This window comes from Paraburkholderia sp. BR13444, from assembly GCF_040948755.1.
Taxonomy (GTDB): domain Bacteria; phylum Pseudomonadota; class Gammaproteobacteria; order Burkholderiales; family Burkholderiaceae; genus Paraburkholderia; species Paraburkholderia youngii.
The window spans coordinates 1-56,362 of the sequence record NZ_JBFPKM010000019.1 but is presented as its reverse complement, the minus strand read 5'-3'; the positions used below and the strand labels follow the sequence as shown (position 1 = coordinate 56,362).

Annotated in this window: 54 protein-coding genes, 1 tRNA gene and 1 riboswitch (1 of these 56 cut by a window edge); of the genes, 23 read left to right on the top strand and 32 right to left on the bottom strand. The window is 64.1% G+C overall.

Annotated features, from left to right (window positions below; genetic code table 11):
- The 6 genes from AB3X95_RS33830 to AB3X95_RS33805 form a co-directional block, all read right to left on the bottom strand.
- A protein-coding gene (locus AB3X95_RS33830; protein WP_176122547.1) for an oligosaccharide flippase family protein crosses the window boundary here: on the bottom strand, positions 1 to 328 show its 5' end (the start). The gene continues 962 nt to the left of window position 1, outside the view; the window shows 328 of its 1,290 coding nt (coding positions 1–328); the start codon lies at positions 326 to 328; the stop codon falls past the left edge of the window.
- 24 nt (positions 329 to 352) lie between these two features.
- Positions 353 to 2,089: a hypothetical protein gene (locus AB3X95_RS33825; protein WP_368623552.1), complete on the bottom strand. Its 1,737-nt coding sequence runs from the start codon at positions 2,087 to 2,089 to the stop codon at positions 353 to 355.
- A gap of 57 nt (positions 2,090 to 2,146) precedes the next feature.
- Complete coding sequence (locus AB3X95_RS33820; protein ID WP_184225965.1) at positions 2,147 to 3,064, bottom strand: glycosyltransferase family 2 protein; 918 nt, start codon at positions 3,062 to 3,064, stop codon at positions 2,147 to 2,149.
- A gap of 157 nt (positions 3,065 to 3,221) precedes the next feature.
- Positions 3,222 to 4,427, bottom strand: coding sequence for a hypothetical protein (locus tag AB3X95_RS33815; RefSeq protein ID WP_368623551.1), 1,206 nt, complete (start codon positions 4,425 to 4,427; stop codon positions 3,222 to 3,224).
- A gap of 4 nt (positions 4,428 to 4,431) precedes the next feature.
- Positions 4,432 to 5,532: a glycosyltransferase gene (locus AB3X95_RS33810; RefSeq protein WP_368623550.1), complete on the bottom strand. Its 1,101-nt coding sequence runs from the start codon at positions 5,530 to 5,532 to the stop codon at positions 4,432 to 4,434.
- Between the two features lie 142 nt (positions 5,533 to 5,674).
- Positions 5,675 to 7,894, bottom strand: a complete 2,220-nt coding sequence (locus tag AB3X95_RS33805; protein ID WP_176122542.1) for a GNVR domain-containing protein — start codon at positions 7,892 to 7,894, stop codon at positions 5,675 to 5,677.
- 221 nt (positions 7,895 to 8,115) lie between these two features.
- On the opposite strand from AB3X95_RS33805, the gene AB3X95_RS33800 reads away from it, so the two are divergent.
- Positions 8,116 to 8,499 carry a hypothetical protein gene (locus AB3X95_RS33800; protein WP_176122541.1) on the top strand — a complete coding sequence of 128 codons (384 nt, stop codon included), beginning with the start codon at positions 8,116 to 8,118 and terminating at the stop codon, positions 8,497 to 8,499.
- Positions 8,500 to 8,896: 397 nt separating this feature from the next.
- Here the strand turns inward: AB3X95_RS33800 and AB3X95_RS33795 are convergent, their stop codons facing one another.
- From AB3X95_RS33795 to aspT (AB3X95_RS33760), 8 genes are all read right to left on the bottom strand, one after another.
- Positions 8,897 to 10,141 carry a glycosyltransferase gene (locus tag AB3X95_RS33795; protein WP_368623549.1) on the bottom strand — a complete coding sequence of 415 codons (1,245 nt, stop codon included), beginning with the start codon at positions 10,139 to 10,141 and terminating at the stop codon, positions 8,897 to 8,899.
- Positions 10,142 to 10,233: 92 nt separating this feature from the next.
- Positions 10,234 to 11,118 carry a polysaccharide deacetylase family protein gene (locus AB3X95_RS33790; protein WP_176367705.1) on the bottom strand — a complete coding sequence of 295 codons (885 nt, stop codon included), beginning with the start codon at positions 11,116 to 11,118 and terminating at the stop codon, positions 10,234 to 10,236.
- Positions 11,119 to 11,179: 61 nt separating this feature from the next.
- Positions 11,180 to 12,433, bottom strand: a complete 1,254-nt coding sequence (locus AB3X95_RS33785; protein WP_368623548.1) for an FAD-dependent oxidoreductase — start codon at positions 12,431 to 12,433, stop codon at positions 11,180 to 11,182.
- A 36-nt stretch (positions 12,434 to 12,469) separates the two neighbouring features.
- Positions 12,470 to 13,459, bottom strand: a complete 990-nt coding sequence (locus AB3X95_RS33780) for a carboxylate--amine ligase (protein ID WP_368623547.1) — start codon at positions 13,457 to 13,459, stop codon at positions 12,470 to 12,472.
- 717 nt (positions 13,460 to 14,176) lie between these two features.
- Positions 14,177 to 15,400 carry an alanine--glyoxylate aminotransferase family protein gene (locus AB3X95_RS33775; RefSeq protein WP_176122538.1) on the bottom strand — a complete coding sequence of 408 codons (1,224 nt, stop codon included), beginning with the start codon at positions 15,398 to 15,400 and terminating at the stop codon, positions 14,177 to 14,179.
- A 157-nt stretch (positions 15,401 to 15,557) separates the two neighbouring features.
- Positions 15,558 to 17,222: a bifunctional aspartate transaminase/aspartate 4-decarboxylase gene (locus AB3X95_RS33770; protein ID WP_368623546.1), complete on the bottom strand. Its 1,665-nt coding sequence runs from the start codon at positions 17,220 to 17,222 to the stop codon at positions 15,558 to 15,560.
- 123 nt (positions 17,223 to 17,345) lie between these two features.
- Entirely contained in the window at positions 17,346 to 19,028 is a 1,683-nt protein-coding gene (gene aspT, locus AB3X95_RS33765; RefSeq protein WP_176122536.1) for an aspartate-alanine antiporter, read from the bottom strand.
- A gap of 136 nt (positions 19,029 to 19,164) precedes the next feature.
- Complete coding sequence (gene aspT / locus AB3X95_RS33760; RefSeq protein ID WP_368623545.1) at positions 19,165 to 20,847, bottom strand: aspartate-alanine antiporter; 1,683 nt, start codon at positions 20,845 to 20,847, stop codon at positions 19,165 to 19,167.
- Between the two features lie 458 nt (positions 20,848 to 21,305).
- On the opposite strand from aspT (AB3X95_RS33760), the gene AB3X95_RS33755 reads away from it, so the two are divergent.
- Positions 21,306 to 22,301 carry a 2-hydroxyacid dehydrogenase gene (locus AB3X95_RS33755; RefSeq protein WP_176122534.1) on the top strand — a complete coding sequence of 332 codons (996 nt, stop codon included), beginning with the start codon at positions 21,306 to 21,308 and terminating at the stop codon, positions 22,299 to 22,301.
- A gap of 44 nt (positions 22,302 to 22,345) precedes the next feature.
- Here the strand turns inward: AB3X95_RS33755 and AB3X95_RS33750 are convergent, their stop codons facing one another.
- Positions 22,346 to 22,924: a hypothetical protein gene (locus AB3X95_RS33750; protein ID WP_176122607.1), complete on the bottom strand. Its 579-nt coding sequence runs from the start codon at positions 22,922 to 22,924 to the stop codon at positions 22,346 to 22,348.
- Between the two features lie 142 nt (positions 22,925 to 23,066).
- Here AB3X95_RS33750 and AB3X95_RS33745 point away from each other — a divergent pair, with 142 nt between their 5' ends.
- From AB3X95_RS33745 to AB3X95_RS33720, 6 genes are all read left to right on the top strand, one after another.
- On the top strand, positions 23,067 to 23,900 hold the full coding sequence (locus AB3X95_RS33745; protein WP_368623544.1) for a crotonase/enoyl-CoA hydratase family protein: 834 nt from the start codon (positions 23,067 to 23,069) through the stop codon (positions 23,898 to 23,900).
- A 34-nt stretch (positions 23,901 to 23,934) separates the two neighbouring features.
- The gene (locus tag AB3X95_RS33740; protein WP_176379066.1) at positions 23,935 to 24,327 is read left to right on the top strand and encodes an SRPBCC family protein; all 393 of its coding nucleotides are present in this window, start codon (positions 23,935 to 23,937) and stop codon (positions 24,325 to 24,327) included.
- Between the two features lie 172 nt (positions 24,328 to 24,499).
- Positions 24,500 to 25,657: an MFS transporter gene (locus AB3X95_RS33735; RefSeq protein WP_368623543.1), complete on the top strand. Its 1,158-nt coding sequence runs from the start codon at positions 24,500 to 24,502 to the stop codon at positions 25,655 to 25,657.
- A 70-nt stretch (positions 25,658 to 25,727) separates the two neighbouring features.
- Complete coding sequence (locus tag AB3X95_RS33730; protein ID WP_176367647.1) at positions 25,728 to 26,279, top strand: hypothetical protein; 552 nt, start codon at positions 25,728 to 25,730, stop codon at positions 26,277 to 26,279.
- Positions 26,280 to 26,320: 41 nt separating this feature from the next.
- On the top strand, positions 26,321 to 27,481 hold the full coding sequence (locus AB3X95_RS33725) for an MFS transporter (protein WP_368623542.1): 1,161 nt from the start codon (positions 26,321 to 26,323) through the stop codon (positions 27,479 to 27,481).
- A 125-nt stretch (positions 27,482 to 27,606) separates the two neighbouring features.
- The gene (locus AB3X95_RS33720; RefSeq protein WP_368623541.1) at positions 27,607 to 29,391 is read left to right on the top strand and encodes a PQQ-binding-like beta-propeller repeat protein; all 1,785 of its coding nucleotides are present in this window, start codon (positions 27,607 to 27,609) and stop codon (positions 29,389 to 29,391) included.
- A 107-nt stretch (positions 29,392 to 29,498) separates the two neighbouring features.
- Here AB3X95_RS33720 and fahA read toward each other — a convergent pair whose 3' ends face one another.
- Genes fahA through AB3X95_RS33705 form a run of 3 tightly spaced genes read right to left on the bottom strand, consistent with a single transcriptional unit; the run spans position 29,499 to position 33,555 of the window.
- A complete protein-coding gene (fahA, locus tag AB3X95_RS33715; RefSeq protein ID WP_368623540.1) occupies positions 29,499 to 30,797 on the bottom strand; it encodes a fumarylacetoacetase in 1,299 nt (432 codons plus the stop codon).
- A complete protein-coding gene (gene hmgA / locus AB3X95_RS33710; protein WP_368623539.1) occupies positions 30,794 to 32,140 on the bottom strand; it encodes a homogentisate 1,2-dioxygenase in 1,347 nt (448 codons plus the stop codon). The genes fahA and hmgA overlap by 4 nt, the downstream gene beginning before the upstream one ends.
- Before the next feature lie 59 nt (positions 32,141 to 32,199).
- Complete coding sequence (locus AB3X95_RS33705) at positions 32,200 to 33,555, bottom strand: MFS transporter (RefSeq protein WP_368623538.1); 1,356 nt, start codon at positions 33,553 to 33,555, stop codon at positions 32,200 to 32,202.
- 266 nt (positions 33,556 to 33,821) lie between these two features.
- Here AB3X95_RS33705 and AB3X95_RS33700 point away from each other — a divergent pair, with 266 nt between their 5' ends.
- Complete coding sequence (locus tag AB3X95_RS33700; RefSeq protein ID WP_176109457.1) at positions 33,822 to 34,655, top strand: EAL domain-containing protein; 834 nt, start codon at positions 33,822 to 33,824, stop codon at positions 34,653 to 34,655.
- A gap of 39 nt (positions 34,656 to 34,694) precedes the next feature.
- Here AB3X95_RS33700 and AB3X95_RS33695 read toward each other — a convergent pair whose 3' ends face one another.
- Positions 34,695 to 35,480 (bottom strand): IclR family transcriptional regulator, encoded by a 786-nt coding sequence (locus tag AB3X95_RS33695; RefSeq protein ID WP_368623537.1) that lies wholly within the window; start codon positions 35,478 to 35,480, stop codon positions 34,695 to 34,697.
- Between the two features lie 94 nt (positions 35,481 to 35,574).
- On the opposite strand from AB3X95_RS33695, the gene AB3X95_RS33690 reads away from it, so the two are divergent.
- Positions 35,575 to 36,765, top strand: coding sequence for an acyl-CoA dehydrogenase (locus tag AB3X95_RS33690; RefSeq protein ID WP_176109459.1), 1,191 nt, complete (start codon positions 35,575 to 35,577; stop codon positions 36,763 to 36,765).
- A gap of 76 nt (positions 36,766 to 36,841) precedes the next feature.
- On the opposite strand, the gene AB3X95_RS33685 is transcribed toward AB3X95_RS33690, so the two are convergent.
- Positions 36,842 to 37,480, bottom strand: coding sequence for a peroxiredoxin (locus tag AB3X95_RS33685; RefSeq protein WP_176122524.1), 639 nt, complete (start codon positions 37,478 to 37,480; stop codon positions 36,842 to 36,844).
- A 343-nt stretch (positions 37,481 to 37,823) separates the two neighbouring features.
- Here AB3X95_RS33685 and AB3X95_RS33680 point away from each other — a divergent pair, with 343 nt between their 5' ends.
- The 3 genes from AB3X95_RS33680 (at position 37,824) to AB3X95_RS33670 (ending at position 39,222) form a co-directional block, all read left to right on the top strand.
- Positions 37,824 to 38,126, top strand: coding sequence for a YqjD family protein (locus tag AB3X95_RS33680; RefSeq protein ID WP_026227987.1), 303 nt, complete (start codon positions 37,824 to 37,826; stop codon positions 38,124 to 38,126).
- Positions 38,127 to 38,259: 133 nt separating this feature from the next.
- On the top strand, positions 38,260 to 38,649 hold the full coding sequence (locus tag AB3X95_RS33675; protein WP_176122523.1) for a phage holin family protein: 390 nt from the start codon (positions 38,260 to 38,262) through the stop codon (positions 38,647 to 38,649).
- A gap of 57 nt (positions 38,650 to 38,706) precedes the next feature.
- Positions 38,707 to 39,222, top strand: coding sequence for a DUF3318 domain-containing protein (locus tag AB3X95_RS33670; protein WP_176122522.1), 516 nt, complete (start codon positions 38,707 to 38,709; stop codon positions 39,220 to 39,222).
- A gap of 87 nt (positions 39,223 to 39,309) precedes the next feature.
- Here AB3X95_RS33670 and AB3X95_RS33665 read toward each other — a convergent pair whose 3' ends face one another.
- The 7 genes from AB3X95_RS33665 to glyA form a co-directional block, all read right to left on the bottom strand.
- Entirely contained in the window at positions 39,310 to 39,741 is a 432-nt protein-coding gene (locus tag AB3X95_RS33665; protein ID WP_368623536.1) for a type IV pilin protein, read from the bottom strand.
- A 22-nt stretch (positions 39,742 to 39,763) separates the two neighbouring features.
- Complete coding sequence (locus AB3X95_RS33660) at positions 39,764 to 40,204, bottom strand: hypothetical protein (RefSeq protein ID WP_368623589.1); 441 nt, start codon at positions 40,202 to 40,204, stop codon at positions 39,764 to 39,766.
- Positions 40,205 to 40,362: 158 nt separating this feature from the next.
- A complete protein-coding gene (locus AB3X95_RS33655) occupies positions 40,363 to 41,169 on the bottom strand; it encodes a PilW family protein (RefSeq protein WP_368623535.1) in 807 nt (268 codons plus the stop codon).
- A complete protein-coding gene (locus AB3X95_RS33650; RefSeq protein WP_368623534.1) occupies positions 41,166 to 41,615 on the bottom strand; it encodes a hypothetical protein in 450 nt (149 codons plus the stop codon). Before AB3X95_RS33650 ends, AB3X95_RS33655 begins: the two co-directional genes overlap by 4 nt.
- A complete protein-coding gene (locus AB3X95_RS33645; protein WP_368623533.1) occupies positions 41,612 to 42,178 on the bottom strand; it encodes a GspH/FimT family pseudopilin in 567 nt (188 codons plus the stop codon). The genes AB3X95_RS33650 and AB3X95_RS33645 overlap by 4 nt, the downstream gene beginning before the upstream one ends.
- Before the next feature lie 213 nt (positions 42,179 to 42,391).
- Positions 42,392 to 42,874 carry a transcriptional regulator NrdR gene (nrdR, locus tag AB3X95_RS33640; RefSeq protein WP_008919734.1) on the bottom strand — a complete coding sequence of 161 codons (483 nt, stop codon included), beginning with the start codon at positions 42,872 to 42,874 and terminating at the stop codon, positions 42,392 to 42,394.
- A gap of 6 nt (positions 42,875 to 42,880) precedes the next feature.
- Positions 42,881 to 44,128, bottom strand: coding sequence for a serine hydroxymethyltransferase (gene glyA, locus AB3X95_RS33635; protein ID WP_176122516.1), 1,248 nt, complete (start codon positions 44,126 to 44,128; stop codon positions 42,881 to 42,883).
- Positions 44,129 to 44,306: 178 nt separating this feature from the next.
- Positions 44,307 to 44,433: riboswitch (ZMP/ZTP riboswitch) on the bottom strand.
- A gap of 247 nt (positions 44,434 to 44,680) precedes the next feature.
- Here glyA and ydfG point away from each other — a divergent pair.
- From ydfG to AB3X95_RS33590, 9 genes are all read left to right on the top strand, one after another.
- Positions 44,681 to 45,427: a bifunctional NADP-dependent 3-hydroxy acid dehydrogenase/3-hydroxypropionate dehydrogenase YdfG gene (ydfG, locus tag AB3X95_RS33630; protein WP_176122515.1), complete on the top strand. Its 747-nt coding sequence runs from the start codon at positions 44,681 to 44,683 to the stop codon at positions 45,425 to 45,427.
- 200 nt (positions 45,428 to 45,627) lie between these two features.
- On the top strand, positions 45,628 to 46,092 hold the full coding sequence (gene ybgC, locus AB3X95_RS33625; RefSeq protein ID WP_176122514.1) for a tol-pal system-associated acyl-CoA thioesterase: 465 nt from the start codon (positions 45,628 to 45,630) through the stop codon (positions 46,090 to 46,092).
- Between the two features lie 186 nt (positions 46,093 to 46,278).
- Positions 46,279 to 46,956 (top strand): protein TolQ, encoded by a 678-nt coding sequence (gene tolQ / locus AB3X95_RS33620; protein ID WP_176109470.1) that lies wholly within the window; start codon positions 46,279 to 46,281, stop codon positions 46,954 to 46,956.
- A 10-nt stretch (positions 46,957 to 46,966) separates the two neighbouring features.
- Positions 46,967 to 47,413, top strand: a complete 447-nt coding sequence (tolR, locus tag AB3X95_RS33615) for a protein TolR (protein WP_013088523.1) — start codon at positions 46,967 to 46,969, stop codon at positions 47,411 to 47,413.
- Complete coding sequence (gene tolA, locus AB3X95_RS33610; protein WP_176367635.1) at positions 47,410 to 48,453, top strand: cell envelope integrity protein TolA; 1,044 nt, start codon at positions 47,410 to 47,412, stop codon at positions 48,451 to 48,453. The genes tolR and tolA overlap by 4 nt, the downstream gene beginning before the upstream one ends.
- 137 nt (positions 48,454 to 48,590) lie before the next feature.
- Positions 48,591 to 49,883, top strand: coding sequence for a Tol-Pal system beta propeller repeat protein TolB (tolB, locus tag AB3X95_RS33605; protein WP_368623532.1), 1,293 nt, complete (start codon positions 48,591 to 48,593; stop codon positions 49,881 to 49,883).
- Between the two features lie 32 nt (positions 49,884 to 49,915).
- Positions 49,916 to 50,422 carry a peptidoglycan-associated lipoprotein Pal gene (pal, locus tag AB3X95_RS33600; RefSeq protein WP_176109473.1) on the top strand — a complete coding sequence of 169 codons (507 nt, stop codon included), beginning with the start codon at positions 49,916 to 49,918 and terminating at the stop codon, positions 50,420 to 50,422.
- Positions 50,423 to 50,442: 20 nt separating this feature from the next.
- Complete coding sequence (ybgF, locus tag AB3X95_RS33595; protein ID WP_176122511.1) at positions 50,443 to 51,192, top strand: tol-pal system protein YbgF; 750 nt, start codon at positions 50,443 to 50,445, stop codon at positions 51,190 to 51,192.
- Between the two features lie 187 nt (positions 51,193 to 51,379).
- Positions 51,380 to 51,455 (top strand) — tRNA-Lys (locus AB3X95_RS33590).
- Between the two features lie 184 nt (positions 51,456 to 51,639).
- Here AB3X95_RS33590 and AB3X95_RS33585 read toward each other — a convergent pair.
- From AB3X95_RS33585 to AB3X95_RS33575, 3 genes are read right to left on the bottom strand one after another with little or no spacing between them, the layout of a single operon-like run.
- The gene (locus AB3X95_RS33585) at positions 51,640 to 52,161 is read right to left on the bottom strand and encodes a hypothetical protein (RefSeq protein WP_368623531.1); all 522 of its coding nucleotides are present in this window, start codon (positions 52,159 to 52,161) and stop codon (positions 51,640 to 51,642) included.
- Between the two features lie 40 nt (positions 52,162 to 52,201).
- Positions 52,202 to 52,396 (bottom strand): hypothetical protein, encoded by a 195-nt coding sequence (locus AB3X95_RS33580; protein ID WP_368623530.1) that lies wholly within the window; start codon positions 52,394 to 52,396, stop codon positions 52,202 to 52,204.
- Between the two features lie 8 nt (positions 52,397 to 52,404).
- A complete protein-coding gene (locus AB3X95_RS33575) occupies positions 52,405 to 54,639 on the bottom strand; it encodes a LamG-like jellyroll fold domain-containing protein (protein ID WP_368623529.1) in 2,235 nt (744 codons plus the stop codon).
- A 164-nt stretch (positions 54,640 to 54,803) separates the two neighbouring features.
- On the opposite strand from AB3X95_RS33575, the gene AB3X95_RS33570 reads away from it, so the two are divergent.
- Entirely contained in the window at positions 54,804 to 55,364 is a 561-nt protein-coding gene (locus AB3X95_RS33570; RefSeq protein ID WP_368623528.1) for a YncE family protein, read from the top strand.
- 150 nt (positions 55,365 to 55,514) lie between these two features.
- On the opposite strand, the gene AB3X95_RS33565 is transcribed toward AB3X95_RS33570, so the two are convergent.
- Both AB3X95_RS33565 and AB3X95_RS33560 read right to left on the bottom strand, forming a co-directional pair.
- Positions 55,515 to 55,838, bottom strand: coding sequence for a hypothetical protein (locus AB3X95_RS33565; RefSeq protein WP_368623527.1), 324 nt, complete (start codon positions 55,836 to 55,838; stop codon positions 55,515 to 55,517).
- Between the two features lie 307 nt (positions 55,839 to 56,145).
- On the bottom strand, positions 56,146 to 56,362 hold a 217-nt coding region (locus tag AB3X95_RS33560; RefSeq protein ID WP_368623526.1), incomplete at its 5' end, for a hypothetical protein.

Sequence of the window (56,362 nt, the reverse complement as noted above, 5' to 3'; positions counted from 1 at the left end):
GCGGCGACATGTGAGCGGCGAACGCCCAGACGACCAGCACCAGCGAGCACAGCAACGCGAGAATCGCGCGGCCGATCGTAGTCGACCAGTAGATGCGGTTCACGACGTGCGGATTGCCAATGTGCACCGCCACCTTGCGTGCGCTCGACAGGCCGAAGCCGAAGTCGACGATGACGAGAAGAATCTGCGAAATCGATTGCGCGTAACCGATCACACCCAACCCGGCCGGCCCAAGTACGTGCGACAGATACGGCAACGTAACGAGCGGCAGCACGTAGTTGAGCGCATACACCGAATACAGCGCGATGATGACGTTTCTCGTCGACACAATCGTCCTGTTTGCAGTTAAATCTCAAGTCGAAAAAACAGAATACGACACGAAAGCAGGTTCACTTAGTGCGACATCGATCTTGTTGTAGCGATCGTCTTCACTATTTGCGTTCAATACCGCGCTCTTCACCGCATTGCCGATCAGATTGCTCACGACGGTCTTGTAGTTGGCGTCGCTTGCGTCGGTTGCGAACAGGATTTCGGCGAGTAGAGCATGGCCGCGTGTTGCCGCGCGCAGCACCACGCGGCCCGAGGTCGAGCGCAGCACGTTGATCGAGATGCGCGTCGTCTCCTGCGACACCGTCTGGTCGCCGCAATGCAGTGCCGCCGCGACGCCGCCGCGTTCGTAGCCGACGCCGAGATTCAGCGCATGCACGAGGCTCGCGTCCTTGCCGCCCGCGATCGCGCCGCCGCCCGGATACGCCTTCGCGTAACCGACGATCGAATCGCCGGCGCGATCGCCGAAATTGCCCTGAATCGTGATGCCGTCGAGCGGCGTGCTGCCCGGCGCGGTCGAACTGCCGTACACGAACTGCGGGCCGTCGCAGCCGGCGTTCTCGTCGTCCTGGCCGGCCCGGTAGCGATTGCCGACGATCGTCGCGCCCTGCTGGTAGTCGATCTGGATGTGGCAGCTCTGACCGGGCGGCACATCGAGGTACGACGGATGGCCGCGCGTCGAGAACTTCCAGCGGCCGATCTTGCCGTCGCCGCCGCAACCGTTGCGCGAGAAGTAGTTGCCGTTCACCACCTTGCCCCAGTTGCCGCTCTTCATATAGACGCCGGCAAAGCCATTGCGATCGAACACCGCGCCGACGATCAGCGACTCCGCGCCGAGAATCACGCCATGACGCGCATTCCATTCCCAGCGTCCGCCAATCACCTGCCAGAAGTTGTCGACGATATCCGCGCCGGCCGTATGGCAGAACATGCCGATGCAGTTGATCAGCGAGCCGTCGGTGTGCTCGGTCGCGTAGAAGCCGCGCTCGCACATGTACGCATAGCAGCGCTCGAGCGTCGACGTGACGCCAAGCTCGTAGCCCGCGCGCGAAAAACCGATCGCGGTGCAACGACTCGCTCCGGCCGACGTGCCGAAGTGAATGCCGATCGCCGTGTTGCCGGTGTGCGCCGGATAGTTGGCGAGGTAGTAGATGACCTTGTCGTAATGCGCGGGCCGCACCTGCACATGCTCGACGAACGCCGAGTCGCCGAGCTTCAGCGCCGCCGACGTCGGGCCGCCCGCGTCCTGTCTCTCCAGCACGGTCGCCCCCATCGCGATGTCGGTGATCACCACGTATTCGCCGCCGCCGTCGCCGCGCAGTCTCGAACCGTTCGCGGTGGTCAAGTCGCCGGTGTAACGCCAGATGCCGCGCGGCAGATACAGCCCGCGCGCGCCGCTTGCGAACGCCTCCCGGAGTTCGGCGCCGACATCGTAGCCGGACGCACCGCGCTGGATCGCCGCCAGCCTGCGCGGATCGACGAAGCGCGCGACGCTGACCTCGAGTCCCGCGACGATGTCGCTGAGCGTCTTCAAGTAGCTCGGCGCGACCGGTTCCGATGCGGCACGCTCGGGCACGGACGCGGCGACGCGCAGGATGCCGCCTGCGCCGTCGGCCGCGCCGTTACCCACGGTCGCGAACGCGTCAGGCGCGCGCGGCGCGTGCCCGGTCGCGCGCGCGATGCCCAGATCGGCTGCGCTTGCACTGGCCCCGGCCAGGCCGCCGAGCAGGAACGTCTTGAGCGCCTGTCGCCGGGTTTTCATCTACCCCTCCCCCATTGCGTTACTCCTGCTTTTTTCACGTCGATACGGCGCGAGGCGTCACTCGACCGTGATGCTTTGCGCCTGCTCGGCGGCCGCCGCACGCGCGCTCACGGCGGCCATCGGGATCGGCAGCGCACGCGCCTTCGCGCCGCGCATCAGGCCCTGCACGCCTGGCGGCCTGAACAGCGGCACACGATACTTGCGGCTGAAGCGCCACAAGCTGTTCATATGCCGGCGTCCCGCCTTGCTGAGCAAGCCCGCTGCCGACGCGCGCTGATGCTCGTGCGTAAGCCGCGCGCCCGGCACGCACAGCACGCGGTAGCCCGCCTGCCAGATGCGCGCACAAAAATCGACATCCTCCATATAGAGGAAGAAGTGCTCGTCCATGCCGCCGAGTTCGCCGAACAATGCGCGCCGCACGATAAAGCCCGTGCCCAGCACCCACTCGGCTTCGAACGGCGTGCCCGCGGCCCACGCTTCGCGCATCATGTGGAGGTCGATGCGGCGCTTGAACACGCCGAGCCGCCCGAGCGGCGAGCGCCGGCCGAGTATGTCGAGCACCGAATAGAAGCGCCGCGCGGAAAACTGCCGTTCGCCATCTGGATAGACCAGATCGAGACCGACGAGGCCGACATCCTTCTCCGTCTCGAACAACTGCACCGCGTTCTCCAGCGATGTATCGACGAAATAGGTGTCCGGGTTCAGCACGAGCACGAGTTCGCGCAGACAACCGACCATGCCGAAATTGACGCCGGCTCCGAAGCCGCGATTGATCGACGTTTTGACGAGTCTTACTCCTGTCGGAAGCGTCTCCCTCAGATAGGAAAACGAATTGTCAGGTGAAGCGTTGTCCACTACGACGATGTCCTCCTTATCCGCAATCGAAAGTTCCAGCACGGAGCGCACGCACTTTCCGACCAGTTTCGGCGTGTTGTAATTGACGATCACCACACTGATCATTCCCTTCAGGTTCATCCCCACCTCCTGCTTTGCATCTGGTGTTCGTGGAATTACCCCCAAACACGGCTTTCCAGTTCGTTCACCATGCTTCGCGCTCGTCGCGCGCACTATCGACTACCCACTGCTCGTCCGCGCGATGCGGACGATCTGGCATGCACTGCCTTGCGGTTCGCTACGCGCTGTTTCGACGCGGTCCGTCCACGTAATCGAACACCGGCAATGTCATCAGGATGAAGACAAACGGAATCACTTCGATCGATTGATAGAAGAGCGTTTGAAATAAAGCGGCCCATACACACAACGCAATCCGGCTTGCGCTGCTCACGAGTTTCGTCACCGATATCAGCACGCCGTAATAGAAGATCGCGCCCATCAGGCCGATATTCAGAATCTGCTGCAGCACGCTCGATTCGACGACGCCGAACTCCTGTTTCACCGGTTCTGGCGCCGAGTTCGTGACCAGCCCGAAGTACGTGCCCGCGATCGCGTTGACCGGCAATACGAGCGACTTGGCCTTTTCCCATGCTTCGGTGCGGCCGTCGTTGCCGTCCGATTGCAGGTCGGTCGCGCCGATGATTCGTTCGGTGCCGACGTTGACGACACTATCGTTCTGACTGCTCACCGCGACGCCGAAGATCATGATCGCCATCGTCGCGAAGATAGTGGCAACGATCAGCTTCGCGTTTCTCGTGATGAACTGGATCGGTCCCTGCACGAACGCGAGCCCGAATGTGCCGAGAACGATCAGCATGCCGCTGCGCGACAGTGCCGAGAAAATCGCGAAACTTAGCACCACGCATGCGAGGCCCGACAGCACGTTCTTGCGCACCAGATAGTCGACGCCGCACAGCGACGCGGCAATCGCGACGAACAGCGGGTAATGCAGATAGCTGCCGGTCAGTGACGGCGCGCGCAGATTGTCGAAGCCATAAGTCGCGCCGGGCAGATCGATCGGGAACACGTTCTGCTGCTGCGCGAGCGCGACGCCCGCCTCGATCAGCGCGATCAGCACGAGCCCGACATAGGCGAAGCGGGGCCGCACGAAACGCCTTTGATAGTTCGAGATCGCGTAGAAATAGATGAACAGCGTGAACACGAAGACGAGCAGATAGGCCGGCCCGAGCTGATCGGTGAGCGCGAGCGTCGCGACGATCGACAGCCCGATTGCGAACAGCATGCCCAAGAGCAAGCCGAACGACAGGCGTCCTTCGTCTCGGAAGTAAGCGGCGATCGCCGTCGGCGAGAGGTACCACACGAGCAGCCCGACGATGCCGCCGACCTGGATCAGATAGGCGGCGTCCTTGCCGATCAGATACTCGAGCACGCCGCGCGATGCGCACAGCACGACGGCCAGCAGATAGGCGATGGTGGCGATCATGGCGTCACGCCTGATACGCCACGGAGGCGTTGACGTTGACCGGTTCCCCGCGGTAGATGCGCTCGATCACGTGCTGGAACTCATCGATCTCGCAGACGTTGAGCAAGGTGCCGTCGTGCTCGACGCCTTCCGCGCCGAGCGGCGTGGACACGACCGGCAGCTTCGCGGCGAGCATCTCGAGCGTCTTCAGCTTGACGCCGGCGCCCGACAGCAGCGGCACCACGCCGATAGCGGCGGCCTCGAAGTACTTGCCCGGATTTTCGACGAAGCCGGTCACGCAGATATCGTCGCTATTGAGGCGCTTCACGCGCTCGCTCGGATCGGAACCGACCACGAACAGCTTCAGTTGCAGACCGCGCCGGCGCAGCGGCAGAAAAATCGTGTCGATGAAATTGAGCAGCGCCTCTTCGTTTTCGCGGCGTTGCATCGCCCCCCAGAACAGGATGTTGCCTTTCTCGACCGTGTCTTTCGAGCGCCGCACTTCCTTCAGAAACGCCGGCAGCGAGATCGGCACGACCTGCACCGTGCCGACCCCGGGGTACAGGCCGTTGATCAGCTGCGCGTCTTTGCTCGACAGCACGAGCACCTTGTCGGCCAGCTTCAGCAGATGTTGTTCGAGCATGAAGGTCTGCCGTGTAAACAGCCATCCTTCGATGGACTTGATGCGCAGCATGACCTGGATCTGCACGTCATGCGCGCACATCACGATCTTCACGCCGTCGTGGAAACGCTCGCGCAGATTCTGCGCATACGTGAAGCATTGCGAGAACTCGAGCCGCACCGTGTCGTAACGGTGCCTGTCGACGAGTTCGCAAAGGAACTTGCCAATCGCGGGCTTATATCGCGAGAACAGGCGCGGTGAAAACGTCAGCGGATTCGCGAGGAACGACGGAATCAGGTCGAACCGGCTCACGTACTGGATGTAGACGTTGCGCACGTTCGCGCGGAACTCGATGTCTTTTTCGTCGACCGGCACGCGCGACACGATCAGCACGTCGAGCTCCGATTCCTCGCTCAGTTTGATCAGGTAGTCGTAGGCCAACCGGTGGCCAGCTTGCGGCGCGTTTTTCTGAGGCAGAAAAGGCGTGACAAATAGCTGTTTCATCCGAGTAGTCCCTTGCCTGTACGGTGTGCGCTCGGCAAGCGCGGCCGTAAAATCCCTTCGCATTGCTATGTTGGTTTTCTGATCGGTCCATTCGGGCGCTACGCCCCGCGCCGCGGGAGCGTCACGACCCACGCGCCCGGGTTTAGCGGTCGTACGGTTTGTAGATGTAGGCCGCGTAGCGATAGCGTCCGTAGCCGTAGCTGTAGCGTCCCGGTCGCATCTTCAGTCCGTTCATGATCACGCCGCGCACCGGCAGGCCGACCTTCTGCATCTGGCGGACCGACTCACGCAGCTCGCCGATGCCCGTCACACCCTGACGCGCGACGAAGAACGTCGTGCCAGCCACGCACGCGAGCCGCACCGCATCCGCGGCGAGCAGCACCGGCGGCCCGTCGAGCAGCACGACGTCATAGCCGGTCGCGACCTGGCGCAGCACCGACTCGAGCCGGGTGTTCGACAGCACGTCGCTCGGGCTCGCCACCTGGCGGCCGCTCGCGATGAAATCGACACCCTGGAAACGGGTCGCGCGAATCAGCTCTTCGGGGCGGTACGCGCCCTGGATCAGATCGGACAGGCCGGGACCGCGATCGCCGCCGAGATGCCGATGCAGGAAGCCGCGGCGCAGGTCACCGTCGACCAGCAGCACGCGCTTGCCGGTCGCACCGATGACCGCGGCGAGATTCAGCGACACGAACGACTTGCCGATGCCCGGCGTCGGGCCCGTGATCAGCACGATATGGTTGCGCGCCTTGGTCATCGTGAATTCGAGCGCGGTGCGAAAGCCACGCAGACTTTCGATCGCCGGATCGACCACCGCTTCGCCCGCGAGCACGAGCGCCTTCGACTCCGGCCGGCGACGGCTGTGCGCGAAGCGCTCTTCCTGACGGCTGAACGGCACGCTCGCGTAGACCGGCAGACCGGTGCGCAGCTCGACTTCGTACGGATCGTCGATCGCGTCGAACAGACGCTGACGCACGAGCGCGATCACCGAACCGACGAACACGCCGAGCATCAGCGCGCCGATGATGATCAGCAGCGGCTTGGGCCGCACCGGCGTATCGGGCGCGACGGCGCCGTCGACGATGCGCACGTTGCCGGCCTTGCCCGCCTTGATCAGCTTCAGCTGTTCGAGCGTATTGCGCAGCGACGTGTCGAGTTCGGTGCCGACCTGCACGTCGCGCTGCAGGCGCAGCACGTTCTGTTCGAGCGGCGGCAGCGACTGCGTCCGGCTCGCGAGATCTTTCGCTTCCTGTTGCGCCGCGCGCAACTGTGCGTTGACCGACTGCACGGCCGGATGCTGGTCGGTGAAGCGCGACAGCAGTTCATTGCGCTTCTGCTGGAGTTCCGCGAGCCGCGTCTGCGCCTGAACCGACAACTGCAACAGGTTGGTCGCTTCCTCGCCGAGATCGACGGTGCCATGCTTCGCGCGGAAGTCGTTGAAGCGCGTTTCCGAATCCGAAAGCTGCTGGCGCATTTCCGGAAGCTGCATTTCGAGGAAACGGATCGAACGCTCCGCTTCCTCGGATTTGCGCTTCAGGTTCTGGCTCACGTATTCGCCCGCGATGGTCCCGAGAATCGCGCTGATCTTGTTCGGATCGCTGCCTTCGAGCGACACGCCGAGGATGTCGGACTCCTTGCCTTTTTCGGAGATCGTCAATTCCTTGCGCAGCTTTTCGGTCGTCGTCAGCGCGGACTGGCGCCGCACCTCGAACGTCGCACCGGGCTTCGCGTCGATCCGGTCGACGACGAGCGTGAGCGGCCCGTAGTTGGTCGTCGCGTTCAGCGCCTGGCCGACCGTGCCTTCGAGCTTCAGCTTGCCGTATTGCAGCTCGTAGCTCGATCCCTCGCCCATCCTCAGCACGAACGGACGATCGAACAGCTCTTCCGGCACATCGAATTTCGACACTTTGATGCGCTCGTTGCCGTACACGTAGCCGTGCGGTCCCGGCGTTGACAGATGATCGGAATGACGGGCGAGCCAGCGGCCGAACAGCGGGAAGTAACGCGGTGCCGCTTCGATGTCGAGATTGAGCTTGTCGACCGCGCGGCCCACCACCATGCGCGAGCCGATCACCTGCGCCTCCCCGGACGTCGCGGTCTTCACGTCGAACATCGCGGACACGTCGCCGATCACGCTCTTGGACGAGGTGCCTGCGTTCTCTTCGACCTGCACCAGGATGTCCGCGCGATAGACGGGTTCGGAGAACACCGAATAACCGATGCCGAGCGCGACCGCGATGGCCGTCGTGAGGGCAATCAGCTTGCGGTTGTCATACAGCGCATCCAGATAGTTCGCGAAGCCTGCCGGCGGATGTTCGCTGTTGTTGTTCCGGCTATCGAATGGTGCACTGCTTTGGTTCATGCGAGTTCTCCCAAAGTCCCGACGGTTTCCCACTTCTTCCCGGCGCCCGAACCGGCACGTCGCCGCATCCAGTCACGCCCGTGTCCGATCGAGCCGACCGCCTCGATCGGACGGGGGTAGCCGATTTACGCCACATCGGCTACCTTTGTGTGTAACAGCACCTATGCGAGCTCGGCTCTTTTCCCTAACATCGCACCACTCGCGTTCTTACGGAGACCGAAATGAAAAAACTTCTTGCCGCCGTATTACCGGTATTACTGACTGCCCAGGTGGGATACGCCCAGAGCATCGTGTCCGCCTCCTCTTCTGCTTATGCCCCGCGTTATGTCGCCAAGCACTCGCAACTCGACGCGATGACGCCTCATGCGGCCAGTTCACCGACGCTCTACGGCTCTCCGTCGGATCTCGCGTACGCAAAAAAGAACCGCTATGTCGCGCCCAACGTGTACACCCAAACTAAAAACAGCCTTCCGAAGCAGAAACGTACAAGCGTTGCACAGCCTGTCCGCGGCAAGAACTCAGCGGACCCCTACGGCAGCGATTTGTGGAATTCAGACCAGACCTACGCGTCTCCCGAGACCTCCGATCCATACAGCGTGCGCTGAGCTGTAGCGCATCACCGTCTGGATCCCCCGTATGGCTGATGTGGCCGCTTGCGGCCACATTCCTGTTTGGGTTGAGCTGACTGCCGGGCCCGGTAGAGATATTTCCCCGATTAGCCGCGTCTCGTCCGCCGTTTTTCCACGCAAACGCTCACGACATGCACATGCTCTTGTTTTGATGAGTCTGCCGTTTCGTCGGCGCGCTACAACGCTCGATAAAAAGCCTTTCGTGGCAATCATAATATTCAGAGAGCCCGTCCTTACAACGTTCGGCAGCGCACACAAAAGCCGATTGCTACAGGATTGCTTCAGACAAATCACGCAATAAAAAACGCATGTTTAAAGCGACGATAACCGCGCGGATATACACGCCGTTCGCCACAATCAGCGCCGACTATTTTCAGGGCGCCGGACGCGGATTATCTGCATAACGCGCGCGCCGGCGCGACGGCGCGATGGGCGCCGAGCTTTCGCCGATGTGCATGATTTCGGCCAGACGCCGCGCGTAATGCTCGGGCAGATATTCTTCGACGTCGTACTTTCTGTGCTCATCGGCCAGATGAACGGCCAACTCGCCGAGCGCCTGTTTCAGACTGCCCGGATCGAACTTGAACTTGATCTTGTTGCCGACCGATTCCGCGGTCACCGCCATGCTGCCGCCATCGCGAATCAGCACCGGCAGGCCGAGCATCGCCGCCTCGACGACGACGAGGGGCGCGTTCTCCGCGCCCACCGACGGCACGACCACCGCATCGGCGAACTCGCGTATCGCGGGAAACAACTGCTGCTGCGGCATCGTGCCGAACAGGATCAGCTTGCGCTCGGCGATCAGCGACGCGTAGCGCTGTTCGATCGCCGCGCGATCCGGCCCGTCGCCATACACGCCGATGCTATTGATGCGTTCGAAGCCCGCCGCCTCGCAGAGCGTCAGAAATTGCATCAGGCCTTTCTCGGGCGAGATCCGTCCGACGAACGCGATGTTGAAGCGTTCCTTGCCACGCACCGTGACGATCGGCATCGCGCTCGGTACCGCCGACGGATTGTGCACGATCACCGTGTTCTCGATGCCCACGCGATGCAGCGCCTGCTGCATGAACAGGCTCGGGCACAAGATCCTGTCGAACACGCGCGCGGGCTGATAGGCCGCGCGTACCGCATGCCACCACGCCTTCGTCATCAGATCGTGCACGAGGCCCTTCGGCGTCGGCCGCAACGTGAGGACCGCGCGGGTGCGCAGCACGTCGAGCGGCAGAATGATCGGCTGCTTGTCCTTGTCGAAGTACTGCAGCGACGGGTTGTAGTAGACGAGGTGATAGTCGTGGCAGGTGTGGTACGCGCGGTAACCGAACTGACGCTGGTTGTGCGCGATCACGCTGAGAATCGAAGGCGATAGCACGTTGTGGTAGTTGTGCACCATCAGCCGATGCGGCCGGAAACGGTGCAGCGTCTTTTCGAGCGCGCGCGCGGCGGTCGTGTTCCAGGAGCGCGTCAGCATCGTCGAGCGGCCGGAAAACTGGCTATCGTCGAAACGCTCGACCTCGACGCCGCGCAGCGTGCCCAATAGCTCGGCCGATTGTTGATAGACCACTTCCGCGCCGCCCATGTGCGCGTAATCGTTGATCACAAGTACCCTGCAGCGCTGCATGTTCCCCTCCTGTTGTCTGCCTCTCGTGCCGTCTCGCGAAGAACCCGGACGGCTTGCCCGGACCAATCGCCTGGTCCGGGCGCTCCCCCTGTTCAAAACTGCGGAAACTTGCCGCGCCAGCCGCCCCCCTCGCGCAGATAGCGCAGAAACAGCGCAATGCCACTCAATTGCGCCGCGAAGCGCAGCGTCGACGCCGCATCGTCGATGATGATCGTGCGCAACCGGTACGGATCGGTGTGCTGATCGTTCCAGCCGATGTCGCAGGTCCGCGCGGTTTTGAAGCCCGCCGCGCGCACGAACTCCACTTCGCGCTCGCCGTAATTGCCGTTCGGATACGCGAAGTGCTCGCACGGCTGTTGCAGCAGCGCCGCGATTTCACGGCGGCTGTCGCTGATTTCGGCCTCGCTTTCAGCGTCGCTGCAATGCGTGAGGATCGGATGGAAGCGCGTATGCGCCTGGAAGTCGACGTGCTCGCGCATCGCCTGCATCTGTTCGATCGACAGGCCGGTCGGCCGGTCGTCGCCGTCCTGCTGGTAGCCTTGAGCCGCCAGCGCGGCGAGGCGCTCTTCGTTCGTCATGCGCTTCAGACGTTCATGGCCGACGCGCAGCGAACCCGGATGCAGCCACCAGTGACTGCGCGGCCGTCCGACGATGCGGCTGCACAGAAAGATCGTCGGGCGCACCTTGTGCTTGATGAACACCGGCAATAGCTTCGCGTTGCCCGCGTGGCCATCGTCGAGCGTGATCGCCACGCGCGGCCGGCCGCGGCCGGGCGCGCTGACGTCGGTCAATGGCACGAACTCGCACAGCTTGCTCAGATAGGTCAGATGACGGTCGAGCGTGTCCGGATCGGGATCGTGATAAAGCAGCACGGCTACGCGATCGCGCCACAGCAGCTTGCGCGTGCACCACGCGAGCCCTGACATCAACACGAAGCCCGCGAGCATCTCCTTCACGAGCGCCTTGTAGCGCTTCATGCGGGGCCCGCGGTAGCGATCGGACAGGCGCGAGCGCACAGACGCGCCCGTTGTTTGGGTCTTATTCACCTGAGCGCTCCGGCATGGGTGCATGGGCGACGGGCCACGCGCGTTGCCGCGAGCCCCCTTTCAACGAGCCGATAAGGTGCCGCGCCACGGTCGGCGACGCGTGCTTGGTTCCATAGACGAAGCGCATCACGGGCCCGAAGCTATGCGCGGACGCGGGTCCGATCACATAGAGGCCGCGCACGCGCGTTTCGTAGTGCGAGCTCAGGTCGGGCATGCCGCCTTGATTCGAAATCGCGTCGGCCAGATCTTTCGACAGGAACGCGTGCTGGCGCATGTCGGTTTTGAAGCCGGTCGCGGCGATCACGTGATCGGCGCTCACGCGTGCATCCTTGCCGTCGGTCAGCACGTTCAGCACGACGCGGTCGTTTTCGATCGCCGCGGAGCGCACCACGGTGCGATGCGAGATCTGTACCTTGCCGACCACGCGATCGTGCAGCCACCACGCGCCAGACGCGCCATACGTGTGCTCCATGATCTGCTTGCGGCGTCGCGGGTCGAGCATGTGGAACACGCCGGGAAACTCGGACAGGAACAGCGACCGCCAGCCACGCCCGAGCCCCGCGTCGGGCCCCTTGATGCGCGACAGGATGTTGCGCCCGCCGTGCGGCCGCTCGTGCCACACCACGCTGCTCTCGCGCATCAGCACGTGCGCGCGTGCGCCGAGCTCGTTGAGCAGCGCGGACAGCCCGAGCGCCGACTGCCCGCCGCCGACGATCGCAATGTCCTTGCCGCGCGCCCACTCGAGGTTGCCGTACAGCTCCGAATGCGACGCATACTGCGGCGGCAAGTCCTGCAGCGCCGGCGGAGTTTGCGCGAAGCCCTTCAGGCCGAGCGCGATCACGACCCGGCGCGCGGCGAGCGAGCGGCCGTCGCTCAGCGACAGCTGGAACTGATCGCCGACGCGGCGCAATGCGAGCACGTCGACCGGCTGGATTTCGCCGACCAGATTCGACTGGAACCACAGCCCGTACTCGACGAAGGTTTCGAGCGGCAGCGCCATGCCGAGCGGCCGGTAAGGCAGCCCTTTCAGGCGGCAGAAATCTTCGACGGTAAAGCCGCTGCGCGGCGCATGCATGCTCGACGCGAAAGCTTCGGAGCGCAGCAGCATGCCGGGCGGCATGTAGTTTCGCCACGCTCCCATCGGTTCCCCGAGGATCTGGTGATCCACGCCGGCGGCCTTCAGATGCGCGGCAAGAGATGACCCGTAGGGCCCCGCGCCAATGATGATGGTATCGGTCAAAGACATTCCTGGTCTCCAGGGGACGGGCTTTCGTCGCCAGCGTCAGGCTTTCGCCTGACGCGACTCGGGCGCCCTGATCGCTTTTTTCCAGCTGCGCTTCATGCGTCGGAGCGGATTCATCACGACATAGTGCTGCAGCGCTGGCAACGGATCGTTCCAGCGGAAATAGCCATCGAAAATTTTGGTGCGTTCGCTCAGCAGTTCGGGCGGCGGCCGGTCGGAAAACGTCGCGCGCCACGCAACCGGTAGCCGGCTCAGGCGCTCGGCTGGCAACGGCAGGCCGAGTTCATGGCGGTACGCGGCAAGCGGAATGTTGACGCCGCACAGCGTCGCGATCTCCTCCTGCCAGTCCGTGCGGCCGACCGTCGGCTCGACCATCACGAACTCGTTGTAGTTGTCGTCCCACTTGTACTCGATGCTGCCCATGCCGTCGAAACCGGCCGCCTCGGCGAAGCGCCGCGTCAGCGGTTCGAGCGTCCCGCGCGCTTCGGGCGCGGCCACGCAGATCGCGGTGTTGCCGATGCCCGGCGGCGAGCTCAACACCTTGCGGCCGGTGAACATGCTGACCATGTTGCCGTCCGCGCCGCGATAGAACAGCGTGAAGTGGATGTTGCTGTCGGGACCTTCGATCCACTCCTGCGCGATGATTCCGCCTGGCGTCGCCAGCATCGCGATCGCGCGATCGCGTGCATGCTGCAGCGTGTCGACGCGCACCGCGCGTTCTTTCTCGCCACGCAGCACATTGCGCTTGTCGTCTGGTTTCAGCACGCACGGGTAGCGCAATTCGGCCAGCCGTTCGATGTCGGCAAGCTTTTCGAGCACGACCGAGCGCGGTACCGGAAAGCCGTGGCTCTGTGCGAATTCGTGAAAGCGCGCCTTGCTCGACAACATCTTGACGGTGTCGTCGGCGGGCAAACGGAATCGATACCAGTGCGACAAAGCCAGCCGATTTTCCGACACCGCATGCACCGCGTCTTCGTCGGTCAGAATCAGAACCGGCAGACGATCGAACCGCTTGCCGAGTTCGATCATTTCGTCGACGAATCTTTTCCCAACAAAGCTTTTTATCTGATGCGCATGAACGTGTCGGCACCACGTCGCCGCGCGGCTCCTCGTATCGACTGTGACAACCGGAACGCGGGCCTGCGCGAGCGATCGCGCCACCCCCAGTCCGTTCAACTCTGCTCCAACAATAACCCCTGCCGATTGACCTGAGTCGTATGCGCTCGCCATAGTGTCGATTTCCTTGCTTCGTACGTGCATGGGCCCTCGAAGACATGCTTCGAGACTCCACGCGATCGAACTATCGAATCGGATAGAAATCCCTGTTATCGCCTCGCGGGGGCGCTTGGGCGTTAAAGCTGTATTTCGGCGGAAAGCATGCATGAGCGCGGCAGGCGCGTCCTGGCACGCGCCGTGTGTCGAATCATGGTCTTGCGATTTACCGCAGCGAGCGCATTGCGCTGCGCTCGCCGTGACCTACTTTACGTTTCCGCCTGATCTCGATACGTGCGCCGGCGCACAAAGAGCAAAAGAAAGTAAGAACAGAAAAAAACCTTTCGAAAGGCGCTCAGCCTTATTGCGTAAGGGTTTCGCCAATTATGCATTTGTTATGTAAAAACCTTGCGAAGCATTAATTTATTGCAACGCGATAATGGCGGAAAAAAACTTTCTAATGGGACTATAAAGTGCTAGATCGCACAAAAAATACGCGCTGCGAATGCTATTCGTAGCGCGTCGCAAAATGCCTTATTTACCTTCGCTCAATCCGCGCTCGAGCGCCGCGACACCCGCCGGCAGATCGACCTTGACGCCGAGATCGACCATCGTGCGGCCGAGCGCGTGCACGGTGCGAAACAGGTTGTGCTCGCGGCACTGCTCGCCCATCTGGCCGATCCGCACAATCGGCAAACCGAACGAGCCAGCGATTTCCACCTGATGCTGTCGCGAGATATGCGCGCAGACGTCGGCGGGACTCAGGCCGTCAGGCACCTCGATGCCGATCACCGAGTTGAGCCGGCAATTCTCCGGCGCATACAGTTGCAGGCCCATCGCGGTGACGCCCTGCTGCAACGCGAGCGAGCATTTCAGATGGCGCGCGAAACGCTTCTCCAGCGTTTCCGCGCAGACGAGCCGCAGCGCCTCGTGCAAAGCGAGTACGCCGGACACCGGTGCAGTGTAGTGATAGCCGGCGTTGTGCCAGAAGTTTTCCGCCAGCGACGCATCGAGGCACCAGTGCGTGTTGGGCACCGTGCGGCCTTTGACGCGCGCCCACGCCGCGTCTGAGAACGCGATCAGCGACACACCCGGAATCGACGACAAGCCCTTCTGGCCGCCAGTAATCACCGCGTCGATGCCCCAGTTGTCCATTTCGAGCGGCATCGTGCTCAGCGTGCAGACGGCGTCGACGATCACGAGCGCGCCGGTTTCCTTCGCGAGCGCGACGATGTCTCTCAGATGATGATTCCACACGGTGTTCGAAGTCTCGCCCTGCACGACCGTGACGACCTCGGGACGCTCGCGGCGCAGCGCGTCGGCGACCTGATCGAGACTCGCGACCGTGCGGTCCGCGACTTCGAGCGTGGTCACCTTCGCGCCGACGCGCCGGCCCATTTCGCCCATGCGGTCGCTGAAGAAGCCGTTCTTGATGCACAGCATGCGCGTGCCTTCCCACGCGAGATTGCAGATCGCCATCTCCATCGCGCCCGATCCCGGTCCCGCTACGCCGAGCACCCACTTCGACTGCGTCTGGAACACGTAGCGCGCCATCGTCTTCACCTGGTTCACCACCTTCGCCATCGTGCCGCCCAGATGGTTGATCACGATCGCATTGGCCTTCGCGACCGCGGCGGGAATCGGCACGGGGCCGGCGCCCATCATCAGCAGCGGTTCTTCGGGAAGGATGGCGTCGAGCGATTCGACAACCGGACAGGGGACGGACGAAGCAACGGTAGTAGAGGTTGAAGTCGGCATGATCGGTGTGTGAATGTGAAGCGCAAAGGAGCGAACGGCCTCGCCGCAGATATGCCGCTCGAGGCCGTTCGTCCGATCATTCACCGAACCGCGCGATTGCGCAAGTTTTTTGGCTGGGGTAGCGGGCCGCCAGGCGCGACCGATACACCCTCGCCAGTCACTTCATCACCTTGCTCTTGTCTAGCTTGCTGCCGGTCGCCGCGTTGTAGCGCTCGACATACTCCTCGATCAGCCTGCGCATCGCCCGACCGATCTTGCGATAGTCGGACTCGTTCAGATTGGCGAGCGACACGCGCCCCGACGGGTGCTGGGTGCCGAAGCCGCGGCCCGGCAGCAGCACCACGCGCGCCTCGCGCGCGAGCCGGAACAGCAGCTCGGACGGCTCGGTGTTCTTCAGCAGCCAGTCGACGAACTCGCGCCCGTAGGCTCTTTCACCGAGGAATTCGATGTCGACGATCGTGTAGTAGTCGACCTGGTTCGGATCGTCGTCCTCGAACGCGATGCCCACTTCCTCGTACAGCGCCTGCTTGCGCTTGCGGATCAGGCGCTTCAGCGCGTTCTTGTACGCGTCGGGCGTGTCCATCAAGGAGAACAGCGAGAACAGCACCATCTGCACCTGCTGCGGCGTCGACAACCCGGCCGTGTGATTGAGCGCGACGGTGCGGCTGTCGGCCACGAGCCGGTCGATGAACTTCAGCTTGTCGGGCTCGGTCGTGATCGACTCGTAGCGACGATGCAGCTCCTTCTTCACGTCGGCCGGCAGTTTGCCGATCAGCTTGTCGAGCACGTTGTCGCGATGCGTGGCCACCGCACCGAGACGCCAGCCGGTCGCGCCGAAATACTTCGAGTACGAGTAGACGAGGATCGTGTTCTTCGGCGCGAGCGCGAACAGCGACACGAAGTTGTCGGCGAACGTGCCGTACACGTCGTCGGTCAGCAGGATCAGATCGGGACGTTCCTTGACGATGTCCGCGACGTGCTCGAGGCTCGCGTCGTCGATCTTCACCGACGGCGGATTGCTCGGATTCACGAGGAAGAACGCCTTCACTTTCGGATCGCGCAGCTTGTCGAGCTCCTGCTTCGAGTACTGCCAGCCGTGCGCGACGTCGGCATTGATATGCACGACTTTCAGCTGATAGTCGTTCAGCGCCGGGATCTCGATGTAGGGCGTAAAGATCGGCATGCCGAGCGCGATCGAGTCGCCCGCCTTGATCAGATGGTTCTCGCGCATCGTGTTGAAGATGTAGGTCATCGCCGCGGTACCGCCTTCTACGGCGAAGATGTCGAACTCGCCGATGAACGGATGCCTGCCGATCATCTCGCGACGCAGATACTGGCCGACGATGATTTCCGACAGCTTCAGCATGCGGTCGGGTACCGGGTAGTTCGACGCGAGAATGCCCTCGCACATCTCATACAGAAAGTCGGTGCCGGACAGCCCGAGCTGATCGCGCACGTACGACACCGCGCCGCGCAGAAAGTCGATGCCGGGCACGCCGCGGTTCTCGCGTATGAACAGATCGAAACGCTCCGCGAGTCCGTCGCGGCGCGGAAAACCGCCGACGCCTTCGGGCATGTACGCGAACGAGCGCTCGGACTCGCGCATCGCGAACAGGCCGAGCTGCCAGAAGCCGTGGCGAGGGATCGTCGCAAGAAAGTTCGGGTTGCCACGGCCGGCGTTGAGCATCGCGATGTTGGCGGCCCGCTCGACCGCGCCGCCGCCGGCGGCCTTGATCAGTTCGTCCTTCAGTTCGAACGGGCTCAGCGCGGCAAGACCCGCGTCCACGCCCGAGCGTTTCTTATCGCCCTTCTCTTTAGCCATGATGCGTTCTCCAGTGAAGAGGTGAAACACGCCGGCGTGGCGAGGGGTCCCGGTTGCGGCCGGCTACAGGGATCGATACGCAGCGGCGTTCGATAACCGTGCGATCAACGTCGGGTGAGCGCGCTACACGAGCCCGACCACCAGCGGCCCGAGCAGTGTCAGCGCGACGTTCGCGATCGCATAGGTGATCGCGAACGGCACGGTCGGCACCGCGCTTTCGGCCTTATCGAGCACGCCGCCGAACGCCGGGTTGGCGCTGCGCGAGCCGGACAGCGCGCCGGCCAGAATCGCCGCGTTGTTGTAGCGCAGCACGTAACGGCCGAACAGCATCGTCAGCAGCAGCGGAAACAGCGTGACGAACACGCCGAGCAGGAAGATGGTCACGCCGCTTTGCTTGACCGTGACGACCGCCTGCAGGCCCGAGTTCAGGCCGACCACCGCGACGAACGCGGCGAGCCCGAAGTCCTTCAGCAATTGCGAGGCGGCCGATGGCATCACGCCGTACATCGGATGCTTGCCGCGCATCCAGCCGAACAGCAGGCCCGCCAGCAGACAGCCGCCGCCCGAGCCGAGCGTGAGCGGCACGCCGCCCACGTTGACGACGATCAGCCCGATCAGCAGACCGATCACGAGGCCGACGCCCATGTAGATGAAATCGGTCTTGTTGCTGTACGGCAGCTCGTAGCCGGCAGCTTCGACCGCGCGCTTGGTATCTTTCGGCGAGCCGTAGAAGGTGATCACGTCGCCGTGCTGCAGCTCGGTTTCGGGCAACACCGGCAGCGGCTGCCCGACGCGCGTGATGCTCTGCACGTAGACGCCGTGCCGCATGTCGCGATCGATCATCTGGCGCGCGGCCGCGATCGTCGTGTGATTCATGCCCTTGCGCGTGAACACGCCTTCGCGCGTCTGCATCACGACGCCGATGTCCTCGGCGTCGCCGACCTCGTTGCCTTTCGCGCCGAACGCGACGACCGCCTCGCGGCGGCCCACGACGAGCACGATGTCGTCGGGTTGCAGCACGAAGTCGGGCTTCGGCTCGATCTGCTGGTTACCGCGCTTGACGCGCTCGATCGTCAGACCTTCGCCGTGCAGCGACTCGACCGCCTGCACGCTCTTGCCGGCGCTGAAGTCGATCCGGTATGCGCGCCCGACCAGTTCGGGCAGCGCCGCCACCTGCCCCGGTCCGCGCGTCGGCGCGCCCGACGACAGCTCGCGCTCCGCCTCGATCGACGCTTCGCGCAAGCCCTGGCCCATGAACTTCGGCAGGATGTTCACGCACACGATGATCGCGCCGAGCGAACCGAACACGTAGGTGACCGCGTACGCGATCGCGACATCCGATTGCAGCGATCTGACCTGATCGGCGGGCAGGCCGAGCCGCGCGATCGCGTCGCCCGCGGTGCCGATGATCGCCGACTGCGTGAGCGCGCCGCCCGCGAGTCCGGCCGCGAGCCCCTTGTTCAGATGGAACAGCTTCGCGCACACGACCACCGTGATCAGCGCGGTGACCGCGAGAAACACGGCCATCGCGATCTCGCGCAGCGTCTTGCGGTTCAGCGAGTTGAAGAAGCCGGGCCCGGAGTCGTAGCCGACCGCGTAGATGAACACCGCGAACATCACCGCCTTCACGCCGTTGTCGACCGTCACGCCCGCCTGGCTGATCACGACCGCCGCGAGCAGCGAGCCGCCCACGCCGCCGAGCTGGAACTTGCCGAAGTTGATCTGCCCGATGAAATAGCCGACCGCGAGCGACAGGAACAGCGCCATCTCCGGTGACTTGTGAAAGATGTTGTGTAGCCAGTCCATCGCGCCCTCGCTGAGTTGTTGTCGGGTTCGTTGGCGATACCCGGCACGGGTATACGGCGCGCGCCTGTGCCGCGCGAGCGCCTGATTTGCCGCGAAGTGCGAAACGCCGTGCGGCATGCGGCTTCGGCAAGTCCGGCTAGCCGAGCTTGCCGGCAAGGCCCACCACCACGGGCCCCATCAAAGGCAACAGGATGTTGGAGAGCGCATAGGTGATCGTGTAGCCGATCACCGGCGTCGAATTGCCGGCCACGCCGACGAGCGCGCTGATGGCCGGCGTGCTGCACTGCTGGCCCGCGATCGCGCCGAGCAGCATCGGCGCTTCGAGCTTCAACAGCGCATGGCCGACCCATAGCGACAGCAGGCCCGGCACCAGCACCATCAGGATCCCGGCGAGCGGCAGCGCGAGCCCGTACTCGCGCACGAGCTTGATCGCGTCGGGACCGGCCGACAGCCCGACCGCGGCGATGAACGTCGCGAGTCCGAAGTCCTTGAGGATCTGCGCGGCCGCCGACGGCAGCGAGCCGACCAGCGGATGGCGCGAGCGGACCCAGCCGAACAGCAGCCCCGACAGCAGACAGCCGCCGCCTGTGCCGAGCGCGAGCGTCACGCCGCCGATCGTGCCGCCGAGCCGCCCGATCGCCATACCGACCAGCACACCGAGGCCGAGATAGACGAAGTCGGTCTTTTCGGTCGGCGGCAATACATAGCCGAGCCGCTTCGCGCCACGTTCGACGTCGGCTTTCGCGCCGACCAGCGTCAGCACGTCGCCGCGATGCAGATCGGTGCCGGGCAGCGCGGGAATCGTCGATTCGAGCCGCGTGATCGCGGCGATATAAACGCCGCGCGCGTTTTCCGGCTTGGCCTGCGCGCGCAGTTGCGCGACCGTCATCCCATCGACGTCGGCCCGCGTCAGCACCACGTTGAGCCGTTGCGCGAACACCTGGCCGAAATCGGCGCCCAGCACCTCTTCACCGAGGCCAGCCGACGCCGCGACGACCGCCGCGCGCCGTCCGGCGACGAGCACGACATCGCCGGCCGCGAGCCGCGTCTCCATGGCGACCGGCAGGTCCGCGCCGTGGCGCTCGATCTGCTCGACGGTCAGGTTGTAGCCGTATTGCTCCTCGAGCGCGCGCACCGTGATGCCGGCGGCTTTGCCGATTCGAAACGCGCGGCCGACGAGCGCCGGCGCGGCCGCGCTCTGTCCTTCGCTGAACGCGCCCTCGCCGCCGAGCTTGCGCCACACGCGCTCGGCTTCTTCGCGCAGATTGACGCGCAGCAGCAGCGGCGCGAACTGGCTCGTAAACAGCACGATCGTGACCAGGCCGAACAGGTAGCTGACGCTGTAAGCGGTCACGATATTGGCCTGCAGACGCTGGGTTGCCGCGTCGCCGAGACCGAGCTTCGCGATCGCCTCGGACGCGGTGCCGATCACCGCCGACTCGGTCGCCGCGCCCGCGAGCAGTCCAGACGCGGTGCCGACGTCGAGCCGCAGCACGCTGACCGCGATCATGATCAGCACCAGCACCGAGACGATTTCGATCAGCGACAGCAGCCCATAGCGCCAGCCGCGCCCGATGTTCGCGAAGAACTGCGGCCCGCCGGTGAAGCCGAGCGCGAAGATGAACAGCGCGAACGCGATGTTCTTCAGGTCGGGCGCGATGCGCGCACCGCTCTGCCCGAGCACGAGCGCGACGATCAGCGTGCCGCACACGCCGCCGAGCTGAATCGGTCCGATATGAAACGAGCCAATGAAATAGCCAATGGCGAGACATGCGAATAGTGCGATTTCGGGTTGCGATCTCAGCAATTCACCAATCATGTTGGCTCGCCGATTTACAGTTGATTAACGAAAAACGGAACACCAACCGTTTGAAAACCGAATCAAACCGTCTGACGAAGGTGACGCGATGGTGACGTCGCGCGGGCAACGGGCGCGATGCACGACACCTCAAAGAACGCTGCGATGACAGGAGAACCACGCAATGGATGCCGGAAGCGCCGCACAGCGGGCACCGGCGCGCCTGGACGAACGCACCGCCTGGCAATGCCGGCGGTGAAACGATTTCCCGAACGCCCGACAGTTACTCTTTCATCGCGAAGTCGCCTAACATCGTGAAAAGATAATCTGCTGTTTGGCTAGTTTCTCGCCGCATGTTTGTACATGCTTTGTTCGGAATGCTCGTTATTTGATATTGCAGTTCGGCACCCCTGTCAATGTCATTTACGAAAAACCGACTTCGCAAATCACGTCTAAAGCACGCTTCTTCGGAGCCTCATATGCGCACGATCCTGTTCAGCAGTCGTCAATACGACGTCGATACTTTCACCGAAGCCAATGTCGCGCATGGCTATGAACTGCATTTCCAGGAATCCCCACTCGACAGCGAGACCGCGATCCTCGCGCATGGCTACGACGTGGTCTGCCCGTTCGTCAACGACAACGTCGACGCCGCCACGCTCGAACGGCTTCATGCGGGCGGCACGCGCATGATCGCGCTGCGCTCGGCAGGCTTCAATCACGTCGACCTCGCGGCGGCCGAGCGGCTCGGCCTGCCGGTCGCGCGCGTGCCGGCCTATTCGCCGTATGCGGTCGCCGAACATGCGGTCGGGCTGATTCTCGCGCTGAACCGGCGCCTGCCGCGCGCTGTCGCGCGCACGCGCGAAGGCGACTTCTCGCTGCATGGGCTGCTCGGCTTCGACCTGCACGGCAAGACGGTCGGCGTGATCGGCACCGGCATCATCGGCCGGGTATTCGGGCGCATCATGGCGGGTTTCGGCATGCAGGTGCTCGCCTACGACCCGGGGCCGCACGCCGACGAACTGATCGCGCTCGGCGCGCGCTACGTGCCGCTCGATACCTTGCTCGCCGAATCGGACATCGTCAGTCTGCATTGCCCGCTGCTGCCCGACACCTATCATCTGATCAACCGCGCCGCGCTCGCGAAGATGAAGCGCGGCGCGATGCTGATCAACACCGGGCGCGGCGGGCTCGTCGAGGCGAACGCCCTGATCGGCGCGTTGAAGGACGGCCAGCTAGGCCATCTCGGGCTCGATGTGTACGAGGAAGAAGGCGGCATCTTCTTCGAGGATCATTCGAATCTGCCGCTGCAGGATGACGTGCTCGCGCGTCTGTTGATGTTCCCGAACGTGATCGTCACCGCGCACCAGGCGTTCTTCACGCGCGAGGCGATGACCGAGATCGCGCAGACCACGCTCGCGAACATCGCGGCGTGGCAGGCGGGCACGCCGCGCAACCTCGTGCAGGCGGGGTAGCGGTGACAACCGGGGCCTATGCGAGTTGCCGAGGACCGCGAAAGTCAGACGTCGCTGTCGCCCAGTTGGGTCGCGCGAATCTCGGTGCGGGCGTCATCGGCCGCGCCGCACAGCTCACGCAGCAATGCCGCCTCGCGCTCGTGCACTTCGACCGGACACCAGCGCGCGCCCGCCTCGGCCAGATAGCGCGCGCGATGCTGGCCGTTGCGAAACGCCACCACCCCCTCGCGCTCGATGCCGATCCAGCCGAGCAGTCCCGGCGCGCGTCGCGTGGAGATCGTCACGTAGGGCATCTGCGGAATGCGCGCGCTGTCGGGATCGAGAAACTCGCGAATGCCGCGGACCTTGCCCGCGTGCCATTCGGCGACCGGCTTCAGCACGTAATCGGTGTTATCGCGATTCGCGCACACGAGCAGCTTGCGCAGATCGACGAGCACCACCTGGTGACGCGTGCTGTCGGTCACGAAGACGCGCTTCAGACGCACATGGTCGTACCACGAATGCTCGCGCAACGGCACGATCCAGACCGTTTCGGCGCTGGTCGGTGCGGAGGCCGGGGATGAATTGGGCAAAGGCAGGGACAAAGGCACACTCGGCAAGCTGACGGCAGGACGCCAGCGCATTAATAGAGCGCTCACGCTACGAGCTGGATGTGACGAAAACATGACGGCCTACCGGATTAATTGCGCTGCATGAGCGGTTGGCGACACCGCCTGATGAGCAGGCGAATACGGCGCTTCAGATACCCTTCAGGTATACATAACGATGATAACCACCGAACATTTCAATAGCCACGTGCGAATCGAATCGCATGACGTCAACGGCGTCGCGACGATCGTGCTGGACAGGCCCGCGCGGCGCAACGCGGTCGACCGGCAGGTGGCCGACGCATTGAGCGCCGCGTTCAGCCGCTTCGAGGCCGAGCCCGCATGGCGCGCGGCCGTGCTGTTCGGCGCGGGTGGCACGTTTTGCGCGGGCGCCGACCTGAGCGCGCTCACCGACGACACGCGCCGCAACGAACTGCACGCCGACGGCAGCGGCCCGGGTCCGATGGGACCGACACGCACACGCTTCAGCAAGCCGGTGATCGCCGCGATCGCCGGCTACGCGGTCGCGGGTGGACTCGAGCTTGCCGCGATGTGCGATCTGCGCGTCGTCGAGGAAGACGCGGTGCTTGGCGTGTTCTGCCGGCGCGTCGGCATTCCGCTGATCGACGGCGGCACGATCCGGCTGCCGCGGCTGATCGGTTTGTCGCGCGCGCTCGATCTGATCCTGACCGGCCGCGCGGTCGATGCGCGCGAGGCCCTCGCGTTCGGGCTCGCCAATCGCGTGGTGCCGAAGGGCGAAGCGCGCGCGGCCGCCGAGCAACTGGCCGCGGAGCTCGCGGCGTTTCCGCAGGCGGCGCTGCTCGCCGATCGCCGCTCCGTGCTCGAGAACAGCACGCTTGAAGATCTCACCGAGGCGTTGCGGCGCGAAGGCGCGGGCGGCTACGCGGCGGTCTTCGCCGAGGGCGTGGCGGGCGCGGCGCGCTTTGCGTCGGGCGCGGGCCGTCATGGCGACAGGTTCGACGCGGATCAGCCGGCGCCGCCCAATCGTTGAGACATGCTTACCTGAATCGAAGAGAGGAACTGCGATGGCTACGATCTACCGGGAAATCGCCGTGGAAACCGCCGCGGCCGATGCATGGGCCGCGCTGCGCGATCCCGCCGACGTCGCCCGCGCGTTCGCGGGCGTGCTGACCGAGGCGCGCATGGAAGGAGAACTGCGCTGGGTCACGTTCGCCGACGGCACCGTGGTCGAGGAACGCGTGATCGCCGTCGACGATGCGCACCTGCGCCTCGCCTACTCGGTGGGCGGCGGACGCTTCGAGCATCATCACTCGACGTTGCAGGTCGTCGCCGAGACGCCCACGCGTTGCCGCGTGATCTGGATCAGCGACTTCAAGCCCGACGAGCGCGCAACCGTGGTCGAAATGCTGGTGGATGCGGGCTGCGCGGCGCTGCAGCGCAACCTGGCGCGACACTGAGCGCCGCTTTCCATAAAAACAACAGCCGCCCTGACGGCCTGCAAGGCAGATTTGACTTAGGTAGAATCCCCTACTGCTTTCCCCTATCCGGCAACAGCGTTTCCGCCTTCGGAAACGCCCGCCCGGCGCCTGTTTTTCGCGCCGCTTCACGCGCCACACCCCCATCATCGCCATGCCTTTGCCTCTGCTTGCCCTTGCCGTTGCCGCGTTTGGAATCGGTACCACCGAGTTCGTCATCATGGGGCTGTTGCCCGACGTCGCGCGCGATCTGTCCGTGTCGATTCCGGCGGCAGGCATGCTGGTGTCCGCGTATGCGCTCGGCGTGACGATCGGTGCGCCGATCGTCGCGATCGCGGTCGCCAACATGCCGCGCAAGAAGGCGCTGATGAGCCTGATCGGGGTGTTCATCGTCGGCAATCTGCTGTGCGCGATCGCGCCGGGTTACGCGGTGCTGATGGCCGCGCGCATGGTCACCGCGTTCTGCCACGGCGCGTTTTTCGGCATCGGCTCGGTGGTCGCGGCAGGCCTCGTCGCGCCGAATCGCCGCGCGCAGGCGATCGCGCTGATGTTCACCGGCCTCACGCTCGCCAATGTGCTCGGCGTGCCGCTCGGCACCGCGCTCGGCCAGGCGGTCGGCTGGCGCGCCACATTCTGGGCCGTGACCGGCATCGGTGTGCTGGCGGCGGCCGCGCTCGCGGTGTGCCTGCCCGCGAAGATCGAGATGCACAAGGCGAGCCTCGTGCGGGAGTTCAGCGTGCTGAAGAACCCGCAGGTGCTGATGGTGCTCGGCATCAGCGTGCTTGCGTCGGCGAGCCTGTTTTCGACCTTTACCTACATCACGCCGATTCTCGAGGACGTGACCGGCTTCACGCCGCACGCGGTCACGCTGGTGCTGCTGCTGTTCGGCCTCGGTCTGACGGTCGGCAGCACGCTCGGCGGCAAGCTCGCGGACTGGCGGCTGATGCCGTCGCTGGTCGCGTTCCTGATGGCGATCGTCGTGATTCTGTGCGTGTTCGCGGGCACGATGCACGCGCGCATTCCGGCGATGCTGACCGTGTTCGTGTGGGGTGTGCTCGCATTCGCGATCGTGCCGCCGCTGCAGATGCTGATCGTCGATCGCGCGAGTCATGCGCCGAATCTTGCGTCGACGCTGAATCAGGGCGCGTTCAACCTCGGCAACGCGACCGGTGCGTGGCTCGGCGGCATGGCGATCGGCGCTGGCGCGCCGCTGACGACGCTGCCGTGGGTCGGCGTCGCGACCGCGCTGGGTGCGCTGTTGCTGACGTTGTGGTCGGTGTCGATCGAGCGGCGGGTGGCGGTGGCGGGGTAAGCTTGCCGACCGAAGTCGTGGTTCGAGAAAGCGATCACACCATTCTGCACTTTGCCTATAAACCTCTTCGATGAAGCATCCCACCGTCTACACGACTACCCCTGCCACCGGCGTTTCCGCCGTCATGCGGTGGGATGAACAAAGCTCTACGCTGACCTGTGAGGTCACATATCCGCCTTTGGCTGCGCCGCCGGACCCGCAAAACAATCTCAGCGACTTGCTAGATGCACGCTTCGGCATTGGCGCGCCCCGTTATGTCCTCACGGCGGGCACCTTATCGATGCTTGTCGACCAGCATCACCGATTGACCGGATTGGACTTTTACACCAATCCTGAGCGATGGGCCGTCCGCACGTCCGAACTGGCAGAGCCAAGCGACGAAACTCCACACATCGAGTCAGAATTCGACGCCCACGGACATGCAGACGACATGGGCGCGCCGGAGGTCTTTTACGAGCCTCGCGACGGCACCCTTTATCTGTCGTGGGGTAACGTGTCTCACTGGTACGGTATTGCGCCAACGCTCGCGATCGGCGTCGATGACGACGAGCGTCTCACGCAAATCCGTCTGAGCAGTCTGACGATACCGCCGCGACGCGGCAAATCCGCCGAGATGGGATGAAGATCGCGCGCCCCCCCGCACGCGTAGTAGCATCCCCGCCGATGAAAGTCATCCTCACCCGCGATTTCCTCGCGCTGATCCTGAGCGTCGCCGTCGTCGGACTCGGCAGCGGCGCCACCCTTCCCCTCACCGCCCTCGCGCTCGCTCAAGCCGGTTACGGCACCGACGTGGTCGGCCTGTTGACCGCCGCGCAGGCGGGCGGCGGTCTCGCCGTGGTGCCGCTCGCCGGCTGGATCGCGGCGCGCTTCGGCGGCCGTCAGGTGATCGTCGGCGCGGTGCTGGTGGTGGCCTGCGCGACCGCGCTGATGCAGCTCACCGCGAACCTGTGGCTATGGGCGCTGCTGCGCGTGCTGTGCGGCGCGGCGCTGATGCTGCTGTTCACGATCGGCGAAGCGTGGGTCAACCAGCTCGCCGACGATGCGTCGCGCGGCCGCGTGATCGCGATCTACGCGACCAACTTCACGCTGTTCCAGATGTCGGGGCCGGTGCTGGTGAGCCAGATCGCGGGCTTCACGCAGGGACGCTTTCTGCTGTGCGGCGCGATTTTCCTGCTCGCGCTGCCGCTGCTCGCGGCGATCCGCGCCACGCCGCATGCATCGAGCGAAGAACACGCCGAGCATGGCGGCTGGCGTCGCGTACTGCCGCGCATGCCCGCGCTCGTGATCGGCACCGGCTTCTTCGCTCTGTTCGACACGATCGCGCTATCGCTGCTGCCACTGTTCGCGATGTCGCATGGCATTTCGAGCGAAGTGGCCGTGCTGTTCGCGTCCGCGCTGTTGCTCGGGGACACGACGATGCAGTTTCCGATCGGCTGGCTCGCCGACCGGCTCGGTCGCGAACGGGTGCATATCGGCTGCGGCATCGTGGTCGTCGCGTTGTTGCCGCTGCTGCCGTGGGCAGTCGGCTCGCCGTGGCTGCGCTGGCCGCTGTTGTACTTGCTCGGCGCGGCCGCGGGCGCGATCTACACGCTGTCGCTGGTGGCCTGCGGCGAGCGCTTTCGCGGTGTCGCGCTGGTGTCGGCGAGTTCGCTGGTCGGCGCGTCGTGGAGCGCGGCGAGCTTCGGCGGCCCGCTCGTCGCCGGCGCGTTGATGAAAACGGTCGGCCACGATGCGGTGATCGGCGTGCTGTTGTGCGCGGCGCTCGCGTTTCTGGTGACGGCGTGGTGGGAGCGTCGGCGGATCGCGCTGCGGGCGGCGAGTTGACGACTAGACGCTAGTTGCTGGCTTTTACGATCTATACGCCGGGTGATAATCTTCAACCCACGTTGCGCGGGCACTCGACACGGCCCATATTTGGTGGTGCCACCGCAAGCAACGGGGAGTCCGCCATGGTCTCGATGCGCTTGTTGCTCCGTGCCAGCCTGTTGGGCACGGCGATCGCGGTAGCCGCGATCGTCGCCGCAAACTGTGGAGGCGGCGGAGGCGGAAACAGCAGTGCCCCGACGGGCACGAGCGCCGGCGGCAGCGCCTCATCCGGCGCATCGACCCCAGCCGCGGCAAGCGGCGGCAGCACCACCACCACCGGTGGCACCACGAGCGGCGGCACCGGCACCGGTAGCACCGGCACCTCGGGCACGTCGATGGGCGGTACATCGACGGCAGCCGTGCAGGACGTGCTCACATATCACAACGACATTGCGCGCACCGGCCAGAACCTCGGCGAAACCACGCTGACGCCCGCCAACGTGACGGCCGCGAAGTTCGGCAAGGTCGGCTTCTTTAGTGTCGACGGCAAGGTCGACGCGCAGCCGCTATTCATCGCTTCGCTGGCGATCGCAGGCGGCACGCACAACGTGCTGTACGTCGCGACCGAGAACGACACCGTGTACGCATTCGATGCCGACACCGGCGCGACCCTGTGGCAGGTGCGCACACTCGGCAGCGGCGAAACTCCGAGCGACGATCTCGGCTGCAGCCAGATCGTGAACACGATCGGCATCACCTCGACACCGGTGATCGACCGTTCGCGCGGCACGCACGGCACGATCTATGTCGTCGCGATGTCGAAAGACGCGGCCGGCGGCTACCATCATCGCATTCACGCGCTCGACCTCGCGACCGGCGCCGAACTGCTGAACGGTCCCACCGAAGTCGCCGTCGCCTCTTACCCGGGCACTGGCGCGGGCAATACGAACGGCGTCCTGCCGTTCACCACGTCGTTGTACGCGGAGCGCGCGGGGCTGCTATTGCTCGGCAGCACGCTTTACACATCATGGACCTCGCACTGCGACCACGGCGGCTATACCGGCTGGATCATGGGCTACGGCGCCGACACGTTGCAGCAGACCACCGTGCTCAACGTGACGCCTAACGGCATCGGCGGCGCGATCTGGATGAGTGGCGCGGGACCGGCGTCGGACGGCTCGTCGATCTATCTGCTCGATGCGAACGGCACCTTCGAAACGACGATGACCTCGAGCGGCTTTCCGGCCAACAACGACTTCGGCAATACGTTCCTGAAGCTACGCACGTCGGGCGGCCTGTCGGTCGCGGACTACTTCGCGATGACGAACCTCGTGCAGGAGTCCAACGACGACATCGACCTCGGCTCCGGCGGCGCACTGGTGCTGCCGGATCTGACCGACGGGAACGGCGTCGTGCAGCATCTGACGCTCGGCGCGGGCAAGGACAGCACCATCTACGTGCTGAATCGCGATTCGATGGGCAAGTTCAACCCGACGACCGACAACATCTATCAGGAGATTCCCGCGCAGCTGGCCGGAGGCGAGTTCGGCATGCCCGCCTATTTCAACGGGCGCGTGTATTTCGGCTCGGTCGGCGATCATCTGAAGGCATTCACCGTGACCAATGCGAAGCTGTCGATCACCCCGACCGCGCAAAGCGCGATGACGTTCGCCTATCCCGGCACGACGCCGAGCATCTCGGCGAATGGCACGACGAATGGCATCGTATGGGCCGCCGAAAACGGCAACGTCGCGGCACTGCATGCGTTCGACCCGGTCACGCTCAACGAGCTTTACAACAGCAACCAGATGGGCACGCGCGATCAATTCGGCACCGGCAACAAGTTCATCACACCGATGATCGCGAACGGCAAGGTGTATGTCGGCACGACGAACGGCGTGGCCGTGTTCGGCTTGCTGGGTGGGTGAAGCGGACGACGCGCCGGGTCATTGCGACACGGCGCGCCCGCGGTCTCGCACAAACGACGAGGGCCGGCATTCGTTGCCGGCCCTCGTTCATCGTGACTGCCGCGCGCTCACTCTCGCGCCGGCAGAATCTCTCCGGCACACGCGCCGAACCCGACGCGATACCCGTCGCCCTGGCACCAGCCGACCAGCGTCAACTCATCGCCGTCCTCGATGAACGTGCGCGTACCGCCCTCCTGCAGTTCCAGCGGCTTCTTGCCGTTCCACGTCAGTTCGAGCAGGCTGCCGTACGAATCCTCGGTCGGCCCGCTGATGGTCCCCGAGCCCATCAGGTCGCCCACCCGCGTATTGCAGCCTGCCACCGTGTGATGCGCGAGTTGCTGCGCCATCGTCCAGTACATGTATTTGAAATTGGTCCGCGCGATCGTGCTCGCTTGCCGCGCGCGTGGCGCGCGCAAGCTCACTTCGAGGTGAATATCGAACGCATGCTTTCCTCGATGCCGCAGATACGCGAGCGGCTCTGGCTCCTGCACCGGCTGCGCGACGCGAAACGGTTCGAGCGCATCGAGCGTGACGACCCACGGCGAAATCGTCGTCGCGAAGGTCTTCGCGTTGAACGGACCGAGCGGCACGTATTCCCATTGCTGGATGTCGCGCGCGCTCCAGTCGTTGAGCAGCACCATGCCGAAGATGTGCGCTTCCGCGTCCTCGCACGCGATCGGCTCGCCCAGCGCATTGCCGCCGCCGATAATGAAACCCGTCTCCAGTTCGATATCGAGCTTGCGGCACGCGCCGAACAGCGGCCGCTCCTGATCCGGCAGCTTCAGCTGACCATTCGGACGACGCACCGGCGTGCCGCTCACGACCACCGACGACGCCCGCCCGTTGTAGCCGATCGGCATCTCCGACCAGTTCGGCAGCAGCGCATTCTTCGGATCGCGGAACATCGAGCCGACATTGGTCGCGTGTTCCTTCGACGAATAGAAATCCGTGTAGCCCGGAATCTGCACCGGCAGATGCAGACGCGCATCGGCCTGACTCACCAGCACCTTCGCGCGCAACACGGCATCGTCGCGCAGCGTCGCGGTGTCGCGCGCGAGCAGTTGGCTCAGCTGGATTCGAACGCTGCGCCATGCGTCGCGGCCGAGCGCGATGAAATCGTTCAGCGCATCGCGCGCGAACACGTTCTGCGCCGGCACGCTCAGCAGACCCGCTGCCTGCAACGCGCCGAGATCGACGATCTGATCGCCGATCGCGACGCCCGCGCGGCGCGCGTCGTTGCCACGATCGCTGAAAATGCCGAACGGCAGGTTCTGGATCGGGAAGTCGCTAGCCGGCTCGTTGGCCGACTCGATCCAGCTTTTGCGCGACGCATCGAGCGTCGCCTGGAGATCGTTCACCGCGTTCATCGTTGCTCCGGATTGAAGTGTTTCTTGAGGCCTTGCCAGCACTCGTAGTAATGCGCCTGCAGTTGCGCGGTTTCGAGCGCGAAGCGCGTCGGCTTGATCAGCGTGCGTGTTTCGAACATGAAGGCCATCGTGTCGTCGACCTTCTTCGGCACCGAGGTATCGATATGCGACGCCTTCTCGAACGTGTCCGCGTCCGGACCGTGGCCCGTCATGCAGTTGTGCAGGCTCGCGCCGCCGGGCACGAAGCCCTCGGCCTTCGCGTCGTAGACGCCATGCACGAGCCCCATGAACTCGCTCGCGACGTTGCGATGGAACCAGGGCGGGCGGAACGTATCTTCGGCGGCGAGCCAACGCGGCGGGAAGATCACGAAGTCGATCGTATCGACGCCCGGCGTGTCGCTTTGCGATTGCAGGACGAGGAAGATCGACGGGTCCGGATGATCGAAGCTGATCGAGCCGATCGTGTTGAAGCGGCGCAGGTCGTATTTGTACGGCGCGTAGTTGCCGTGCCACGCGACCACGTCGAGAGGGGAATGGCCGATGTCCGCGCGCCACAGATTGCCGTTCATCTTCGCGACGAGTTCGAACGCGCCTTCGCGGTCTTCGTACGCGGCGTGCGGCGTCAGGAAATCGCGCGGATTCGCGAGACCGTTGGAGCCGATCGGCCCCAGTTCCGGCAGACGCAGCAGCGCGCCAAAGTTCTCGCAGATATAGCCGCGCGCGCTGCCGTCCGGCAGGCTGACCGCAAAGCGCACGCCGCGCGGAATCACTGCGATCTCGAACGGCTCGATATCGACACGGCCCATTTCGGTCGCGATATGCAGGCGGCCTTGTTGCGGCACGATCAGCAATTCTCCGTCGGCGTTGTAGAAGAAACGGTCCTGCATCGAACGGTTGGCTGCGTATAGATGGATCGCGCAACCGTTCATCGCTTCGGCCGAGCCGTTGCCCGCCATCGTGACCCAGCCGTCGATGAAATCGGTCGGCTCGCCCGGCATCGGCAGCGGGTCCCAGCGCAGCTGGTTCGGCGGCGTCGGCGGCACCTCGGCGAAGTTCGCGACGAGCCGCTCCGACGGCATCATCGTGAACGGCTTGTGCATCGCCGCCGGGCGAATCCGGTACAGCCACGAGCGACGGTTGTGACCGCGTGGCGCCGTAAACGCCGTGCCCGAAATCTGCTCGGCATACAAACCATAGGCCGCGCGCTGCGGCGAGTTGCGGCCGGTCGGCAGCGCGCCCGGCAACGCCTCGGTCGCGAATTCGTTGGCGAAACCCGACTGATAGCCGGGCTCGATTTCAGGTCGCAGGCGTTGGTCGGCCGGCGTACGTGTTGAGGTATCCATACAAGGTTCTCCGCGAGTTGCTCCATTCTTTCCCGATTAGGTGATCTTTGCGGTCAGGCTCAGGCCGGCTCCGCTTCGGACGCGCGCCCGGGTTGCCGCGTTGCGCCCGCGAGCACGACCACCAGCAGCGCCGAGCACAGCACCGGCACCGCCGCCGCATGAAACAGCGTGGCATTCGACCAGTTCAGCGCGATCAGCTGTCCGCCGACGAGCGGCCCGATCACCGAACCGATCCGGCCGATGCCGAGACTCCAGCCGATGCCGGTCGAGCGCAGCGCGGTCGGATAGAAATGCCCGGCGAGCGCATTGACCGCCGGCTGTCCGCCGACCACGCAAAAGCCGCCCGCGAACACGACGACGAGCAGCCACGGCAGCAGATGCGCGACCGCGCCGATCGTGCCGACCGCGACCGTGGCAACCGCGAAGCACGCGAACAGCACGCGCACGAAACCCATGCGTTCGATGAACCAGCCGAGCAGCAGCGTGCCGATCACGCCACCCGTCTGCAGCACCGTGCCGACGATCACCGCCGTGCCCGGCGTGTAGCCGGCTTCGCGCATCACGGTGGGCAGCCAGTTGGACAGGAAGTACAGCACGATCAGGTTCATGAAGCTGATCGCCCACAGGATCAGCGTGACGGGACCGCGTCCCGCGCGGAACAGCTCCGCGACCGGCGCGCCGTCGTTGCGCTTTTCGCTGACGACGAGGCGCGTGTTCGCGTTGATCGGCAAGGCCGGGTCGAACTTCGCCAGCCAGCTCGCTGCGCGCTCGCTGCGCCCTTTCAGCACCAGAAACTGCAGCGACTCCGGCAGCGTCGCCAGCATCGCGAACCCGAGCAGCAACGGCACCGCGCCGCCGACCCAGAACACCGCGCGCCAGCCGTAGGCCGGAATCAGCGCGGCGCTGACGAAGCCGCCGAGCGCCGCGCCGAGCGTGAAGCCGCACGACACGAACATCATGCGCTTGACCCGGTGCGCGGGCGTCGAGAATTCGCCGACCAGCGCCATCGCGTTCGGCATGATGCAGCCGAGCCCGAGACCGGTGATGAAGCGCAGCGTGATCAGCGCGGGAATCGTCGCGACGAACGGCGTGGCGAGCATCGACAGCGAGAAGAAGAACGTCGCGCCGATCAGCACCGGCCGGCGGCCGATGTGGTCGGCCAGTACCGACAGGCCGAGCGCGCCCAGCAGCATGCCGAACAGGCTCGCGCTAAAGACGGGGCCGAGCGCGGTTTTCGCGACGTGCCATTCGGCGATCACGCTGGGCGCGACATAGCCCATCGCCTGCGCGTCGAAGCCGTCGATCAGCAGACACAGCCCGCACAGCGCGAGCAGCATCGCCTGAAAAGTCGGGCGATGCGTTTCGGCAAGCACGCGCTCGACTTCGATCACATTGGCGGCGGGTTGGTCATTCATTGGGGCATCCCTCGAACTGGGCGGAATCGGTTTTTACGAATGGTAAAACGAATTACGAATAGTGAAACTAACGTATACCCTTGAAAACGTGCGCACCAACCTCGTGATTGCGCGCTGAGCCCCGGCCAATAAGCGTGAGCCCAATAACGTTATGAGCATTTTGTTAATCCGCGCAGGGCGCGTACTGCTACCATCAATGGATGCGGCCATCGCGTCGCGCAGCCACGCGCCCGGTGCGCGTTCATCGTCGCCTTTCATTCGCCTTCATGATTTCGCCGACCATCCCCGATCTGATCGCCCGCGCCGCTCATCACCCGTTTCTCGGCGAGCATCTGGCGATGGGACAAGGCGCGCACGCCGGCATCGCGCTCGCGCATTTCGACGGCATCGAGCTCACGAGCGCCTACGAGCCGATCTTCGACATCAGCGTGCATGGGCTCGCGCAGTCGCTGTCATGCGGCGCGGAAGGGGTCGATCGCTTCGGTGACGAGCTCGGCTTTCAGGCGGTCACGCACCGGCTCGGCGCACCGCCGTTCGACGTGTTCGATCCGTTCGACAACATCGCCGACGATCAGCAGCTGGTCGCGCTGGATCGCATGTCGCGCGCGCTGCACGCAATCAACTTCTTCGGGCCGCAGCGGCATGGGCTGCTGTTTCTACGCGTGCACGAGAGGCTGTTGAAGAGCGTGAAGTACGACCACGGCCGGCATTTTTCGAGCGTGCTGACGTCATTCAATTTGAGTCCGACGCGCATCGTCATCGAGCTGCCGGCGGCGGCGGTCGCGCACAAGACGTTTCTGGGCTATCTGACGCGCAGCTATCAGCACTACGGCTTCAAGGTGGCGGGCAATCTGTCGAACGCGGGGCAGATCCTGTCGGTATCGGAAACCGCGCGGCTCGATTTCATCAAGATGGATGCGGCGGCCGCATTGCGCGACGCGACCGTGAAGCCGCTCGTCGGCTACGCGGGCCGGCTGCGGGTGCCGCTGATTTTCAATCGCGTGATGGACGAGACGCAGTTCTCCGCGCTACAGCAGTACGACGTGCGGTTCGTGCAAGGGCCATTGTTCAACGCGCATTATCACGATCGCGCGGCGTGACACGGCGGGGCCGGTTGACCCGGGCGCCCCGGCCTTCCCTCAGCCCGGCTCCCCTAGCCGCGTCGCGAGCGCCTTCAGGCGCGGCGCGACGTTCTCGCGAAACACTTCCTCCCCCATCGATGATGCCGGCCCGCTGCAGCTGAGCACGAGCCAACGGTTTTCGCGCGGCTCGCGAAACGGCACCGCGACCGCGTTCACGTCGTCATGCCACGCGCGAAACGAGTAGCAGCAGCGCTCCGTCGCGAACGCGGCGATCTCCTGTTCGGCTTCGGCGACCAGCATCGCCCCTGCCCTGCCTGCCGCTTTTTTCAGTTCCGCGAGTAACGCGGTACGCGCGTCGAGCGGCTGCACAGCGAGATATGCGCGGCCCATCGAACTCGTCAGCATCGACAGTTTCGAGCCGGATGCGAGGCCGAGCGTCAACGCGGTCTCGCTGCGAATCGTCTCCAGATACACCATGTCGAGCCCATCCCGGCACCCGAGCGAAACCGCCGCGCCGACCTCGCGCGCGAGGCTGCGCAGGTGCGGGCGCGCGAGTTCGAGCATGTCGCTGCCCGATAGCAGCGCGAAGCCGAGCGACAGCACGCCCGCGTCGAGCGCATATTTGCCGTGTCTTTCGTCGAGCCGCAGATAGCCGAGCACGGTCAGCGTGTAGGCGAGCCGGTTCACGGTTGCCTTCGGCAAGCCCGTGCGTTCGACGAAATCGCGATTGCCGAGCATCGTGTCGCCCGGTCGGAACGCGCGCAACAGGTCCAGCCCGCGGGCAAGGGCGACGACGAATTTGCGTTCGTCGAGCGGAGCGGAGAAAGTGGATGGCAGCGTCATAGGGTGCTACACTCGGGCGTCGTTTGCAAAACATTGTTTCGCAAGGCGGAACTCAAGTCAAGCTTGTTCTGAGCGTGAAATCAGGAGATACGTCATGGCCGTAGCCGCGCAGTTTCACTGGGAAGATCCGTTGCTGCTGGATCAGCAGTTGACCGAAGACGAACGCATGGTGCGCGACGCCGCCGCGGCCTACTCGCAGGACAAGCTGCTGCCGCGCGTGCTCGAAGCGTTCCGCCATGAAAAGACCGATGTCGGGATCTTTCGCGAAATGGGCGAACTCGGCCTGCTCGGCCCGACGATTCCCGAACAGTACGGCGGCCCCGGTCTGAACTATGTCGCGTATGGGCTAATCGCGCGTGAAGTCGAACGTGTCGACTCCGGCTATCGCTCGATGATGTCGGTGCAGTCGTCGCTGGTCATGGTGCCGATTTACGAGTTCGGCTCGGACGCGCAGAAGGAAAAATATCTGCCGAAGCTCGCGCGCGGCGAGTGGATCGGCTGCTTCGGCCTGACCGAGCCGAACCACGGCTCCGATCCGGGCAGCATGGTCACGCGCGCGAAGAAGGTCAATGGCGGCTATTCGCTGTCGGGCTCGAAGATGTGGATCACCAATTCGCCGATCGCCGACGTGTTCGTCGTGTGGGCGAAGCTCGAGGAAAACGGCAAGGACCACATCCGCGGCTTTATTCTCGAGAAGGGCTGGAAGGGTCTGTCGGCGCCGGCGATCCACGGCAAGATCGGGCTGCGCGCGTCGATCACCGGTGAAATCGTGCTCGACGATGTGTTCGTGCCGGAAGAGAACATCATGCCGGGCGTCAGCGGCCTGCGCGGTCCGTTCACGTGTCTGAACTCGGCGCGCTACGGCATCGCCTGGGGCGCGCTCGGCGCGGCGGAAGCATGCTGGCACATCGCGCGGCAGTACGTGCTCGATCGCACGCAGTTCGGCCGGCCGCTTGCCGCGAACCAGTTGATCCAGAAGAAGCTCGCCGATATGCAGACCGAAATCACGCTCGGGCTGCAAGGCGTGCTGCGCCTCGGCCGCATGAAGGACGAAGGCACGGCCGCCACCGAAATCACGTCGATCATGAAGCGCAATTCGTGCGGCAAAGCGCTCGACATCGCCCGCCTCGCGCGCGACATGCTCGGTGGCAACGGTATTTCGGACGAGTTCGGCGTCGCCCGCCATCTGGTGAACCTCGAGGTGGTCAACACCTACGAAGGCACCCACGACGTTCATGCGCTGATCCTCGGCCGTGCGCAGACGGGTATTCAGGCGTTCTTCTGACGCCGATGCTGGCGTTCCGATGGTGCAAAAAAAGCCGGTTCATTCGATCCGGCTTTTCTGTTCGATGCTGCGCAGCTTACTGGTTCGGCTGCGGCGTCATGCGCAGGTACGGACGCAGTGCCTTGTAGCCCTTCGGGAATTTCTGCTTGATCACTTCTTCGTCCTTCAGCGACGGCACGATCACGACGTCATCGCCCTGCTTCCAGTTGCCCGGCGTCGCGACCGAGTGACTGTCGGTCAGTTGCAGCGAATCGATCACGCGCAGCACTTCGTCGAAGTTGCGGCCGGTACTCGCCGGATACGTGATGATCAAACGCACCTTCTTATTCGGATCGATGACGAACAGCGAACGCACGGTGAACGTTTCGTTCGCGTTCGGATGAATCATGTCGTAAAGCTGGGAGACCTTGCGATCGCCGTCCGCGAGAATCGGAAAACCGACGTTGGCGGCCTGCGTCTCGTTGATGTCCTTGATCCACTCCTTGTGCGACTCCGCGCTGTCTACCGACAACGCGATCGTCTTCACGTTGCGCTTTTCGAACTCGCTTGCAAGCTTCGCGGTCAGGCCCAGCTCGGTCGTGCAGACCGGCGTGAAGTCGGCAGGATGCGAGAACAGCACGCCCCAGCCATTGCCGAGCCAGTCGTGAAAACTGATACGGCCAATGCTCGACTCCTGTTCGAAATCCGGCGCAATGTCGCCAAGACGTAGACTCATAGTGCATCTCCTGTAGGTATTCGGAACGTATCCAGATAAGGTCGCGGGCGTGTGCCCGCGACGGCCCGTGACGATAAAGCATAAGGCCGTGGTGGTACATGGCGAACCAAGATCGCGTCAGTACTTTATGCGTTTTTGTAATTTTCTCCCGTTTGATGGAAACTTTGCGGGACAGATCAACTCAATCCGGATACCGGTCTGGAGCAAAGTGCCCTCAACCCGGTGTCGCCACGCGCTGCCGGGAACGGATCGTGCGTCGGCGGCCTGCAACCGGCACTAGGCTCGCCAGCGACCGTTTCTTTGGTTACGATTTACGCGTAGCGTGAGACAAAGGGAGCTGTCAATGTCGGAAGTCAACAAGGAGAGATTGATGTCGGATATCAAAACCGTCCTCGCGGACGCTGAAGACCTGCTGAAACAGGCCGCGAGCGCTACCGGCGAACGCGCATCCGAACTGCGCGAGACCGCGCTGACGCGCCTGAAGCAGGCGAAAGAAAAAGCAGCCGACGTTCAGGTCGTGGTCGTCGAAAAAGGGAAGAAGGCTGCCCGCGCTACCGACGACTACGTGCACGAACATCCGTGGGCGTCCATCGGTATCGCCGCCGGCATCGGCATGGTGGTCGGTCTGCTGATCAATCGCAAGTAAAGGCCGGTGAGTCCGCCGGAGCAGGCATGTCCGGCGCACCGGCGATACGGGCGGACCGGCGCGAGCCTCGCCGGTCCCCTTCTGCTGGCGCGCGTGCGCGCTGGCCAGGCCCTCACGCGCAACGCCCACAGCCATGACGACCGAAACACACTCGCAGCGCGCAGAACACAGCCCGTTGCGCCGTATTCTCAGTTCCGTGTTTGCGATTCTGCAGACACGGCTCGAACTGGTGGGCATCGAACTCGCCGAGGAAAAAGACCGCCTGCTCGGCGTGCTGTTTCTCGGCCTTGCCGCGATGATGCTCGCCACGATGGCCTTGATCGCGTTGACCGCACTCGTCGCCATTGCCTTCTGGGACACCTACCGATGGCAGGCGCTTGCCGGCATCACCGCGGTCTACGCGATTGCTGGGCTCGCCTGTGCGCTGAAGGCGCGCAGCGGTTTGCGCAATGCGCCGCTGGTATTCGAAGCGACCCTCGCCGAGTTCGAAAAGGATCGCGAAGCGTTTCGCAGCCGCAACTGATGGGCAAGTTTGTCTGCATCCGATCCATCGCCTCATCTCCACTCCCGCCGACACGCCATGAGCCCATCCCGTCCCGATACAGCCTTTCGTAACAAGCGCCATCCGTCGAAGGATCTGAGCGCCCCGCATTTGCGGGCGCTGCGCAAGGAATTGCTGCTCGTGCGCGCGGATGTCGAACGCGTCGAGCTCGCGCAGGCCACCTTCGAACTGCGCCAGGCCGTCACGCATTTCAGCTGGCTCAGGTTCGTGATCCCCGGCTTCGGCGGCGTGCGCGTCGGCAAAGGGTCGAAGGCGCGCGTGCTCAACGCGGGCACGATCGGCGCATTGCTCAAGCAGTACCCGTTCATCAGCTCGATCGTTTCGCTGTTGCTTGCCAAACCGCTGCGCGCGACGGTCGTCAGGAGCGCAAGGCCCGCGCTCAAGTGGGGCAGCCTTGCGCTCGGCGCGTGGGAAGCGTTCCGGATCTGGCAACAGATGAAGAACGAGTCGGCGGCGGCGCGGGCGGCCGCGGCGGCTTCCGCTACGGCGCAGTCGGCGGCAGAGCAGGCCGATTCGACGAGAAGCGGCTATTGAGGTCCTGGTCGCTGCGAGTGGCTGCGATCTGCGAACTATCGGATGTCTCGCTCGCAAGGCTGCGCGCGTCGGTTTTCAATTCACCCGCTAACCCGTATTCCAGCATTCGTTGCTCGTGGGCGCCGCGCCGCTCGTGTCATTTCTATTGCCTCGCTGACCTGTCGCGTGCAGCGTGAACGTGCCGCACGGGTCATCGCGCATCGGGCCCGCTTCCGCTGGAACCGCTTCGATCGAATAGCCGCCGTTCGTATCGTCCGCGGGCAGCACGCGCACGCGATACACCGGCGCGCCGAACTGCGGCGCCTGATCGATGCCCGGTGGCAAGGCCGGCACGCCATCGCTCGCCGCGGCCTCGACGAATTGCGCAGCCCGATATAACGCCGACGCCGCGTCGATGCGATGGGTGCGCGCGATGTGGCTTCGATACGAAGGGATCGCAAACGCGGCGAGCGTGGCGGCAATCGCGAGCGCGATCACGAGTTCGAGCAGCGTGAATGCGGATGTGTTGGGCCTTTTCATACGTGTCCAGTCGGTGCGTTCCTCAGAATGGTCTCGCGGCAACGCGCCGCCAATGACGCTCGATCGCGCCATCCTCGGTCACCAGTTCCATCTGCAACCAGACCTGTGACTCGCCGCTCTGCCCGAAGCCGCGCGCGGTGAGCAGATAAGCGCTCGCGTTGGGTCGGGTCGAGAGACGCCAAGGCTCGATCAGGCATTGCGGCGCACGCGATGATCCCGGCCATTGCGACACAGGGGTGATGGCGCCTGCGTCGAACGCGGCTTCAAGCCTCCATTGAGCCGGCTCGCCGGATGAGAGCGGTGCATTGGGCGCGTCGCCGGGTGCCGATAGCATATTGCGCGCGCACAAGCTCAGCGCCGAATCGGCCGCATGGAAAGCCTGCAGATAGTCGCGCGTATTGGTCGCCGCGCGAGCGGCCGCGAGCGATGTTTCGAACCAGATCGCGGACGTGGCGAGCATCATGGCCGAGATCAACAGCACGATAGCTAGCACGACACCGCGTTGATGTGCGCGTCGGACACCGTCCCGACAACTTCGCCTACCTAAGCGTTTCGCTTTTCCACTTGCCCCGCCGCATATGTCGTAGGCGCGGCAGCGTTGCGTTGCTGAGTCACGGTTTGTCACGACGACACCTCCGCGCGATTGCGCAGCGCCACCCTGCGCGAAAACGCCTGTCGAGGCCGCAAGTCGCTGCCGAGCGTACTCACGCCATCGCAGTCGACGTACTTCGAGCGCCGTCCTTGCGGCGCGCCGCGCACCAGCACGCAGACATCCACCGCGACGACGTTCGTCCATTGATCCGCCGCGACGGCCGACGCATTCACAGCATTGGCCGCCCCGCCCAGCCAGTAACGCAACCGCACGCGCTCGACGCCTTCGACCAGCGGCTGCGCGGACCCCGCATTGCCGCTGCCGACGCAGTAAAGCTCCGGCTCGCCGGTCGAGCCGCTGAGGTTGGCGAAGTATCGATTGACCACCGGCGCGCCCTGATCGCCAAGGACTGCATCGCTGCTCTTGACGGCCTGGCCGACACAGTCGGTGACCTGCCCGCTCGACGATGGCCACGTCGATATGACGTCTGCGACGTAACGGATCGCGACGCCATCGGAGCCGGTACTCAACGTGGTGCAAGCGAGGTTGTCGTCGGCGCCGGTCGGGCGCCCCCCCGAGCAGCCGAACAGCGCAGGCGCCGCGTTATAGCCAACGACGTCGGCAGGGACGAAGCCGGCCATCTGCAATTGCTGGCCGATCAGCATCAGCGCGGTCAAGCCGGCTTCGCGAATCCGGGTCGCGTTGCTCGCCTGCACGAACGCGTTGCGCTGCGCCGTGTAAAGAGACACGGCGCCCGCGGTCACGATCAGCCCGAGCGCCATCGCGATCAGGAATTCGACCAGCGTGTGACCGCGTGGGCAATGCGGCCGCTTCATTTCGCGAACGCCAACGCGACACACGACGATCCGGCCGGTGCATCGACGTCGCCGCAAGGCTCCGCCGGCGGCCCGATCCCATCGCCCGCAATGGGCCGATCCCGCACGGACGCCCACGTCACGCGCGCCGACGCGACCGCGCCGCTCGCGCCGATCGATGCGTCGCCTTGCGGCAGCAGAACACTCGCCCACCCGCTCGATTGATCGAGTGCGGCATTGCCCACGGAAGGCGTGCGCGTCGCTTCGGCGATCGAGTCGGCTATCCACGTGGCGCTCTCGCGCAGCGACATCGCGTGCGCTTCACGTGCGGTCCACACCTGAGCCGCGATCAACCCCAGCGCGCTCACCGCTACCAACGCGACCGCCAGCATCACCTCGATCAACGAACTGCCGCCAGATGCCGACGCTTGCGCACGCACACCCGTACTGAATGCGGGCCATCTCATGACGTCGCTCCACACGCGCCCTCCGAGATCCGCGCGCGACCTCCTGCCGCGACACTGATGCAGCGCCGCCACGGGTTCCCCTGCATCGACTTCGATGGGCTGCGCGGCGCGATATCGAAACTTCGAAACGCGCCGATCAGTTGCCCTGCGGGCGGCGTGAACGTCATATCCGTCTGCACGCCGGCGATGCTCACCGCCGCGAGCGCCGGCTGCGCGCGCAACAACGCCGGCTTGCCGCCGCGTTCGGCGAATACGGCCCAACCACAGGCCCAGTCGGGGACGCCGTCGGCGCAGGGTTGGCCCGACGCAAGACAGACGCGCGCGGCATCGACGCGACACACCGTGATGCGCGCGCCGCGCCGCAGCGCCTCGCTGCGCGCGTAGGCGAAGGTGGACAGCAGCGCCTTCGAGCGCGCGTCGACCTGATCTCGCATATGCCATGCGGCGAACGACGGCATCGCCATCACCGCGATCAGCATCACCAGCGCTATCACCGCCAGCGTCTCGACGAGCGTGAAACCGGCGCGCGATGGCCGGCGAGTTCCCTTGATTTTCATTTGCATCCCTGAGCGTTTCGAACGGATGCAGCCAATCTAGCGATTTGCGAGTGCGCCGACCATCGTCCGAATGGCCAGGTGGCATTCAGACGTTAGCGCACGCAACAATGCACGTGACGATCGATCACGGAGGCGGGAGAAGCGATGCGTGAAGAAAAGCGCGAAATGCGCGAGGCGATGGATGCGAATGACCGCAGCTCGGCTGCGGCACGCGTGCGCTCAGCGCTTGCGGGAAGGCTTGGGCGGGGAAGAGGCGCGGCGGAATTCCTCGATCACGTCCTCGAATTCGGAGACGTCTTCGAAGCGCCTGTACACAGAAGCGAAACGGACGTAGGCGATCGTGTCGAGCGCGCGCAACTCGTTCATCACGAGTTCGCCGAGGCGCTCGCTACGCACCTCGCGCTCGCCGCTGCCGAGCAGCTGATACTCGATGCGGGCGACCGCCGCTTCAATCGCATCCACCGCAACTGGGCGCTTGCGCAGCGCCAGTTGCATGCTCGCGACGATCTTGCGGCGATCGAATTCCGTGCGCGTGCCGTCCTTCTTGACGACCGACGGCAACGCCAGCTCGACCCGCTCATACGTCGTGAAACGCTTGTCGCAGGCCGGGCAGCGGCGGCGCCGGCGAATCGTCGCGCCGTCTTCGGATACGCGCGAGTCGACGACCTGCGTATCGGCGTGGCGGCAGAAGGGGCAATGCATGACGGCTTAGCCGTAAACCGGGAAGCGCTGGGTCAGCTCGGCGACTTGCGCGCGCACGCGCTCGATCGTCGCGGCGTCTTCCGGGTTGTCCAGCACGTCGGCGATCAGGTTGCCGACCTGCTCGGCTTCCTTCACGCCGAAGCCGCGCGTGGTCATCGCCGGCGAACCCAGGCGGATGCCCGAGGTCACGAACGGCTTTTCCGGATCGTTCGGGATCGCGTTCTTGTTGACCGTGATGTGCGCCGCGCCGAGTGCCGCTTCCGCAGCCTTGCCGGTGATCTTCTTCGCACGCAGGTCGACCAGCATCACGTGGCTCTCCGTGCGGCCCGACACGATGCGCAGACCGCGCTTGACCAGCGTTTCAGCGAGCACGCGCGCGTTCTCGACGACCTGCTGCTGATAAGCCTTGAATTCCGGCGACAGCGCTTCCTTGAACGCGACGGCCTTCGCGGCGATCACGTGCATCAGCGGACCGCCCTGGATGCCTGGGAAAATCGCCGAGTTGATCGGCTTCTCGAACTCGGCCTTCATCAGGATCACGCCGCCGCGCGGGCCGCGCAGGCTCTTGTGGGTGGTGGTGGTAACGAAGTCGGCGTGCGGCACCGGGTTCGGATAAACGCCCGCGGCGACGAGACCGGCGTAGTGCGCCATGTCGACCATGAAGTAGGCGCCAACCGACTTCGCGATCTTCGACATGCGTTCGAAATCGATGCGCAGCGCAAACGCGGATGCGCCCGCCACGATCAGCTTCGGCTTGTGTTCCTGGGCGAGCTTTTCAGCAGCGTCGTAGTCGATGTCTTCGGCTTCATTCAGACCGTAGCTGACCACGTTGAACCACTTGCCCGACATGTTGACCGGCGAGCCGTGCGTGAGGTGGCCGCCGTGCGCGAGGCTCATGCCCATGATCGTGTCGCCCGGCTTGAGCATTGCGAAGAACACGCCCTGGTTGGCCTGCGAGCCCGAGTTCGGCTGCACGTTCGCGGCTTCGGCGCCGAACAGCTGCTTCACGCGGTCGATCGCCAGCTGCTCGGCGACGTCGACGTACTCGCAGCCGCCGTAGTAGCGCTTGCCGGGATAGCCTTCGGCGTACTTGTTCGTGAGTTGCGAGCCTTGCGCGGCCATCACGGCCGGGCTCGTGTAGTTTTCCGACGCGATCAGTTCGATGTGCTCTTCCTGACGGCGGTTTTCCTGCTCGATGACCTTCCAGAGTTCAGGATCGACGTTGGCGATGGTGCTTTGGGCTCTGTCAAACATACGGGTTCCGTTGAGTGTTTTCAGGTTGACCGGATCGTGCGCCGAATCCTGCGTAGAGGGTACACAGCGGGGTACGCAGCGCTGTGGGCGGCGAGGCTTGCCCTGACTTGGCGAGTGGAGAGTCGCCGCAGACGCGAGGCAGGCCAGCCACCGTCAGCGCAGATTAATGCGCGCGGTTCACGGCTGCCCAGGCGAACGGCAAAACGGCACCCTGCGCTTCACGGTGGGTTGTTCCACCTTGAACCCGATTGGTTGAATCGGCTGAGTCGGACGACTCGGTTCTATCGCCAGTCACGCAGGGTCGAGCGCGTTAGTGTATTGGAAGAGGCCCGAATAGGCAACCGACTTGCGGGCGCTCCGGCGGCTGCTGGCGGGCCCTGCGGACGGTCTGGCGACCCCGCCCCGCAACCATCTGACGAAAGCACCCCGACCGCGCCGCGGACCCGCTGCGCGCCACCGCCACAGGCGCCAATCCGGCTCGTACATCCTTGCCGCAGCGCCGCATTGGAAGTAGGCTTGGGGCCTTTGTCTCTTACCGACCAGGGAACTGCAATGATCGTGTTTGTCACAGGAGCGTCGGCCGGCTTCGGCGCTGCCATCGCCCGCTCGTTCGTCAAGGGCGGCCATCGTGTCGTCGCAACTGCTCGCCGCAAGGACCGTCTCCAGGCACTCGCCGACGAACTCGGCGACGCACTGCTGCCGTACGAGCTCGACGTGCGTGACCGCGCCGCCGTCGAAGCCGTGCCGGCCTCGTTGCCGGCCGACTTCGCCGCAATCGACGTGCTCGTCAACAACGCCGGCCTCGCCCTCGGCACCGAGCCGGCGCACAAGGCGAGCCTCGACGAATGGAACACCATGATCGAGACCAATTGCACGGGCCTCGTGCAGGTTACGCATGCGCTGCTGCCCGGCATGGTCGAGCGCAATCGCGGACATATCTTCAATCTTGGTTCGGTGGCGGGCCGCTGGCCGTACGCAGGCGGCAACGTGTATGGCGCGACCAAGGCGTTCGTGCGCCAGTTCAGCCTGAACCTGCGCGCCGACCTCGCCGGCACCGCGCTGCGCGTGACCGACATCGAGCCGGGTCTGTGCGGCGGCACCGAATTCTCGAACGTGCGCTATCGCGGCGACGACGACAAGGCCGCCAAGGTCTACGAAAACGTGCAGCCGCTGACGGCCGAAGACATCGCCGATTCAATCTACTGGATCGCCACGCGCCCGGCTCACGTCAACATCAACACGATCGAGCTGATGCCGGTCGCACAGTCGTTCGCGGGTCTGTCCGTGCATCGCGGCTGAGTTTGAAGGCGGCCGGCGACAGCCGCCCCTTCCATTGGTCGCGCCGCCGCCCGTCACCGTGCTGGCTTTTTCTCGCGGCGCGCCGATATCCCGCTCCCCCAGTCCCGGCGCGGCCGGCAAAGCCGGCCACCATCGCCGCCGACACCCGCCACGCGCAACTCACACTTCGAAACAGACCCCGGAGTTTGCGTTCCGGTAGAATGCGCCGCATGAATATGTCGACCAGCCAGCCAGGCACGGAAATCGGCTATACGTGGTCCATCCGCGTGTATTACGAAGATACCGACGCCGGCGGCATCGTGTTTTACGCCAATTACCTGAAATTTTTCGAACGGGCGCGCACCGAATGGCTGCGCGCGTGCGGCGTCGACCAGCATCGGCTTGCGGAAGAAAACGACGCGATTTTCATCGTGCGCAGTACCGCGGTCGATTACCGGGCTCCGGCCCGGCTCGACGATCTCGTGAAAATTATCAGCCGGATCGAGCGTCTTGGCCGAGCTTCGGTAGACTTCGTGCAGGAAGCCTGGCGCGAAGGCACGTTGCTTGCCAGCGGGTCCGTCCGGGTTGGCTGTGTGGACCGCGCGACGCTGCGGCCAGCCGCGATCCCGCCTTCGGTTCTTGCCGCGCTGCGGCACGGACCGGGCGTCGGCGAGGGCGCGGACTGAACCACGGCGGCATGTCAACGGACGATACCTGAGCCTCGTTGTTACGGGGCCAGTGAACTCATACCGGTCAGGTTGCACAAAGCATGGTTCGGCTTCGATATCGCCGAAGCTTCCGTTTTGCCACGGCAAGCTTGGAGCGGCTTTGCAGCCGGACGCCCCCTTCCCGGGACGTTAAAACGAACCTTTATGAACACTACACAAGATCTGTCGATCGTTTCACTCGTACTCAACGCGAGCCTGCTGGCCCAGGCCGTCATGGCTCTGCTGCTGTTGCTGTCGCTACTCTCCTGGACTTTCATCTTCCGCAAGTGGTTTGCGATTCGCCGGGCGCGCGCGCAAACTGAACGCTTCGAGCGCGATTTCTGGTCGGGCGGCGACCTGCAGGCGCTGTATCAGAGCGCAGCGAACAACCGCCACAGGATCGGCGCGCTCGAGCGGATTTTCGAGTCCGGCATGCGCGAATTCCTGAAAGGCAAAGAGAAACGCCTGAACGATGCCGGCGCGATCCTCGACGGCGCCCGGCGCGCGATGCGCGCATCGTTCCAGCGCGAAATGGACGTGCTCGAAGCGAACCTCGCGTTTCTCGCCTCGGTCGGTTCGGTCAGCCCGTATATCGGTCTATTCGGCACGGTGTGGGGGATCATGAATGCGTTCCGCGGCCTCGCCAACGTGCAGCAGGCCACGCTCGCGAACGTCGCGCCGGGCATCGCCGAGGCGCTGACCGCCACCGCGATCGGCCTGTTCGCGGCGATTCCGGCAGTGGTCGCCTACAACCGCTACGCGCACGACATCGACCGTCTGGCGATCCGTTTCGAAACCTTCATCGAAGAGTTCTCGAACATCCTGCAGCGTCAGGCACACTAAGGAGGCCCCGATGGCAGGCTCCCGCTCCTCCAGCATGCGCGGCTCGCGCTCGCGTCGCGCGATGGCCGACATCAACGTCGTGCCGTACATCGACGTGATGCTCGTGCTGCTCGTGATCTTCATGGTCACGGCGCCGCTCGTCGCACCGTCGATCGTCAATCTGCCGACCGTCGGCGGCGCCGCGCCGCAGCAGCAGACGCCGCCCGTGATCGTCAACATCCGCGCGGACGGCAACATGAGCGTCAAGTACAAGGACGACTCCGGCACGCAGCAGCAGGAAGACATGACGAAAGCTGGCCTCAAAGGTTTCATCGCCGATCGGGCACAATCGCACCCGGATCAGCCCGTCGTGATCGCCGCCGATAAAACCGTGAAGTACGAAGTCGTGATGAATGTGATGTCCGAGTTGAAGGCTCAGGGCGTCAAGCGCGTTGGATTGCTTGTCAAATCGCAATGATCCGCAAGAACACCGAATATCCGCTTCAGCCACCGCGTGAACGCGGCACCGGGCGAGCTTTTCTGTTCGCGCTGGTGATGCATGCGCTGCTCGGATTCTTTCTTTATCACGGCATCCAGTGGCAAAACAGCACGCCCGAGGGCGAGCAGGCGGAACTGTGGACCGAGGTGCCGGATTCCGCGATCCCGCATCCCGTCGTCACACCGCCGCCCGCGCCGGTCGCCCCTGCCCCGCCCGTGCGCGACGAGCAGGCCGACATCGCGCTGCAGGAAAAGAAGCGTCAGCAGCAGGAAGCGGCTCGCGCCGCGCAATTGGCCGAACAGCAGCGCCAGTTGAAGCTGAAAGAGCAGCAGGAAGCGGAAGCGAAGCGTCAGCAACAACTGGCGGCCGAACAGGCGGCCCAACTCGCGGCGCAGAAAGCCGCCAAGCTCAAGCAGCAACAGGCGCAACAGCAACAACAGCAACAGCAGCAGGCCGAGAAGCTCAAGCAGCAGCAGCTCGCCGAGCAGCAGAAGCAGCAGCAACTGAAGGAACAGCAGGAGCAGCAGCAAAAGCAGGCTCAGGCGGAAGCGCAAAAGAAGGCTGAGGCCGAGAAGGCGGCGAAGGCGAAGGCGCAAGCCGAAGCGGCGGCACAAGCGAAGAAGCAGCTCGATGCGGACCGCCGCGCGCGGCTGGCGCAAATGCAGGGTCTGGCTGGCGGCGTCGGCGGCAGCAGTTCGAGCAGCAACGGACTAGGCAAGAGCGGAACGGGTAGCGGCTCCGGGGGCACGGCGGCATCGCCGGGTTACGCGGACAAGGTGCGCCGGCTGGTGCTTCAGCATGTGAACTGGGGCGGCGAAACGGAAGGTCTGGAGACCGTGATCGCCGTGCGCTGTTCGCCGGACGGCAATCAGCTGAGCGCAAACATTACCCACAGCAGCGGCAACGCCGCGTGGGACGCCGCCGCGTTGCGGGCGGTGAAAGCCTCGGATCCGATGCCGCGGGACGTGAATGGCAAGACGCCGGACTACTTCACTATCACGCTGCGGCCGGCGGCTTGATGTGCAGGCTGACGGCCGACTGACATCCGACGCCGCGCCCCACCAGGCCGGCGTTGCGCGGGAACGAAATAGCCGTTTACCGGTCTGTCTGCTGTCTTCGAGTATTAAGTAAAACCGTTTTGAGGAACCCATACAGCATGAGTTTGATGACCAAGCTAGGCCTGCGAACAATCGTGGCAACGTGCCTGATCGCCGTCGGCGGCGCCGCCAACGCACAACTCAACGTCCTCGTGACGGGCGTCGGATCCACCCAGTTTCCAATCGCAACGGCGAATTTCGCCAATGAAGCGAACTCCCCGCAGCAGGTCAGCACGATCGTGCGTCAGGACCTGCAACGCAGCGGCAAATTCACGAATATCGACGCAGGCTCGACGCCGGTGTCAGAGACCGATTCCGTCGACCTCGGCGCATGGAAGGCGAAGGGCGCCAACGCGTTCGTCGCGGGCAGCGTGAACCGCCTGCCGAACGGCCAGTACGAAGTGCGCTTCAAGCTGTACGACACGGTCAAGGGCGAAAGCCTCGGCGGTCTCGTGCTTGTGAGCCCGGAGAGCGGTCTGCGCATGAGCGCGCACAAGGTCGCGGACTACATTTACGCCAAGCTGATGGGCAACCGCGGCGTGTTCGCGACGCGTCTGTCGTATGTGATCAAGTCGGGCAACCGCTACCAGCTGCAGATCTCGGATTCGGACGGCCAGGACGCGCATATCGCGCTGTCGAGCCCCGAGCCGATCATTTCGCCGGCCTGGTCGCCGGACGGCACCAAGGTCGCGTACGTGTCGTTCGAGAAGAAAAAGCCGATCGTCTACATCCACGACCTGCCCACCGGCCGGCGCATCGTCGTATCGGACCAGAAGGGCAACAACAGCGCGCCGGCGTGGTCGCCGGATGGCCGCACGCTCGCCGTCGCGCTGTCGCGTACCGGCAATACGCAGATTTTCGCGGTCAACGCGGACGGCAGCGGTCTGCGTCGTCTGACGCAGGGCAGCTCGATCGACACCGAGCCGACCTACTCTCCTGACGGTCAGTGGATCTATTTCACGAGCGACCGCGGCGGCGCTCCGCAGATCTACAAGATGCCGGCGCAAGGTGAAAGCGCGGGCAACGCGCAACGCGTCACGTTTACGGGCAGCTACAACACCAGCCCGCGTGTGAGTCCTGACGGCAAGGAGCTTGCCTACATCTCGCGCGTCGGCGGTGCATTCAAGCTGTACATCCAGGACCTGCAAGGCGGAACTGCCACGGGCCTGACGGACACCTCACATGACGAATCGCCGAGCTTCGCGGCGAATGGTCAGTACATTCTTTACGCCACTCAGGTGAACGGCCGTGGCGTGTTGGCCGCAGTATCGACCGATGGTCGCACTCGGCAGGTCCTGTCCGTTCAGGGGGGCAGCGTACGCGAGCCATCCTGGGGCCCGTTTATGCAATAACGTTGATGCAATAACACAAGGAGAGTAATCAAATGATGTCCAAACTTCGTTTCGCATTCGCCGTCGTGATGGTCGGTGCATTGGCCGCATGTCACTCTGGCGTCAAGCTCGACGAAAACGCCGGCAAGGGCGCAGGCTCGGCTCAACCGAATCCGAACGACGTCGCGACGGTCAACGTCGACCCGCTGAACGATCCGAACAGCCCGCTCGCAAAGCGCAGCATCTACTTCGACTTCGACAGCTACTCGGTGAAGGACGACTATCAACCGCTGCTGCAACAACACGCGCAATATCTGAAGGGTCACCCGCAGCGTCACGTGCTGATCCAGGGCAACACCGACGAGCGCGGTACGAGCGAATACAACCTCGCGCTCGGCCAGAAGCGTGCTGAAGCCGTGCGTCGTTCGCTGTCGCTGATGGGCGTGTCGGATTCGCAAATGGAAGCCGTGAGCCTCGGCAAGGAAAAGCCGCTGGCAACGGGTCATGACGAAGCGTCGTGGGCACAGAACCGCCGCGCCGACCTCGTGTATCAACAGTAAGTCAACGGGTGATAAGCCGAATGACGCATCGTTTCTCCTGGCTGCGGGTTGCCGCAGCGGCCTGCGTCGCAGGCACGGCCCTCGCGGCTGTGCCCGCCCATGCGGGCATGTTCGACGACGATCAGGCCCGCCAGGCCATTCTCGATCTGCGCTCGAAGACCGATAGTCTGTCGAGCCAGCTGTCGGCGGCGCAACGCACGATCCTCGATCAGTCCAACCGCCTCGACCAGCTGAACCAGCAGGTCGCGACTCTGCGCGGGCAGAACGAGGACATGGCGAACCAGCTCACGACGCTGCAAAAGCAGCAGAAGGACTACTACACCGATCTCGACACGCGCCTGAAGAAATTCGAGCCGCAGCAGCAGACGGTGGATGGTGTCCAGGGCGAGGTCCAGCCGGGTGAAACCGATGCGTTCAACACGGCTTCACAGCAGTTCCGCAGCGGAGACTTCAAGACCGCCGCAGCATCGTTCCGCAGCTTCATCTCCAAATATCCGACCAGCCCCTATCAGCCGACCGCGCAATACTGGCTCGGCAACGCGCTGTATGCACTGCGCGACTACAAGGGTTCGACGGCGGTCTGGCAAGGTATTGTGGCCAAGTACCCGCAGCATCCGCGCGCGCCGGAAGCGCTGCTCGCGATCGCGAACAATCAGCTCGAACAAGGCCAGAAGGCCGCGGCGAAAAAGACGCTCGAGCAGATCGTCGCGCAATACGCCGGCTCGGACGTCGCGCAGTCGGCGCAGAGCAAGCTGTCGCAGATCAAGTAGTTCGTGGTGGCGGATTGATCACGTTTTGAAGTAGTTGTCGGCAGTAACGCGCAGTGTCCGAAGTGATAGCCACGCGCGCCTCTCGCTGGAAAGCCCGGGCAGTGATGCCCGGGCTTTTCACATTGGCCTGATGGCCTCGTAGTGTTGACAGGCTATCGGTTCGCCGATATAATTTCGCTTCTCTTTTGGGTCGTTAGCTCAGCTGGTAGAGCAGCGGACTTTTAATCCGTTGGTCACAGGTTCGAATCCCGTACGGCCTACCAAAAGATTCGAGGGCTTACATACATTCGTATGTAAGCCCTTTTCTTTTTGCCGAACCGGGTAGGCATTTCGGGGCAAGTCAAACCCATTTCGATCGTCGTGCCCTACCGGCAAAATGCTGTCACCCGCACGGCAGCATAAAAGTGCGTCCGCCGGGAAGCGTCACTCGCTTACCCGCACCGCGCATCAAAGTCTCGAGTCACGACTCAACGCCTCGAAGCTCGTCATAGCGTGATCGAGTACACGCAGCATGTACTGGCGATGGCGTTCTTCGTCGCTCTTGTTGCGCCAGTGAGGAACCGGATATCGCGGCTGCTGTGCGGACAATTCCGGCGCCTGATCATCCTCGGCGCGCTGCCTCCACTCCTGAAGTACCTGATCGAGTTGCGCGTCATCGTTCTGGTACCACGCCTGCACGACGGTATCGCCCAGTATGCTTCGCCGCAAGCGGTCGCGCTGCTGACACCAGACCGCAACGCGTTCTATGTCAACCGCCGATGCATCCGTCGCGCGGGCAAGATGTTGAGCGGCGAGCAACTCGTCGTGCGCTCTCATGTACGCCTGGTAACGTTCGACGATCCGCTCCGCTTCGCCGTACGCGGGCAACGGCAGTTCGCTTTTCAGATAGATCCGCAACTGATCGGCCCGATCGTCGTCCGTCTTTCGCAGCAGGAAAGAATTGATCAGGTCAAGCAGCGCGGCATTCACGATCAGTTCGTGGTTTTCCGCGACGATGAGCCCGGGATCGTCACGCCCGACGCTCGGCCCGGAGCCGCGTCTGGCAGACGCCGGGATAGGCCGGTTCGCTGACCTGCCGGCTATCGCCGGTCGCCAGCGATTGCGCGCCCGCTGAGCCCGCGCTCAGGAAGATAGCGGCGATGAAGAGGCTGGCCTTGTGGTTCATTTTCATTGAAACGGTCATCCTTTTGACGAAGAAGTTCACGCTGACAATCAACCCTGCGTGAGCGTCGCGATCTGATCCGGCGGTAACGCGCCGCGATAGATGCGAAACTCGTCGATCGCTCCGTTGAAGTACGGGTCCGCCGCGTACTGAGAACGTCCGATCCAGTTCTGCGCGCTCGGACCGAGATGCCACGGCGCGAACGCCACGCCCGTCGTCTGGCCGGTCTGGCTGCCGTTGACGTACAGCGTGAGCGTCGTGCCCGAGAGCGTCACGGCCACATGGGTCCATTGGCCGCTCGGCAGCGGCGCGTTGCCATTGACCTGACGCTCGTTGTGAGACCCGTTGAGCGTGATCGAAAAGCGCACCGTGCCACCACTGCTGTCGGGGGTGAGCATCATGTAACGGCCGGTGCCCGTGCCGAAATCGAACACGCGCTCCCATTGCTTCGTGCTGTTTGAATTGCGGAACACCCACGTCGCGATCGTGAAATCCGAGACGTCCCCGACGATGTCGTTGGGCAGGCTGACGTAGCCGCTCGAGCCGTCGAGCAGCACCGCGTTGCCGGACTTGCCAGCGGTGCGCGACGCGCCGCCGACTAGCGTGCCGGTATGGCCGCTGCCGGTCGCGTCGGCCGCGGTCGTGCCGCTCGACTCGTCGAAGTTCAGCCAGGTATGCAACTGCACGGCCGTCACCGCGGCGACCTCGTTCGAGTTCGCGCTCTCGCCCGCTGCCGTCGTCGCGCTGACGACGTAGTACCACACGCCGGCCTGCGGGCTGTCGGTATAGGTCAGCACGTCGGTGATGCCGCTCGCGACGGTCGTGTACGGGCCGCCCGAATTCGCGGCGCGCTTGACGTTGTAGCTCGTGCCATTCGCCACGCCCCACCACGACAGCACCACCTGCCCCGCCGCCGGCCAGGCGGTCACGCCGCTCGGCGCGGCGGCCGGCGTCACCGGATCACGCGTGTAGGCGAGCGTGCCGTAGCCGAGCTGGTCGTAGCCGCCGCTCGTCGTACCGTAGTTGCCGCCGCCGCCTTCCGGCTGGATCGCGAGCGCGAACTTCTCGGACCACGGCGCGGCCAGCCCCTTGCGATTGACATAGTGGTTGTAGACGAGCGCCCAGATCGGACGGATATCGCCTTGCGAGGCCGTCGAAAACCCGGGCTGCACTACATCGACATTCGCATAGCTCTCGTACGGCACCGTGAGGTAGGTTCCGTCGGCTTGAATGAGATTCGCCTTCGCCACGTACTCCGCGCCGGCGAGGAAGCGGTTGTTGTCGTAGCCGTAGAGATCGATGCCCTGGTTCCAGGCCATCTCGCAGATGGCGCCGCACAGCCCGATGCCGAGGTTGTTGTGCCCCTGATCGCGCCCGCTCTCCTGCCACTGGCCGAGGTAGCCCGGGTGCAGGTAGTAGACCGCCTGCGCGATCGCACCGTTGCCAAGCCCGCTCAGGTAGTAGTTGACCGCTTCGTCGAACATCGTGCGGTCGTCACAGAGCACACCGATCGCCATGATCGACGCCATGCTGCACAGGTCCCAATTGGCCCAGTAGTGCGTGTAGTCGGTGTTGTTGTGGCGGTTCAGGAAGTCGATGTTGATCGGATAGAAGATGTTGGACATCATCGACTGGAACGCCATGAAGTCCGCTGCGGCGAGGCCAGGGTAGCTGCGCATGATCTCGCCGACGATCGCGAACTCGTAGCCATAGAGGCCGGCGGCCAGATCGACGTTGCTGTCGCCGGCGAGACTTTGCAGCGTTGAAGACCACGCGTTCATGATCTGCACCGCCTTGTCGGCGTATGCCGTGTCGCCGGTGACCTTCCAGTACAGCGCGCAAGCGTAGGCGGCGGCGATGTCGCCATAGAGCTGCGGATAGTTCTGCGGTCCGGTGCCCCCGCGATTGACCACCGCGGCCGGCCGCGGCGACCAGGACAGCCGCGTGTGGCCGTTGGCGGTCAGCATCTGAAAGCCGGCGTACCAGGGCTGCGCCTGCGCGGCGACCTTCTGCGCCATGCGGTCGAAGTCGGTCTGCGTGTGCAGGAGCCCCGGATGCACGAACGCGCCGCTCGTCGCAACGGCGGCCTCGCCGGTTGCCGCTCGTGCGAGCACCAGGCTGGCCGTGTTGATGCTCGCCGCCCTCGCAACGGCCGAGCGGCTCACGGCCGCTTCGCCGACGCTACCGCCCCCGCCGCAAGCGCTCAGCGCCAACGCGCCGAGGCTATGCAAAAAGGTGCGGCGCGACACTGCCAAGGTGAAACTGTTTGTTTTGGTTCGATCCATATCGCGATTCCGTTTATGAGGCCGTGGCTGACGAAACTGATCCGGTGGAGGCGCCCTGCTAGCAAACGTTTGCGTCGGTGGACGGCGAACTGGTGCAGCAGCGACACATCCTTCCGTGTTATCGACACAAACTGCTGTTTCCTGACGGTGGAATCGTGTAGGGATTGCCTGAAACCTGGCGCGGGAAAATCCTATGGACCAAGCAGGAACGCCCACGACAACTCCAATGCCGATGCGTCGCTGAACTTCGCGTTCATTTCGCAGAACTTCACGATGAACGACACGATGCTGACATTCCAGCCGTCTCTGCAATGCGCCTGGCAACTGCAGAACGGTTCGACGATTACGCCGGGACTCCAGTACGTGTCGTTCCACCGGAACAGTCCGACAACTACCAGATCGGCACGACGTTCAAAACGGGTCGTCTGACCGTCGCCATCGATCCGGCCAGCGAGCGTCTGTTTCCGGTTTGCGCCAATCACCGCATCATGATCGTCGATGCGACGTCGGGCCGTCGCGTGGCCGAGGTGTTGATAGGGGGCCGCCATGATGCTGCGGCTTTCGATCCGTCCTTGAAGCTCGCGCCCAGTTCGAACGGCGCGGACCGCACGCTAACGATCGTGCATGAAGACGATGCGGACCACTACACGGTTGCGCAGAATATGCCAACGCAGGAAGGCGCAAAAACGATGGCGCTCGATGAGCAGCAGCACCGGATCTATTGATGTCGTAGAAGTTCGGCGCGGCGCAAGCGGCCACGGCCGCCAATCTTCATCCGCGCGCGAGGTCATCCCCGGTACGTTCGAAGTGTTCGAAGCGCAGTTCAATGCACGCTGACAGGCAGCCTCGCCGCTGCGTGTGAAACACCGGCCCGCCTACATGAGGCCGTGCGCAATGCCGCTCGGCCTCTCCCAACGCTCCCGGTCGTTCGACACGCCGAAATCGGTGGCCTGCAGTGGAACAGTGGCCGAACTGGCCAGCGAACGCTTGGCGCTGGCACGCGCGAGGATGCGCTGCTCGTGCACATAGAACAATTCGAGTTGGCGCGCGTCGGACGCTTTTCGTTCGAGCCCGAATACGTCTTCGAGCACCCGCCGCGACACGTGAAAACGCTGAAGCCCGCGGCCAAGCTGGATCTGAAAGACAACACCGTCGCTGTTATGCGGCACCGCTGCCCAGATAAGCGGAATGCTACTCATGGAGCCCCCGTGAGTCTGGATCTTCGTATCAGGAATACGTTGATCTGATCCTCGCACGTATAAACGCACGGCGCGACGTTTCAAAATACAAACAAGTTCGATTTGGCATTTTCACCACAGTGGCGGAGTGTTGCGACGCAACGCGTCATCATTGACGACGCACCGTCGCCGTCCTTTCCCGGCGAGCGCGATCACCTACCTCGCCATGGGCAATGGCTTGAGGTCTCGCCTATTCGATGGTAGCCGACGCTGCAACTCGGCATTTCTTGTCGCTTCTGACGCGCAGCAACCGGAGTCCGTCGCAGTACTATAAATTTGCAAAGAACTTTTCACATTCCGATTGCGCATAAAAACGCTCGAAAGAAAGCGCGACACGGCTATCGCTTTTCTGGTTATTTAGTCGGGTCTGAAAAATTCGAAGAGCCCTGTGCAACAAGGGTTTAAAGCGGAAAGTGGTTGATGCATTTGCAGGAACCTGGCATTTTATGGGTAATTTCCTGCAAATTCTGTCGAGGTCTGGATGG

Bases quoted from the DNA above. Each gene is read 5' to 3' on its own strand.
- AB3X95_RS33705 (WP_368623538.1), bottom strand. From the start codon at position 33,555: ATGAATGACCAACCCGCCGCCAATGTGATCGAAGTCGAGCGCGTGCTT.
- AB3X95_RS33785 (WP_368623548.1), bottom strand. From the start codon at position 12,433: ATGTCTTTGACCGATACCATCATCATTGGCGCGGGGCCCTACGGGTCA.
- AB3X95_RS33800 (WP_176122541.1), top strand. From the start codon at position 8,116: ATGAAAAAACTTCTTGCCGCCGTATTACCGGTATTACTGACTGCCCAG.
- AB3X95_RS33790 (WP_176367705.1), bottom strand. From the start codon at position 11,118: ATGAAGCGCTACAAGGCGCTCGTGAAGGAGATGCTCGCGGGCTTCGTG.
- AB3X95_RS33665 (WP_368623536.1), bottom strand. From the start codon at position 39,741: ATGAAAAGGCCCAACACATCCGCATTCACGCTGCTCGAACTCGTGATC.
- AB3X95_RS33660 (WP_368623589.1), bottom strand. From the start codon at position 40,204: ATGATGCTCGCCACGTCCGCGATCTGGTTCGAAACATCGCTCGCGGCC.
- aspT (WP_368623545.1), bottom strand. From the start codon at position 20,847: ATGATTGGTGAATTGCTGAGATCGCAACCCGAAATCGCACTATTCGCA.
- AB3X95_RS33810 (WP_368623550.1), bottom strand. From the start codon at position 5,532: ATGAAACAGCTATTTGTCACGCCTTTTCTGCCTCAGAAAAACGCGCCG.
- ydfG (WP_176122515.1), top strand. From the start codon at position 44,681: ATGATCGTGTTTGTCACAGGAGCGTCGGCCGGCTTCGGCGCTGCCATC.
- AB3X95_RS33815 (WP_368623551.1), bottom strand. From the start codon at position 4,427: ATGATCGCCACCATCGCCTATCTGCTGGCCGTCGTGCTGTGCGCATCG.
- AB3X95_RS33745 (WP_368623544.1), top strand. From the start codon at position 23,067: ATGATAACCACCGAACATTTCAATAGCCACGTGCGAATCGAATCGCAT.
- AB3X95_RS33655 (WP_368623535.1), bottom strand. From the start codon at position 41,169: ATGAAGCGGCCGCATTGCCCACGCGGTCACACGCTGGTCGAATTCCTG.
- AB3X95_RS33795 (WP_368623549.1), bottom strand. From the start codon at position 10,141: ATGCAGCGCTGCAGGGTACTTGTGATCAACGATTACGCGCACATGGGC.
- tolB (WP_368623532.1), top strand. From the start codon at position 48,591: ATGAGTTTGATGACCAAGCTAGGCCTGCGAACAATCGTGGCAACGTGC.
- AB3X95_RS33805 (WP_176122542.1), bottom strand. From the start codon at position 7,894: ATGAACCAAAGCAGTGCACCATTCGATAGCCGGAACAACAACAGCGAA.
- AB3X95_RS33565 (WP_368623527.1), bottom strand. From the start codon at position 55,838: ATGAGTAGCATTCCGCTTATCTGGGCAGCGGTGCCGCATAACAGCGAC.
- nrdR (WP_008919734.1), bottom strand. From the start codon at position 42,874: ATGCATTGCCCCTTCTGCCGCCACGCCGATACGCAGGTCGTCGACTCG.
- tolR (WP_013088523.1), top strand. From the start codon at position 46,967: ATGGCAGGCTCCCGCTCCTCCAGCATGCGCGGCTCGCGCTCGCGTCGC.
- AB3X95_RS33575 (WP_368623529.1), bottom strand. From the start codon at position 54,639: ATGGATCGAACCAAAACAAACAGTTTCACCTTGGCAGTGTCGCGCCGC.
- AB3X95_RS33820 (WP_184225965.1), bottom strand. From the start codon at position 3,064: ATGAACCTGAAGGGAATGATCAGTGTGGTGATCGTCAATTACAACACG.
- AB3X95_RS33700 (WP_176109457.1), top strand. From the start codon at position 33,822: ATGATTTCGCCGACCATCCCCGATCTGATCGCCCGCGCCGCTCATCAC.
- fahA (WP_368623540.1), bottom strand. From the start codon at position 30,797: ATGAACGCGGTGAACGATCTCCAGGCGACGCTCGATGCGTCGCGCAAA.
- AB3X95_RS33725 (WP_368623542.1), top strand. From the start codon at position 26,321: ATGAAAGTCATCCTCACCCGCGATTTCCTCGCGCTGATCCTGAGCGTC.
- AB3X95_RS33750 (WP_176122607.1), bottom strand. From the start codon at position 22,924: ATGCGCTGGCGTCCTGCCGTCAGCTTGCCGAGTGTGCCTTTGTCCCTG.
- glyA (WP_176122516.1), bottom strand. From the start codon at position 44,128: ATGTTTGACAGAGCCCAAAGCACCATCGCCAACGTCGATCCTGAACTC.
- AB3X95_RS33775 (WP_176122538.1), bottom strand. From the start codon at position 15,400: ATGCCGACTTCAACCTCTACTACCGTTGCTTCGTCCGTCCCCTGTCCG.
- ybgF (WP_176122511.1), top strand. From the start codon at position 50,443: ATGACGCATCGTTTCTCCTGGCTGCGGGTTGCCGCAGCGGCCTGCGTC.
- AB3X95_RS33780 (WP_368623547.1), bottom strand. From the start codon at position 13,459: ATGATCGAACTCGGCAAGCGGTTCGATCGTCTGCCGGTTCTGATTCTG.
- AB3X95_RS33675 (WP_176122523.1), top strand. From the start codon at position 38,260: ATGACGACCGAAACACACTCGCAGCGCGCAGAACACAGCCCGTTGCGC.
- AB3X95_RS33680 (WP_026227987.1), top strand. From the start codon at position 37,824: ATGTCGGAAGTCAACAAGGAGAGATTGATGTCGGATATCAAAACCGTC.
- AB3X95_RS33685 (WP_176122524.1), bottom strand. From the start codon at position 37,480: ATGAGTCTACGTCTTGGCGACATTGCGCCGGATTTCGAACAGGAGTCG.
- pal (WP_176109473.1), top strand. From the start codon at position 49,916: ATGATGTCCAAACTTCGTTTCGCATTCGCCGTCGTGATGGTCGGTGCA.
- aspT (WP_176122536.1), bottom strand. From the start codon at position 19,028: ATGGACTGGCTACACAACATCTTTCACAAGTCACCGGAGATGGCGCTG.
- AB3X95_RS33730 (WP_176367647.1), top strand. From the start codon at position 25,728: ATGAAGCATCCCACCGTCTACACGACTACCCCTGCCACCGGCGTTTCC.
- AB3X95_RS33755 (WP_176122534.1), top strand. From the start codon at position 21,306: ATGCGCACGATCCTGTTCAGCAGTCGTCAATACGACGTCGATACTTTC.
- AB3X95_RS33670 (WP_176122522.1), top strand. From the start codon at position 38,707: ATGAGCCCATCCCGTCCCGATACAGCCTTTCGTAACAAGCGCCATCCG.
- tolQ (WP_176109470.1), top strand. From the start codon at position 46,279: ATGAACACTACACAAGATCTGTCGATCGTTTCACTCGTACTCAACGCG.
- AB3X95_RS33695 (WP_368623537.1), bottom strand. From the start codon at position 35,480: ATGACGCTGCCATCCACTTTCTCCGCTCCGCTCGACGAACGCAAATTC.
- AB3X95_RS33690 (WP_176109459.1), top strand. From the start codon at position 35,575: ATGGCCGTAGCCGCGCAGTTTCACTGGGAAGATCCGTTGCTGCTGGAT.
- AB3X95_RS33740 (WP_176379066.1), top strand. From the start codon at position 23,935: ATGGCTACGATCTACCGGGAAATCGCCGTGGAAACCGCCGCGGCCGAT.
- AB3X95_RS33825 (WP_368623552.1), bottom strand. From the start codon at position 2,089: ATGAAAACCCGGCGACAGGCGCTCAAGACGTTCCTGCTCGGCGGCCTG.
- AB3X95_RS33645 (WP_368623533.1), bottom strand. From the start codon at position 42,178: ATGCAAATGAAAATCAAGGGAACTCGCCGGCCATCGCGCGCCGGTTTC.
- AB3X95_RS33770 (WP_368623546.1), bottom strand. From the start codon at position 17,222: ATGGCTAAAGAGAAGGGCGATAAGAAACGCTCGGGCGTGGACGCGGGT.
- tolA (WP_176367635.1), top strand. From the start codon at position 47,410: ATGATCCGCAAGAACACCGAATATCCGCTTCAGCCACCGCGTGAACGC.
- ybgC (WP_176122514.1), top strand. From the start codon at position 45,628: ATGCGCCGCATGAATATGTCGACCAGCCAGCCAGGCACGGAAATCGGC.
- AB3X95_RS33650 (WP_368623534.1), bottom strand. From the start codon at position 41,615: ATGAGATGGCCCGCATTCAGTACGGGTGTGCGTGCGCAAGCGTCGGCA.
- hmgA (WP_368623539.1), bottom strand. From the start codon at position 32,140: ATGGATACCTCAACACGTACGCCGGCCGACCAACGCCTGCGACCTGAA.
- AB3X95_RS33735 (WP_368623543.1), top strand. From the start codon at position 24,500: ATGCCTTTGCCTCTGCTTGCCCTTGCCGTTGCCGCGTTTGGAATCGGT.
- AB3X95_RS33720 (WP_368623541.1), top strand. From the start codon at position 27,607: ATGGTCTCGATGCGCTTGTTGCTCCGTGCCAGCCTGTTGGGCACGGCG.